At 67.1% G+C, this 41040-nt stretch carries 40 protein-coding genes; 5 read left to right on the top strand and 35 right to left on the bottom strand.

Going from position 1 to position 41040, the window contains the following annotated elements; translation table 11 throughout:
• Positions 1–492 precede the first annotated feature (492 nt).
• The 9 genes from HV701_RS23840 to HV701_RS23800 are packed head-to-tail and all read right to left on the bottom strand — an operon-like array spanning position 493 to position 8747.
• The gene (locus tag HV701_RS23840; protein WP_175135479.1) at positions 493–879 is read right to left on the bottom strand and encodes a RidA family protein; all 387 of its coding nucleotides are present in this window, start codon (positions 877–879) and stop codon (positions 493–495) included.
• Positions 876–2039: an NAD(P)/FAD-dependent oxidoreductase gene (locus HV701_RS23835; RefSeq protein ID WP_175135478.1), complete on the bottom strand. Its 1164-nt coding sequence runs from the start codon at positions 2037–2039 to the stop codon at positions 876–878. The genes HV701_RS23840 and HV701_RS23835 overlap by 4 nt, the downstream gene beginning before the upstream one ends.
• A 9-nt stretch (positions 2040–2048) precedes the next feature.
• The gene (locus HV701_RS23830) at positions 2049–3494 is read right to left on the bottom strand and encodes an FAD/NAD(P)-dependent oxidoreductase (protein ID WP_175135477.1); all 1446 of its coding nucleotides are present in this window, start codon (positions 3492–3494) and stop codon (positions 2049–2051) included.
• Positions 3491–3799: a (2Fe-2S)-binding protein gene (locus tag HV701_RS23825; RefSeq protein ID WP_175135476.1), complete on the bottom strand. Its 309-nt coding sequence runs from the start codon at positions 3797–3799 to the stop codon at positions 3491–3493. The genes HV701_RS23830 and HV701_RS23825 overlap by 4 nt, the downstream gene beginning before the upstream one ends.
• Entirely contained in the window at positions 3783–4940 is a 1158-nt protein-coding gene (locus HV701_RS23820) for an NAD(P)/FAD-dependent oxidoreductase (protein WP_175135475.1), read from the bottom strand. Before HV701_RS23820 ends, HV701_RS23825 begins: the two co-directional genes overlap by 17 nt.
• The gene (locus HV701_RS23815) at positions 4940–5740 is read right to left on the bottom strand and encodes an ABC transporter permease (protein ID WP_175135474.1); all 801 of its coding nucleotides are present in this window, start codon (positions 5738–5740) and stop codon (positions 4940–4942) included. Before HV701_RS23815 ends, HV701_RS23820 begins: the two co-directional genes overlap by 1 nt.
• Position 5741: 1 nt before the next feature.
• The gene (locus tag HV701_RS23810; RefSeq protein WP_175135473.1) at positions 5742–6608 is read right to left on the bottom strand and encodes an ABC transporter permease; all 867 of its coding nucleotides are present in this window, start codon (positions 6606–6608) and stop codon (positions 5742–5744) included.
• Positions 6605–7660, bottom strand: coding sequence for an ABC transporter ATP-binding protein (locus HV701_RS23805; protein ID WP_175135472.1), 1056 nt, complete (start codon positions 7658–7660; stop codon positions 6605–6607). The genes HV701_RS23810 and HV701_RS23805 overlap by 4 nt, the downstream gene beginning before the upstream one ends.
• 55 nt (positions 7661–7715) lie before the next feature.
• The gene (locus HV701_RS23800; protein WP_175135471.1) at positions 7716–8747 is read right to left on the bottom strand and encodes an ABC transporter substrate-binding protein; all 1032 of its coding nucleotides are present in this window, start codon (positions 8745–8747) and stop codon (positions 7716–7718) included.
• 235 nt (positions 8748–8982) lie between these two features.
• Here HV701_RS23800 and HV701_RS23795 point away from each other — a divergent pair, with 235 nt between their 5' ends.
• Positions 8983–9780 (top strand): GntR family transcriptional regulator, encoded by a 798-nt coding sequence (locus tag HV701_RS23795; protein ID WP_175135470.1) that lies wholly within the window; start codon positions 8983–8985, stop codon positions 9778–9780.
• Between the two features lie 54 nt (positions 9781–9834).
• Here HV701_RS23795 and HV701_RS23790 read toward each other — a convergent pair whose 3' ends face one another.
• The 9 genes from HV701_RS23790 to HV701_RS23750 all read right to left on the bottom strand — a co-directional run bounded on the left by HV701_RS23790 (position 9835) and on the right by HV701_RS23750 (position 18676).
• Positions 9835–10668, bottom strand: coding sequence for an AraC family transcriptional regulator (locus HV701_RS23790; protein WP_175135469.1), 834 nt, complete (start codon positions 10666–10668; stop codon positions 9835–9837).
• A gap of 212 nt (positions 10669–10880) precedes the next feature.
• Complete coding sequence (locus HV701_RS23785; RefSeq protein WP_175135468.1) at positions 10881–11819, bottom strand: 2-hydroxyacid dehydrogenase; 939 nt, start codon at positions 11817–11819, stop codon at positions 10881–10883.
• Positions 11820–11912: 93 nt separating this feature from the next.
• Positions 11913–12980, bottom strand: coding sequence for an ABC transporter substrate-binding protein (locus HV701_RS23780; RefSeq protein WP_175135467.1), 1068 nt, complete (start codon positions 12978–12980; stop codon positions 11913–11915).
• Positions 12977–14149, bottom strand: a complete 1173-nt coding sequence (locus HV701_RS23775; protein WP_175135466.1) for an NAD(P)/FAD-dependent oxidoreductase — start codon at positions 14147–14149, stop codon at positions 12977–12979. Before HV701_RS23775 ends, HV701_RS23780 begins: the two co-directional genes overlap by 4 nt.
• Entirely contained in the window at positions 14146–15531 is a 1386-nt protein-coding gene (locus HV701_RS23770; RefSeq protein WP_175135465.1) for an FAD/NAD(P)-dependent oxidoreductase, read from the bottom strand. The genes HV701_RS23775 and HV701_RS23770 overlap by 4 nt, the downstream gene beginning before the upstream one ends.
• The gene (locus HV701_RS23765; protein WP_175135464.1) at positions 15528–15866 is read right to left on the bottom strand and encodes a (2Fe-2S)-binding protein; all 339 of its coding nucleotides are present in this window, start codon (positions 15864–15866) and stop codon (positions 15528–15530) included. Before HV701_RS23765 ends, HV701_RS23770 begins: the two co-directional genes overlap by 4 nt.
• A 37-nt stretch (positions 15867–15903) precedes the next feature.
• The gene (locus HV701_RS23760) at positions 15904–16698 is read right to left on the bottom strand and encodes an ABC transporter permease (RefSeq protein ID WP_175135463.1); all 795 of its coding nucleotides are present in this window, start codon (positions 16696–16698) and stop codon (positions 15904–15906) included.
• A 15-nt stretch (positions 16699–16713) separates the two neighbouring features.
• Positions 16714–17601 carry an ABC transporter permease gene (locus HV701_RS23755; RefSeq protein ID WP_175135462.1) on the bottom strand — a complete coding sequence of 296 codons (888 nt, stop codon included), beginning with the start codon at positions 17599–17601 and terminating at the stop codon, positions 16714–16716.
• Between the two features lies 1 nt (position 17602).
• On the bottom strand, positions 17603–18676 hold the full coding sequence (locus tag HV701_RS23750; protein ID WP_175135461.1) for an ABC transporter ATP-binding protein: 1074 nt from the start codon (positions 18674–18676) through the stop codon (positions 17603–17605).
• 199 nt (positions 18677–18875) lie between these two features.
• On the opposite strand from HV701_RS23750, the gene HV701_RS23745 reads away from it, so the two are divergent.
• The gene (locus tag HV701_RS23745) at positions 18876–19718 is read left to right on the top strand and encodes an IclR family transcriptional regulator (RefSeq protein WP_175135460.1); all 843 of its coding nucleotides are present in this window, start codon (positions 18876–18878) and stop codon (positions 19716–19718) included.
• A gap of 91 nt (positions 19719–19809) precedes the next feature.
• On the opposite strand, the gene HV701_RS23740 is transcribed toward HV701_RS23745, so the two are convergent.
• Both HV701_RS23740 and HV701_RS23735 read right to left on the bottom strand, forming a co-directional pair.
• Positions 19810–20973, bottom strand: a complete 1164-nt coding sequence (locus HV701_RS23740; protein WP_175135459.1) for an alpha-hydroxy acid oxidase — start codon at positions 20971–20973, stop codon at positions 19810–19812.
• 218 nt (positions 20974–21191) lie between these two features.
• A complete protein-coding gene (locus tag HV701_RS23735) occupies positions 21192–22088 on the bottom strand; it encodes a phytanoyl-CoA dioxygenase family protein (RefSeq protein WP_175135458.1) in 897 nt (298 codons plus the stop codon).
• Positions 22089–22248: 160 nt separating this feature from the next.
• Here HV701_RS23735 and HV701_RS23730 point away from each other — a divergent pair, with 160 nt between their 5' ends.
• Positions 22249–22533, top strand: coding sequence for an acylphosphatase (locus HV701_RS23730; protein WP_175135457.1), 285 nt, complete (start codon positions 22249–22251; stop codon positions 22531–22533).
• Between the two features lie 119 nt (positions 22534–22652).
• Here the strand turns inward: HV701_RS23730 and HV701_RS23725 are convergent, their stop codons facing one another.
• The 6 genes from HV701_RS23725 to HV701_RS23700 all read right to left on the bottom strand — a co-directional run bounded on the left by HV701_RS23725 (position 22653) and on the right by HV701_RS23700 (position 27910).
• The gene (locus tag HV701_RS23725; RefSeq protein WP_175135456.1) at positions 22653–23558 is read right to left on the bottom strand and encodes an EamA family transporter; all 906 of its coding nucleotides are present in this window, start codon (positions 23556–23558) and stop codon (positions 22653–22655) included.
• 40 nt (positions 23559–23598) lie between these two features.
• Positions 23599–24657: a threonine aldolase family protein gene (locus HV701_RS23720; protein ID WP_175135455.1), complete on the bottom strand. Its 1059-nt coding sequence runs from the start codon at positions 24655–24657 to the stop codon at positions 23599–23601.
• Between the two features lie 5 nt (positions 24658–24662).
• Complete coding sequence (locus HV701_RS23715) at positions 24663–25397, bottom strand: amino acid ABC transporter ATP-binding protein (RefSeq protein ID WP_175135454.1); 735 nt, start codon at positions 25395–25397, stop codon at positions 24663–24665.
• A gap of 51 nt (positions 25398–25448) precedes the next feature.
• On the bottom strand, positions 25449–26138 hold the full coding sequence (locus HV701_RS23710; RefSeq protein WP_175135453.1) for an amino acid ABC transporter permease: 690 nt from the start codon (positions 26136–26138) through the stop codon (positions 25449–25451).
• A gap of 8 nt (positions 26139–26146) precedes the next feature.
• A complete protein-coding gene (locus HV701_RS23705; RefSeq protein WP_175135452.1) occupies positions 26147–26899 on the bottom strand; it encodes an amino acid ABC transporter permease in 753 nt (250 codons plus the stop codon).
• 102 nt (positions 26900–27001) lie between these two features.
• Positions 27002–27910 carry an amino acid ABC transporter substrate-binding protein gene (locus HV701_RS23700; protein ID WP_175135451.1) on the bottom strand — a complete coding sequence of 303 codons (909 nt, stop codon included), beginning with the start codon at positions 27908–27910 and terminating at the stop codon, positions 27002–27004.
• A gap of 171 nt (positions 27911–28081) precedes the next feature.
• On the opposite strand from HV701_RS23700, the gene HV701_RS23695 reads away from it, so the two are divergent.
• Positions 28082–29014 carry a LysR substrate-binding domain-containing protein gene (locus tag HV701_RS23695; protein ID WP_025140419.1) on the top strand — a complete coding sequence of 311 codons (933 nt, stop codon included), beginning with the start codon at positions 28082–28084 and terminating at the stop codon, positions 29012–29014.
• A 75-nt stretch (positions 29015–29089) separates the two neighbouring features.
• Here HV701_RS23695 and HV701_RS23690 read toward each other — a convergent pair whose 3' ends face one another.
• The 6 genes from HV701_RS23690 to HV701_RS23665 all read right to left on the bottom strand — a co-directional run bounded on the left by HV701_RS23690 (position 29090) and on the right by HV701_RS23665 (position 34888).
• The gene (locus tag HV701_RS23690) at positions 29090–29548 is read right to left on the bottom strand and encodes a DoxX family protein (RefSeq protein WP_175135450.1); all 459 of its coding nucleotides are present in this window, start codon (positions 29546–29548) and stop codon (positions 29090–29092) included.
• 11 nt (positions 29549–29559) lie between these two features.
• The gene (locus tag HV701_RS23685; protein ID WP_175135449.1) at positions 29560–31455 is read right to left on the bottom strand and encodes an amidohydrolase; all 1896 of its coding nucleotides are present in this window, start codon (positions 31453–31455) and stop codon (positions 29560–29562) included.
• Between the two features lie 17 nt (positions 31456–31472).
• On the bottom strand, positions 31473–31733 hold the full coding sequence (locus HV701_RS23680) for a XapX domain-containing protein (protein ID WP_175135448.1): 261 nt from the start codon (positions 31731–31733) through the stop codon (positions 31473–31475).
• A 25-nt stretch (positions 31734–31758) separates the two neighbouring features.
• Positions 31759–32463, bottom strand: a complete 705-nt coding sequence (locus HV701_RS23675; RefSeq protein WP_175135447.1) for a pirin family protein — start codon at positions 32461–32463, stop codon at positions 31759–31761.
• A 43-nt stretch (positions 32464–32506) separates the two neighbouring features.
• Complete coding sequence (locus tag HV701_RS23670) at positions 32507–34096, bottom strand: MFS transporter (protein WP_175135446.1); 1590 nt, start codon at positions 34094–34096, stop codon at positions 32507–32509.
• A 105-nt stretch (positions 34097–34201) separates the two neighbouring features.
• Positions 34202–34888: a hydrolase gene (locus tag HV701_RS23665; RefSeq protein ID WP_175135445.1), complete on the bottom strand. Its 687-nt coding sequence runs from the start codon at positions 34886–34888 to the stop codon at positions 34202–34204.
• Positions 34889–35202: 314 nt separating this feature from the next.
• Here HV701_RS23665 and HV701_RS23660 point away from each other — a divergent pair, with 314 nt between their 5' ends.
• The gene (locus HV701_RS23660; protein WP_175135444.1) at positions 35203–36126 is read left to right on the top strand and encodes a LysR family transcriptional regulator; all 924 of its coding nucleotides are present in this window, start codon (positions 35203–35205) and stop codon (positions 36124–36126) included.
• 111 nt (positions 36127–36237) lie between these two features.
• Here HV701_RS23660 and gyrB read toward each other — a convergent pair whose 3' ends face one another.
• The 3 genes from gyrB to dnaA all read right to left on the bottom strand — a co-directional run.
• Entirely contained in the window at positions 36238–38685 is a 2448-nt protein-coding gene (gyrB, locus tag HV701_RS23655) for a DNA topoisomerase (ATP-hydrolyzing) subunit B (protein WP_175135443.1), read from the bottom strand.
• Positions 38686–38780: 95 nt separating this feature from the next.
• Positions 38781–39890, bottom strand: coding sequence for a DNA polymerase III subunit beta (gene dnaN / locus HV701_RS23650; RefSeq protein WP_175135442.1), 1110 nt, complete (start codon positions 39888–39890; stop codon positions 38781–38783).
• Positions 39891–39892: 2 nt separating this feature from the next.
• Positions 39893–41040: chromosomal replication initiator protein DnaA (dnaA, locus tag HV701_RS23645; protein WP_175135441.1), on the bottom strand; the 1148-nt coding region annotated here is incomplete at its 5' end.

Below are 41040 nucleotides of genomic sequence, written 5' to 3'. Positions count from 1 at the left end.
CCGTTCCGCGGCGCGGGCGCGCTGCGCGTCCAGGTCCTGTTCCTGGCGGCGCTGGATGTCGCCGGCACGCGCGGCCGCGTCGGCCGGCAGGGGTTGCGCGGCCAGGGGGGGGCGGGGAGATCAGTAAGGCGACGAACGAAACGCACAGCGCCAGGCAGACGCTATCGCGCAGGGCGGCCAGCGTGCGGCGCCAGCCGCCTTGCCGCAAGCCATGGCGTTCGCGGCAGGATGCCTCGATACTGCGGGTAAAGAACTGACCGGTAGGCACGATACGAATTCCCGGAGGCCGAGCTTGCCGGCCAATCCAAAACACTTCCTTTTCAACGCGCCGATTATCAACAGCGAGGAAGCGTAAAACCGGGAAAATGCATCACGGGATAACGAAATAAGGCGTGTCCGAGGCCAGACGCCGCCTTCACCCGCCGCTGCCGGGGCAGCGACGGCCTACCACTGACACGAGCCGGCGTCATGCTGCCGGCTCGTGCCGGCCGATCAGGCTTCCGACACCGGCCCGCCGACGTATCCCGGCCGCTTCGCGGCCGTGACGACGATCTCCACCAACAGTTCGGGCGAAGCCAGTTTGGCCTCGCAGGTGGCGCGGGTCGGCAGCGCATTGGCCGGGGCCCACTCGGCCCACACCGCGTTCATGCCGGCGAAATCACGCTCGATGTCCTTGAGCCAGATCTGCACCGACAGCAGGCGCGTCTTGTCGGTGTCGGCGCGCGTCAGGTAGCCGTCGATTTTGGCCAGCACGTCGCGCGTCTGCGCGGTGATGCCGCCTTCGGCCGACGAGGTCACGCCCGCCACGTACACGGTGTCGCCGTGCATCACGATGCGGCTCAGCCGCTCGTTGGAATCCTTGCGCACGATATCAGTCATGGGTGCTGCTCCTTGGAGGTGGATGCCGGCGCGTCCGTGGCGCCGGCGAAACGATCGATGGCGAACGGCGCGATCGGCAGGTCGGTGGCGCCAGTGGTGATCAGGTCGGCCATGATACGGCCGACGATCGGGCCCAGTTCGAAGCCGTGCGCCGAGAAGCCGAAAGCGTGAAAAGCGCTGTCATGGCGGCGGCTGCGGCCGATCACCGGGATCTCGTCGGGCATGGCGGCCTCGATGCCGGCCCAGCCCCGGTTCACGATGGCGTGCCGCATGTGCGGGAACAGGTCGCAGACGGTGCGCGCGCCCTCGGCCAGCGAGCGGAAATCCAGCTCGGTCCATTCGGCGTCGCGGTCGACCCAGGCGCGGCGCCCGCCGCCGATCAGCACGGTGCCATTGGCGCGCTGCTTGAACGACAGCGGCCGGCCGGTGCCCAGCACCACCGCGTCCAGGAAATGATCCATGCGCAGCGTCACCAGCATCATCGGGCTGATGGCGGTCAGCGGCACCGGCTCGCCCCATTCGGCGGCGATACGGTCGGCCCAGGCGCCGGCGCAGTTGAGCACCTGGGGCGCGGTGTAGACGCCGGCGTCGGTTTCGACCCGCCATTGTCCATGCTCATGCGACGTGCGCAGCACGCGCACGCCTTCCAGGAAACGCGCGCCCAGGCTGGCGGCCTTGCGGCGGAACGCCAGCGTGGTGCGGTAGGGGTCGGCGGCGGCGTCTTCGCGCGCGATCAGGCCGCCCTGCACGGTGGGCGTCAAGGCGGGAATCATCGCCAGCAGATCGTCGCGCTCGATCCATTGCTCATGCGTGTAGCCATGCTGCTGCATGATCGCGAGCCGTTCGCGCAGCGCCGCCGCGTCGGCCGCGTTCTCGGCCACGCGCACCTGCCCGTGCTGCTCAAAGCCGCAATCGTCGTCGACCAGATCACCAATGCGATACCACAGCGCGCGCGAGGCCAGCGCCAGCGGCACTTCGGCCAGGTGCCGCGACAGCGTGCGCACGCCGCCCGCATTCACCCCCGAGGCGTGGCGGCCAACGTAGTTCTTCTCGATCACCAGCGCCGGCACGCCGGCGCGCGCCAGGTGCAGCGCGGCCGAGCTGCCGTGCAGGCCGCCGCCGATGACGATGACGGCGGCCGAACGCGAAGCGTCCGTCATGGCGGGCTCCTATTTCTTCAGGCGCACCACCGCCTGACGGGATTCATCGGTCTGCGGCAGCGACGCCAGTTCGCCCAGCGTCAGCGGCTTGGTCGGGAAGCGCAGGCGGTAGTAGCCGACCTCGGGCACCGGCACGCCGCGTTCCTCGGCGATGAGTTCCGACACCGTCAGGCCACAGAAGCGGCCCTGGCACGGCCCCATGCCGCATCGCAGGAAGGCCTTCATCTGGTTCGGGCCGCTGCAACCGAGCTTGACGGTCTCGCGCACCTGGGCGGCGGTCACTTCCTCGCAGCGGCACACGATGGTGTCACCGGTGGGGCGGCGGAAGGTCTCCGGCGCCTTGTAGAGCGTGTCGAAAAATTCGCGTCCGCGTACCGCCCGCGCCAGCGCGGCGCGCGGCGCGGCGGCCTCGTGGTCGCGCCGCGCCGCGTCGATGCGGCCCAGCAGATGCGCGGCCTGCAACGCCGCCAACCGGCCGCGCTGTTCGGCCGCCAGCGCGCCGGCGATGCCGGCCCCGTCACCCGCCATGCCGACGCCGTCGACCGAGGTCAGGCCCCAGTCGTCGACCTCCGGCTCCCAGCAATCCAGCGCCGCGTTCCAGCGGTGCTCGGCGCCGATGGCGCGCGACAGGTTGACGTTGGGCACCACCCCCTGGTGCAGCATCAGTTGCTGCGCCGGCAAGGTCTTGGTTACCCCCGCCGCGGTGGTATAGCGCACGCTTTCCAGCGCGTCCTGGCCCAGCGCTTGCAGCGCCGTCACGCCCTTGACGATGGGCACCGCCGCCTTGACCGCGCGCAGCAGCGACAGCCCCTTGCCCAGATAGGGCGAGCGCAGGAAGTCCCACACCTTGGGCAATGCCTGGCGCAGGCGGCCGGGCGGCGTGGTTTCAAGCAGCGCGTCGACTTTCACGCCAGCGTTCAGGTACTGCCAGGCCACCAGATACAGCAGCGGCCCGCAGCCGGCCAGCACCGTGCGGTCGGCCGGCACCACGCCCGCCGACTTCAGCAGGATCTGCGCGGCGCCGGCGGTGATGACGCCGGGCAGGGTCCAGCCGGGAATCGGGAACGGCCGTTCCTGCGCGCCGGTGGCCAGCAGCAGGCGCCGCGCGTGCAGCACACGCGCCTGGCCCGCCACCGAGTAGGCCACCTCGAACCCGCGTTCCGGCTCGGGCGCGGTACGCTCGGCCACCGCCCACACGGTCGCGCCCGGCAAGTAGCGCGCGCCCGACTGGCGGAAGGGCTCGACCAGCGAGGCGCCGTGCCAATAGTCCGGCCCCAGCACCGTGCGGTCGGTCACCGGCGTGGTGGTGATGGCGCGGTAGATCTGGCCGCCCGGCGCGGGTTGTTCATCCAGCAGCACTGTGTCCACGCCCAGGCGCGCGGCCGTGGTGGCGGCGGCCAGTCCGGCGGGGCCCGCGCCCACTACCAGCAAATCGCATTGCGTCGTTTCGATCATGCCTGCACCTTGCGCGCGCCCAACTGGCGCTCGATCTTCATGCCGTCACGCACGGCCGTCATGCAGCCCTGCTGGTTGGCCTGGCCGTCGATCGTGACCAGGCAGTCGTAGCACACGCCCATCATGCAATAGGGCCCGCGCGGCACCTCGCCCACCGCGGTATCGCGACAGGCCTGCACGCCGCCGGCGAACAACGCCGCGGCCACGCTGTCGCCGGCGCGGCATTGCAGTTCGGCGCCGTTGACCGTCACGCGTACCGGCGCGCCCTGCGCCTGGCGCTGCGCCTCGTCAAGCCTCTTGAACATGGAACCTCCGGGTCGAGAAGGGCGCCATGTCGTCGGCCAATTGGCCGGCGGCGATCATGGGCGCCAGTTTGAACGCGTGCGCGGCGGCCAGGGTGACGCCGCTGTGACAGGTGGCGACGAAGGCGCCGGGGCACGTTTCGGATTGCTGGTAGATGGGAAAGCCGTCCTGCGACATCACGCGCAGCGCGGCCCAGCTGCGCACCACGCGCACCTCCCGCAGCGCCGGCAGCGTGCGCACGGCGCGATCGGCCAGCGTGCCAAGAATGGGCAGGCCCACATGGTTGTCCACATAACCGGCTTCTTCCTGTGAATCGCCGATCAGCCAGGTGCCTTCGTCGGTCTGGCGCAGCGTGGACAGCGGCGTTTCCAGCAGGCGACGGGTGCGCTCCAGCACCACGATCTGGCCGCGCTGCGGGCGCACCGGCACGGCCAGGCCAATCTGTTCGCCCAAGGCCTTGTTGGACAGGCCGCCGGCCAGCACCAGCTTGCGCGCGCGCACCGTGCCGGTGGGCGTGGTGATCTCGAACACGCCGTCGCGCTGCCGGATTTTTTGCGCCGGACAGCGCGGCAGGTAATCCACAGCCCGCTGTGCAAAACTCATGTGCAGCGCCCGCAGCAGCTTGAGCGGGTTGGCGATGCCGTCCACCGGTGTCCAGGTGGCGCCGCGTACCTCGGGGCCGATACCGGGCACCAGGTCCGCCACTTCATTGCGGTCGAGCAGTTTCCAGTCGTACTGCGCCATGCCGGGCTGCGCCAGCAGGGTGCGCATGAAGGTGGCCCGCGCCTGCATTTCCTCGTCGCTCAGCAACACGTGCAGGCCGCCGCGCTGCTCCAGGTGCACGTCCACGCCGGTCTGTTCCAACAGTTCGTCCGCCAGCTGCGGCCACGCGCCAGCCGAGGCCATGGTCCACACGCCATAGCGTGGCAGGCCCATGCCCTTGCTTTGCACCCACACCAACCCGAAATTGCCGCGCGAAGCGCGATAGGCCACGTCGCCCTCGTCCAGCACGGCAACGTGGTCGAGCGCGCGCCGCAGCCCGTAGGCCACGGCAGAGCCGACCAGGCCGCCACCGATCACCACGGCATCGTAGATGCCGCGATGCGCTGGCGCGCGCGGCGCCAGTTGTTTCTCGTCCGTCATTAGCGTCCCTTTCCGACAAACAGCTTTTCCAGGCCCACGAAGCGGTCCAGGATGAAGATGGCGATGATGGTCACGTAGATCAGCACGGCGGACACCGCCGTCACCAGCGGGTCGATGGTGTCCTCGATGTGCAGGAAGATGCGCACCGGCAGCGTGGTGGTCGACGGCGAGGCGATGAAGATCGACATGGTCAGCTCGTCGAAACTGGTGATGAAGGCAATCACCCAGCCACTGACCACGCCCGGCAGCAACAGCGGCAACACCACGCGCCGGAACGCGGTCCAGTTCGACGCGCCCAGCGATTGCGCGGCACGCTCCAGCGCCGGGTCGATGCCGGTGGCCGACGCCAGCACCAGGCGCAATGCGTACGGCATGATGAGGATGACGTGCGCCACCACCAACCCCACATAGGTGCCCGCCAGATCCACGGTGGTGAAGAACTTCAGGAAAGCCAGCCCCAACACGACGTGCGGAATCATCAGCGGCGACAGGAAAAAGGCCACCAGCGCCTCGCGGCCGCGAAAGCGGTTGCGGGCCAGCGCCAGCGCGCTCGGCACCGCCAGCCCGATCGCCAGGGTGGCCGACAATGCGCCCAACCCCAGGCTGAACCAGAACGCCTCGATGAAACGGGGGTTGTCGAGAATGGCGCGGAACCAACGCAGCGACAGGCCGCCGCTGGGCAGCGAGATGAAGCCTTCGGCGGTGAAGGCCACCGCGCACACCATGACGATGGGCGCCAGGATGAACAGGATGAAAACCGTATGGAACAGCAGGCCGATCGGGCCATTGCGGAAGTTCATGTCAGGCCCCCGACGGATTGAAGACCGCGCCATAGCGGCGCTCGATCAACCGGTTGGCCGACAGCAGCACCACCACGGTCGCCACCAGCAACACCACCGCCAGCGCCGCGCCCAGCGGCCAGTTGAGCGTGTTCAGGAACTCGTCGTAGGCGGCGGTCGCCACGTTCTTCAGGCGCCTTCCGCCGATAATCGCCGGCGTGGCGAAGGAGCTGGCCGCCATCGCGAACACCATGATCGAGCCGGACAGGATGCCGGGCATCACCTGCGGCACGATCACGCGCCGGATCACGGTGAACTGGCTGGCGCCCAGCGACAGCGCGGCGGCCTCGGTCGACGGATTGATCCGCTGCAGCGAGGCCCACACCGAGATCACCATGAACGGCACCAGCACGTGCGTCAGCGCAATGCCCACGCCCAGGTTGCTGTACATCAGGTCGATCGGCGTCGAGATCAGGCCAATGCCCATCAGCGCCTTGTTGATCAGGCCGGTGGAGCCGAACAGCAATGCCCAGCCCAGTGTGCGCACCACCACCGAAATCAGCAGCGGCCCCAGCACCACCATCAGGAACAGGCCCTTCCACGGATTGGCCATGCGCGACAGCACGTAGGCCTCGGCCGTGCCCAGAAGCAGGCAGGCCACCGTCACCAGCGCCGCGACGCCGAAGGTGCGGGCGTAGATCTCGTAGTAGTAGCCGTCGCTGAAGATCTCGATGTAGTTCTTCCAGGTGAAGGTGGCTTGCATGCCGCCATAGAACTGGAAGTCGAAGAAACTGATCAGCAACACCAGCGCCATCGGCACCACCAGGAAGGTGGCGTAGACGGCCAGCGCCGGCGCGCTCAACAGCCAGGGGTTGGCGCGCGCGCTCATTGCGGGGACTCCTGGCCGGCCACGGCGCACATGTCTTGCGCGCGCCAGCGCAGATGCACGGTTTCACCTTCGGCCGGCACCGGCACGCCGTCGTTCTGGCGGATCACCAGCACCTCGCCCACCGATGTATCGACCTGGCACAGCCAGTGGTTGCCCTGGAACACGCGCGTCTTCATGCGGCCGGGCAGGGCACAGGCGCCGGCCTCGGCGAACAGGATTTTCTCAGGCCGCACGATTACCGCACCCTGGGGCACCGGCTGGCCCTCCATGGGAATGTGGGCCTCGCCGATGCGCGCGCGCACCTCATCCGCATAAGTCTGCGGCGTCGGCGTGAAGATGTTGGCCTTGCCCAGGAATCCGCCGACAAAACGGCTGTTCGGCGCCTCGTAGGCGGCGAACGGCTCCGCCACTTGCTCGACCCGCCCCTGGTTCATCACCACCACCCGATCCGACAGGGCCAGCGCTTCGGACTGGTCGTGCGTCACCAGGATGGTGGTGGTGCCGACGGTACGCTGGATGCTGCGCAGCTCCAGCTGCATTTCCTCGCGCAGCTTGGCATCCAGATTCGACAGCGGCTCGTCCAGCAGCAACACGCTGGGCCGGATCACCAGCGCACGCGCCAACGCCACGCGCTGCTGCTGGCCGCCCGACATGCGCGCCGGATGGCGGTCGGCCAGGTGCGCCAGGCCCACCAGCTTGAGCGCCTCGGCCACGCGCGCCTGCCGTTCCTGCTTGCCGACGCGCTGCATCTCCAGGCCGAACGACACGTTCTCGGCCGCGGTCATGTGCGGAAACAGCGCATAGTTCTGGAACACCATGCCCAGCCCGCGTTTGTTGGCCGGTATGCGACTGACGTCCTTGCCGTCGAGCACGATGCTGCCGCCGCTGGGTTCGACGAACCCGGCGATCATCTGCAAGGTGGTGGTCTTGCCGCAACCGGACGGTCCCAGCAGCGAGATGAACTCGCCCCGCTCGACCGACAGGCTCAGGTCTTCCACCGCCGTCAGGTCGCCGTAGCGCTTGGACAGGCGGTTCAATACGAGATAGGTCATGGATGCTCCCGCTGGCGGCGCGCCCGCGCCGCCGTTGCGTGCTGGTGTACGAACTTCAACGCTCGATTTCGCGCGTCCAGCGCTTGTTCCAGTCTTCGCGGTTCTGGTTGACCGTGTCCCAGTCGATCACGATCAGGGCATCGGCGCGCTTGCCGATCGGTAGCGGCACGCGCGGATCGTCGGCCACCTTGGCCAGCTTGTTGACCGGACCGTAGCCATAGGCGCTGGCCAGCTTTTCCTGCACCGGCGGGCTGACCAGGTAGTTCACGAAAGCCTGCGCCAGCGGATTGGCATTGGCCTTGGCCACCGGACACACCGACGACAACAAGGCATAGGCGCCTTCGCGCGGATAGACGAAGCCCACCGGGAAGCCGGTGTCGGCGAATGCCTTGACGCGCCCGCTGCCCCATACGGCGATGGCGGCTTGCCCGCTGGAGAACAGTTCCGTCATCTTGCCGGGCGAGGGTTCGTAGACCAACACGTTGGGGCCGATCTCGTCCTTGAAGGTCTTGAAACCCGGATCGATGTTCTTTTCGCCGCCCCCGCCTTCGCGGGCGTATTCCACCAGCGCGTGCAGGCCATAGGTGTTGTTCAGCGGCGGCACCACCAGTTGCTTCTTGTACTTGGGATCCTTCAGGTCCTTCCAAGAGGTGGGCGGAGCCCACTTGCGTTCTTCGAAGACCTTCTTGTTGTACATGATGCCGGTGGCCACGATGCCGATGGCCACCGCCTTGTCGTCCTTGTAGCGGGCCGTGCCGTAGAGATCGTTGGCCGGCAGGCCCTGGATCGGCGCGCAGAAGCCGAGCGCGATGGCCTGGTACATCGGACCGTCGTCGATGATCGCCACGTCGATCTGCTGGTTGCTTTTCTGCGCCTGCAGGCGCGCCACCGTGTTGGTGGAGTTGCCGGCCACATAGTCCAGCTCTACGCCATGCTGCTTGGCGAAGGGCGGGAAGATGTCTTTGCGCATGATGTCTTCGAACGAACCGCCGTAGCCGGCGACCACCAGTTTCTGCTGCGCCTGCGCGTTGGCGCACACACCGGCGGCCACCGTGGCCGCCGTCAGGACTGCGAGTAACTTGCCCATGAAAACCCCCGTTTATTGGAAGAAAACTGCAAGAACTACCGATGCCGCCTGAATCCGGGGATGGACTCGCCACTGAAAAAAAAGCGGCCCCGCTTGCCCCGCGACCTCATGTCCGCCGTACAATTTGTCCGTACATGAATGTCCGGACAAATAATGGATCCGCAGAGACTGTCTTGTCAATCGGTTATTGTCCGGACAAACCCCGATAGAAATAGGACAAAAAAAGGAGCCACCCATGACCCGATCCTCCGACCGCGCGCCCGATCCGGCCGTCGCGCGCGAGGCCCGCGGCCAGGCCTCGGTGCCGGACGATGAGGCCGGCGGCCCGCGCTACAAGAGCATCTACCAGCAATTGGCGCGCGACATCGGCAGCGGCCGCTACCCGGTCATGACGCTGCTGCCGACCGAGCATGAGCTGTGCGACCAGTTCGGCGCCAGCCGCCACACCATCCGCGAGGCCATCCGCATGCTGACGGTGGCCGGCATGGTGTCGCGCCGCCCCGGCGTGGGCACGCGGGTCGAGACCGCCCATGCCAGCACGCGCTTCACGCAGCGCATTTCGCAGTTCCCGGACTTGCTGCAATACGCGCGCAACGCCGCGCTGCTGGTGCAGGAAGTGCGCACCGTCAAGCTGACCCGGCGCCTGGCCGAGACGCTCGGGACCGAGGCCGGCCGTTCATGGCTGCATATCAATTCCATCAAGACGCTGGGCGACCAGGACACGCCGGTGGCCTGCACGCTGATCTACGCCGACCCGGCGCACTCGGACCTGCGCGCCGACATCCAGCCGCGCATTTCGCTGCTGCGGTTGATCGAAGATCATTTCGGCAACCGCATCCACGAGGTCAACCAGGAATTCTCGGCCACGCCAATCGCCGCGGGCATCGCCCGACAGCTCCATGTGGAACCGCGGACGGCGGGCTTTGTGATCACGCGCCGCTACTACGGCGGCGGCGGGGTGCTGCTGCTGGCCACCATCACCACGTTCCCGCACGACAAGATGAAGTACTCGATGTCGCTCAACGTGGCCTGACAGACGCGCACGCCGGCGGCGGGTCCTGATGGACGCGGCCGCCGCCGCGGGCGCTTACTTCAGCGGCATGCAGATGCGCGTGCGCAATTGCGCGGGCGGCGTCGTGCGCGGGTCGTTCAGGTACTGCTCGAACATCGGAAAGTCGGCCGGCACGCTGCCGCTGCCCGGCAGCCATTCCGAGAACATCCAGTTATAGGCCTTGTCCATCTCGTTGTACGGACCGGTGTAGGTCAGCATGGCGCAGCGCAGGGCGGGAATCTCGAACCGCTCCAGTTCGTCGCCCAGATCGGCGTCGGGCGCGACCGGCATGCCGGCCATGGACCGCAGCCGGGCCGCGGGCACTTGCTCGGGATCGTCGAAATACACGCCAAAGCCAATGGCCTCGGGGCCGGCCAGGCCACGGCTGACGGCGAGCATGAAGGCGCGGGAGAAGACCGGGCCGATTTCCTGGTAGCTGCCCTGATGCGGCAAGGCGGCCAGCACGGCGCCGGGGAAGGTTTCGATGGTGATGGGGTACATGCCTAGCTCCTTGGGATTGAAGGGTCGGGAGCGGGTCGCGCGGTAGCGCCCCGGCGCAATGCCGAAGGTCGCGCCGAACGCGCGATTGAAGGCGGCGTCCGACTCGTAGCCGGCGCGCTGCGCAACGTCACGCAAGGAATCCCCGGTGCTGCCCAGCGAGACGGCCGCGCGGTGCATGCGGATGCGCTGCACGGTGGCGTTCACGGTTTCGCCCATCAGCGCGCGGTAGACGCGGTGGAAATGATAGGGCGACAGGCAAGCCAGGTCGGCCAACCGGTACAGGTCAGGGTCGGCGTCGGGGTGGCTGGCCAGCCAGCGCAGGACGGGGTCCATGCGCCGGGCGTAGGCGGTGCGGGTCTGGGGTTTCACTTGCGCGGCTCCTTGAGGAGCAATGTAGGCGGGGCGGGTTTGCAGATTTTGCGGTTTTTTGTGTGGGGGGGAGATCTTTTTGCGGGTGGCGGGCGGCGTTCTGTAGGCGCCAGGAGAGCCGAGCCGAGGGCGGCGCGGGGAAAACAAGTTTTCCACAGCCCATGGGGTTTTAGCGCAACGAGCCAGCTGTGGATAACTGCTTTGCCGGGTTTTCAGTAGCCGCGCGCGGGGTCGTAGATATTGGGCAGGGCCTCGCCGCGTTCGTTGGCGGCGATCAGCCAGGCGGTGTGGCGGGCGCGCTCGCGGCGGTCGGGGATGGCGGCGCAGTGGGGCGTGATGATGATGCCGGGGTGGGCCCAGAGCGCAGACTCGGGAGGCAGGGGTTCGGGGTCGAACACATCGAGCACGGCCTGGTGCAGGTGGCCGTCGTCGAGGGCATCGAGCAGATCCTGCGTGACCAGGTGGGCGCCGCGGCCGGCGTTGATGAGGCTGGCGCCGCGCGGCAGCTGGGCGAAGGTGTCGCGATTGAGAATACCGCGGGTGGCATCGGTGGCCGGCAGCAGGCAGACCAGCAGGTCGGCGCCTGCGAGGAACTCGCCGAATTGCGCCTGTCCGGCATAGGACGGCAAGCCATCGGGCAGGGCGCTGGCGCCGCGCGACCAGCCGCTGACCGGAAAGCCGACCCGCGACAGCAGGCGCGCGGCGGCGATGCCGAGATGGCCCAGGCCCATGATGCCGACGCGCACGTCGGCGGCCACGCGCAGCGAGTCGTAAAGTTCCCAGTGGCGGCGGGCCTGCTGGTCGATGGCGCGCTTGAGGTCGCGGGTCAGCATCAAGGCGCTGGTCAGCACGAATTCGGCCATCTCGGTCTCGGTGCGCGGCGTGACCATGCGGGCGACGGGCAGATGGCGCGGCCAGGCCGGGTCGGCGACGATGTGATCGACGCCGGCGCCCGCGCTGATGATGAGCTTGAGATTGGGGAAGGTGGCCAGGCGGCCGGGCTCGGGGGCCCACACCAGGGCGTAGTCGATGGAAGCGGGATCGACCTTATCGCGCCAGCCGACGATCTCCAGGTCGGGCGCGTATACGCGAAAATGCGCGCGCCATTCCTGCATGGCCGATTCGTCGCCGGACCTGATGATGAGCCGCATGCCTTGCCTACTCCGTTGCGGGCGCGCGCGCCCTGGGTGGGATCGACGCCGCGCTGCCCGCGAGCGCTCGCGGACGGCGCGGCGCGCCGGTCGTCAGCGTTCGACCGTGCGGTTCCAGCGCGCGTTGAAGGCCGGACGGGTGGCGTTGATCTGCTCCCAGTCCAGGATCTTGGCGTTGGCCATGTAGCCTTGGAAACGCTTGAGCGTCTCTTCGCTGCCGGCCGGCGGTTGAACCTTCGTATTGGACGGGAAATGGCCGCCCATTTCCAGTGCCTTGGCCTGCGCCTGCGGCGACAGCAGGTACAGCGCCAGCTTCTGCGCCAGTTCCGGTTCGCTGTTTTTGGCGATGACGCATTCGGCCACCATCAGGATCACCGAGCCTTCCTTGGGCTGGACGTATTCCACCGGGATGTCGCGCTTCTTCAGGCGCGCGATGGCGGTCGGGGTCAGCGGGAAGATGGCGGCCTCATTGGACTGGATCATCTCGGCCAGCTTGGCCGAATTGGGGATGTACTCCAGCACGTTGGGGCCGATGGTGGACCCCCACTTCTTGAAGCCGGGCTCGGTGTTCTGGTCGGTGCCGCCCTCGATGCGGTTGAACATCAGGAAGCCGTGCAGGCCGAAGGTGCTGCTGGATGCCGACTGGAACACCACCTTGCCCTTGAACTTGGGATCGGCCAGGTCCATCCACGAGGTCGGCGGCGCCCAGCCCTTTTCGCTGAACAGGCGGGTGTTGTAGCCCAGTCCGGTCATGCCGATATCGATGCCGGCAGCCATGCGGTCCTTCATGACGGCGGTGGGGTACAGATCCTTGAGCACCGGCGCGTCATCCAGCGGCGCACACAGGCCCATGGAAATGGCGCGCGACATGATGCCGTCATCCAGGAACATGACGTGCATCTGCGGCTTGTCCTTGAAAGCCTGGGCCTTGGCCAGCACATCCGTGGAGGTGCCCGGCACCACCACGATCTTGACGTTGTTGGCCTTCTCGAAATCCGGGAACACATACTGCGTGAAGGCGCGTTCCATGTCGCCGCCGTTCATGCCGACGTACAACGTCTTCTGCTGCGCCATGGCGCCCGCCGATAGCGCGGCCAGCGCCAGGCCCAGCAACCACTTCCCCTTGGACGGGCGGCGAACGCCCTGTTTCTTGTGCATCATGGTGACTCCAGCGTTTGCTCACGAACAGGACCCAACCGAGCCACGGCGCCGTGAGCGGCCCCCGTGTATCGTCCGATGCCGAAGGCGTCGATGGGAATGGAAGACCGGCCGCGCACGACCAGCTCGGAAAGCACTTCGCCCACGGCCGGGCCGATCTGGAAACCCGCGCCCGACAGGCCAAAGGCATGGAACAGGCCCGGCACGGTGGCGCTGGGACCCAGCACCGGGTTGTGGTCGGGCATGTTGCCCTCCACGCCGGTCCAGAAGCGGATGACCTGCGCGCCGCGCAAGGGCGGCAGCAGGCGCGCGGCGTTGGCCATCAGGGCGCCCAGCGCATCGCGGCCGGGGCGGGCGTAGTCGGGCCCGGACGACACGGCGCGGCCGCCGCCGATGACACAGTTGCCGCGGGCCACCTGGCGCGCGTAAATGCCACCACCCTGCATGCCCAGGCTGACGTCCATGAACGGCGGCAGCGGCTCGGTCACCATCATCAACGGATGGTTCGAGGTTTCGGGCACCGGCTCGCCAAAATCCTGCGCGAAACGGCCGGCCCAGGCGCCGGCGCAATTGAGCAGGACGCGCGAACGCACTTCGAGCGCGTCGCCCGCCCGCAGGATGAAGCGGTCGCCGTCATGGACCGCCGCAGTAACGGTGGTGGACTCGCGCACGTCGGCGCCCAGCGCGCGCGCGGCACGGCCGAAGGCAGGCGACACCAGGCGCGGGTTGGCGTGGCCGTCCTCGGGGCAGAACGAGCCGCCCACCACGTGCGCGCCGAGCCAGCCGAAGCGTTGCGCCAGCGCGGCGCGGTCCAGCATCTGCAGATGCATGCCGAATCCGCGCGTGTGCGCCCGATAGGCGTGCAGCGCCTGCATATCCTCGTCGGAACAGGCCAGCTTCAAATGTCCCGAGCGCACGTATTCGCCGTCGATGCCGATCAGTTGCGGCAGCTGGCCCCACAGTTCGTGGGCGCGCCGCGCCAGCGGCATCTGCTCCAGCCCGCGGCCCTGGCGGCGCACGCCGCCGTAGTTGACGCCGCTGGCGCGCGCGCCGCACAACGCGGCTTCCAGCAGCACCACCGGCACGCCCAGGCGGCGCAGGAACAGCGCGGCGCTACCGCCGACGATGCCGCCGCCCAGGATGGCGACTTCGGTGTCGATGCGCTCGGTCATGGCGCGGCCTTTGCCGGACGGTCCAGGCAGACGATATCCACGGGAATGGGCTTGACCGGGGGCTGGCCGCGCAGGCGGCCGACCGCGTCGGGCCCGGCGCCGCAGGCATGCGCCAGCACCTCGGCCGCGCCGGCGCCGCACATGCGGCCCTGGCAGCGGCCCATGCCGACGCGGGTCAGCGCCTTCAGGCGGTTCAATTCATGCGCGCCGGTGGTATGGACGGCAGCCCGCAACGTGCCCGCGGTGACTTCCTCGCAGCGGCACACCACGGTGTCGTCGGCGATATCGGCGGCCCAATCGGCGGGAAACGGGAAAGCGCGCTCCAGCGCATCGCGCACGCGGCCGTTGGCGGCCAGACGCGCCTCCAGTTCACGCGCCCGCGCCGACGACGCGGCATACCCGGCGTCTTGCAGCAAGGCCAGCGCGGCGCGCTCACCCGCCCATTCCGCCGCATCCGCGCCCCCAATGGCGGCGCCGTCGCCGGCCAGGTACACGCCGGCAACGCTGCTGCGTCCCGCCGCATCCAGGCGCGGCGTCCAGGCCCGGTCCCGCGCATTGAAGGCGAACTCGCATCCCACCAGGCTGGCCAGCTGGGTCTCGGAGCGCAGCGACAGGCCGTAACCCAGCGCATCGCAATCCACCCGCCGCTGGCGCGCCCCCTGGCGATACACCAGCCCGGTTACGCGCGCCTCGCCCTCGACCCGCACCGGCCGCACGCCGCTGGCCAGCGGCACGCCGTGGGCGCGCAGCCAGGCCATGTAGTACAGCCCCTTGGCCAGCAGGCCCGGCGCGCGCAGCAGGCCGGGCAATGCCGCGCAATGGTCGGCCAGGCGCGACGTGTCCAGCACCGCCGCCACCTGGGCGCCGGCCTTGGCGTACTGGTACGCAACCAGGTAGAGCAGGGGGCCCGTGCCCAGGAAGGCGACGCGCCCGCCGATGGCGCAGCCCTGGTGCTTCAACGCCACCTGCGACCCGCCCAGTGTGTAGACGCCCGGCTTCAGCCAGCCGGGGAAGGGCAGGACGCGGTCGGTGGCGCCGGTGGCCAGGATCAGGTGGGTATAGGGCACGGGCGCGCTGGCGCCGTTGCACAGCACATCCAACGTCTTGCCTTCGGCATTCCATACCAGGCTGCCGGGACGGTAATCCACCTGGGCCCGCAGCGCGTCCATCTGGCGATGCAGGGCGTCGGCCTTGCGGTGCTCGAAGCCATACAGGGCCGTCTTGGGCCGCGCGAATCCCGGCGGTGGCTGGCGGTAGATCTGGCCGCCGGCGCGCGGCGCTTCGTCCAGCAGCACCGGCCGCAGGCCCTGCGCCGCCAGCGCCTGCGCGGCACGGACGCCGGCCGGGCCGGCGCCCACGATCACGGGCAGGATCATGCTCATGGCGCCTGCTCTCCGGCCACGGCGGCCGCCAGCGTGCCCGCCACCTGGGCGGCGGGCGGCGGCAGGCTGCGCAGGCGCATGCCCGGTTCGATGTACGTGGAACACGCGCGCAGCCGGGAGCCGTCCTCGCGCTGCATCCAGCAGTCCTGGCAAGCGCCCATCATGCAGAAGCCGGCGCGCGGGCCGCCGCCAAACTCCGAGACGCGCAGCTGTTCGGCCTGCGTCAGCACCGCGGTCAGCACGGTATCGCCGGCCAGCGCGCTGCAGGCTTTGCCGTCCAGCGTGAAGGCGACAGGGGGCCGGGCCGTTTCGGCCAGGCGTTTCAGTATTGCCATGATTGCGGGATCTCCCGTTCTGCTTGCGGCACGGTCTTCATTTCTGTCCCACCAGCACGCGATCGAGCCCATAGACGCGATCCAGCAGCAGCATGGTGGCCGCGGTCAGGCCGATCACCAGCGCCGACACCGCCGCCATCATCGGATCGATCGACTCGGTCGCATACATGTACATGCGCACCGGCAGCGTGATGGTCGACGGCGAGGTGATGAACACCGACATGGTCAGTTCATCGAAGCTGTTGATGAAAGCCAGCAACCAGCCGCCCGACACGCCCGGGATGATGAGCGGCAGCGTCATCTGGAAGAACACCGTGGCGCGGCTCGCGCCCAGGGACAGCGCGGCGTGCTCGACCGAACGGTCGAAACCCACCAGCGCGCCGATCACCAGCCGCATCACATAAGGCGTGATCACCACCACGTGGCTGAACACCAGCCAGCCGAAGCTGCCGGTAGTGCCCATCAGCGCGAAAAAGCGCAGCAGCGCCACGCCCAGCACCAGGTGCGGAATCATCAGCGGCGACAGGAACAGGCCATTGAGCGCATTGCGCCCGGGAAAGCGGTAGCGCGTGATGGCGATGGCTGCCGGCACCGCCAGGCACACCGCGATGCTGGCCGATAGGAACGCCAGCCACAGGCTGTTCTGGAACGCCTGCATGAAGTTGGAATGCTCGAACACCGCGCGGAACCAGCGCAGCGAAAACACGGTGGTCGGCACCGTCAACGTTGACTCGGGCGTGAACGCCACCAGGCACACGATGACCAGGGGCGCCAGCACGAACAGCACCACCAGGGCGTTAAAGAGCAGGGCGAAGGGACCGTTTTTCTGCATGATCGTTGCCCTCGCTCAGCCCAGGCTGCGCCGGTAGGAGCGCTCCACCACGCGGTTGTACGCCATCATGATGACCACGTTTACCACCAGCAGCACGATGGCAATGGCCGCGCCCATCGGCCAGTTCAGTTCGGTCAGGAACTCATCGTAGACCACGGTGGCCACCATCTTCAGGCGCCGGCCGCCCAGCAGCGCCGGGATCGCGAACGAACTGGCCGACAGGCCAAACACGATCAGGCTGCCCGACAGGATGCCCGGCATGGCCTGCGGCAGCACGATGCGCAACAACGTCTGCAAGCGCGAGGCGTTGAGCGACAGCGCCGCGTGCTCGACGGTGGGGTCCAGCTTCTGCAGCGAGGTCCACACCGGAATCACCATGAACGGCAACATCACATGCACCAGGCCGATGATGACGGCGGTGGGCGTGTAGAGCAGCGGCCCCAGGCCCAGCGCCTCGGCGGCGCGGCCGATGGCGCCGCCCGGCCCCAGCAGCATGCTCCAGCCAAAGGCCCGCACCACCAGCGAAATCAGCAAGGGCGACAGCACCACCAGCAGGAAGATCGAACGCCACGGCTTGCCCATGCGCGACAGGATGTAGGCCTCGGGCGCGCCGATCAGCACGCAGATCAGCGTGGTCACGGCCGCGATCCAGAACGTGCGCCAGAAGATCTCCAGGAAATAGCTGTCGGTCACCACCGCCAGGTAATGCTCGAAGGTATGCCCCGGCAGGATGCCCGCGTTGTAGTCGAACGGACGGAACGACAGGACCAGCGTCAACGCCAGCGGCGTCAGCACCAGCGTCAGGAACACAAGGGCCAGCGGAATCGAACCGAGAATGGCCAGCAGGCCGTCGGTGCGCGGCTTGGGCGCGCTGGCGGCGCCCGGTCGGGTCAGGGTCGCCATGTCAGGCCTCGCTGGCGGCGGCGGTCGGCGCGCGCAGCACGCGCAGCACGCCCTCGGCCCAGTCCAGGCCGATGGCATCGCCATCCTCGTGCGGACGGCGGCCATCGTTGGGGGTCAGCACCGTCAAGGCCCCTAGCGGCGAATCCAGTCCGTACATCCACTGGCTGCCCAGGAAGTAGCGCGTGCTGACCACACAGGCCAGCTTGCCCTGGCCCGCGGGCACCGGCACCAGCTTTTCCGGGCGCAACGACAACTGCACGCTGTCGCCATGGCGCAGGCCCGCGCCATCGACCCGCACGCGCAGCGCGCCCGTTTCCACTTCCGCCTGCTCGCCGCAGCGGGTCACGCGGCCCGGCAGCAGATTGGTCTTGCCGACGAAACGCGAGATGAACTCGCTCTGCGGATGCTCGTACATCCGGTACGGCGCATCCACCTGCGTGGCGCGGCCATCCTGCATCACCACCACGCGATCGCTGATCGACAGCGCCTCGGCCTGGTCGTGCGTCACCATCACGGTGGTGGTGCCGATCTGCTTCTGGATGCTGCGCAACTCGAATTGCATGTCCTCGCGCAGCTTGGCGTCGAGGTTGGAGAGGGGCTCGTCCAGCAGCAGCACCGGCGGCCGGATCACCAGCGCCCGCGCCAGCGCCACCCGCTGGCGCTGCCCGCCCGACAGTTCACGCGGAAAGCGGTCGGCATGCTTGTCCAGCTTCACCAGCGCCAGCGCCTCGCGCACACGCGCCTGGCGTTCGGCGCGCTCGACCTTGCGCATCTTCAACCCGAACGCGACGTTGTCGGCAACCGTCAGGTGCGGAAACAGCGCGTAGCTCTGGAACACGATGCCCAGCCCGCGCGTGTTCGGTTTGGCATGGGTGATATCGCGGCCGTCGAGCGTGATACTGCCGTGCGTCACCTCGGCAAAGCCCGCGATCATCTGCAGCGTGGTGGTCTTGCCGCAGCCCGACGGCCCCAGCAAGGACACGAATTCCCCTTTCTCGACCGCCAGGCTCAGATCCGAGACGACGCGCAGGTCGCCGTAATTCTTGGAGACGTTGTCCAACCGCAGAAATGTCATTTTCCAAACCCCGTGCCCGGTGAGAAGCGGTACGCGAGGCGGGCCCCGCGTTGCAATCGATGCAGGGCAGTCTAGGAGTCGCCGAAAAGGCCGGTCAATTAGGGTTTTCCGAATAATCGAATTTTTATCTTGTTAATTCCGTATGACTGAATTTTCTGATAAAAATACGTCTGTATATTTTGATTATCGGAATTGAATAATGAAGAAATCAGAACTCAATGAAGACACCGGCGCCCAGGGCGTGCTGCAACGCGCCTTCGCCGTGCTGCGCGTCCTGTCCGACGCCAAGGGCGAAAAACTGCGCCTGACCGACATCGCCAGCCGCACCGGCCAGGCCCAGGCCACCGTCCACCGGGTGCTGCAAGGCCTGGTGCAGGAAGGCATGGTGGAGCAACCCGCGCAAAGCAAGGGCTACCAGCTCAGCGTCGCTTTCTTCTCGCTCGCGGCCAACGCCGGCAACCACCAATCGACCCTGCGCTCGATCTACCGCCCCGCCATGCTGCGCCTGAGCGGCATGCTCAACGACACCATCTTCCTGTTGGTGCGCAGCGGCTTCGACGCCGTCTGCCTGGACCGCATCGACGGCGCCTTCCCGGTTCGCTCGCACACTGGCGACATCGGCGGCCGCGTCCCGCTCGGCCTGGGCCAGGGCGGCCTGCTGTTGCTGGCCAACCTGCCCGACGCCGAACGCGAAGAAGTCCTGCGCTTCAACATCCCGCGCCTGCACCACCTGGGTTTTGTCGACGAAATCTCGATGCGCGCCGGCATCAAGGAATGCCAGGAACTCCAATACGCGCGCAGCAAGGGCCAGGGCATCTTCCCCAACATCGCCGGCCTTGCCGTGCCCGTCCACGACCCCAACGGCGTCACCGTCGCCGCCCTCAGCATCGCCGCCCCCGTCGAACGCATCAGCGACGACCGCCTGCCTTTGATCGTGGAAATCCTGCGCCGCGAAGCCGCCGGCATCAGCGCCCAGCTCAACCCGTTCGACCCGGCGCTAAGGCGCCCCAGCCAGTTCCTGGGCACCGGCAACCGGGAGTGAGGCAGCCGGCCAACCTACGAAGAACGCAAGACAGCAAAAAGCCGGCAAGCCGCACCCAGCGACCCACCGGCTCCAAGCCGATCAAGAAACCTCAGACGGGGTAAGTCCCCGGCAACAAGATACTCCGATCCCCAACCTCGATATTGCGCCGTCCGCAAAGCGCCATCGTCGTATCCATTTCCTTGTAAAGGATCTCCAACACGCGCGTCACCCCTGCCTGCCCGTAAGCACCCAACCCGTACAGGAAGGCCCGCCCGATCATCGCGCCCCGCGCGCCCAGCGCCACCGCCTTGAGGATGTCCTGCCCCGAGCGCACGCCGCCATCCATCCACACTTCGATCTTCGACCCCACCGCATCCGCAATCGAGGGCAGCGCCGCGATCGACGACATCGCCCCGTCCAGCTGGCGCCCGCCGTGGTTGCTGACGATCAGCGCATCGGCGCCGCTGTTGGCCGCCAGCTGCGCATCCTCGACATCCAGGATGCCCTTGATGATCAGCTTGCCGCCCCAACGCTGCTTGATCCATTCCACGTCGTCCCAGCTCAGCCTAGGATCGAACTGCTCGGCCGTCCACGCCGACAGCGACGACAGATCGCTCACGCCCTTCGCATGGCCGACGATGTTGCCGAAGGTGCGGCGCTTGGTCCCCAGCATGCCCATGCACCAGCGCGGCTTGGTCGCCAGGTTGATGAGGTTGCGCAGGGTCGGCTTGGGCGGCGTCGACAGCCCGTTCTTGATGTCCTTGTGGCGCTGGCCCAGGATCTGCAGGTCCAGCGTGAGCACCAGCGCCGAACAACCGGCCGCCTTGGCGCGGTCGATCAGATCGCCGACGAACTCGCGGTCGCGCATCACGTAGAGCTGGAACCAGAACGGCTTGCCGGTCGCCGCCGCCACGTCTTCCAGCGAGCAAATGCTCATGGTCGACAACGTGAACGGCACGCCGAAATCCGCCGCCGCCTTGGCCGCGAGGATCTCGCCGTCGGCGTGCTGCATGCCGGTCAGGCCCGTCGGCGAAATCGCCAGCGGCATCACCACATCGTGGCCCACCAGCGTCGTGCGCAGCGAACGGCCCTCCATGTTCACCGCCACCCGCTGGCGCAGCTTGATCTTCTGGAAATCGCTTTCGTTGGCGCGATAGGTGCCTTCGGTCCAGGCGCCCGAATCGGCGTAGTCGTAGAACATGCGCGGCACGCGCTTGCGCGCAATCGCGCGCAGATCTTCGATGCAGGTGATCGTGGAAAGGTCAGCGGTCATGGTTATTTTTCTGGGGAAAGTGGGACGCGATACCGCGGCGCCCGGTCCCGCGCGAACCTGCCGCGCCTTTTGGGGCACGCGCCGTCCACGCCGGGCGGCACGGCCCCGCGGCGCCGCCCAGTATACGCGCCGGGGCCGGCAAGCGCCCCCCTGCCGGCCCCGATTTCCCCAGTATGGCGACCGCGGCGCATGACTCGCGGACGGTCGCGCGCGCCCCGCTAGCGCGGCCAGACCTTGCTGACGGCGCGGATCGTGGCCCACGCCACCCAGCGCGGACTGGTCAACCGCGCCGCCGGCAGGCGCCGCATCACATCCACCGCCAGGCCACCGCGCCGGTGCCATTCCTTCTTGCGCGTCTGGCTATCGGTCCAGCGGCCTTCCAGCCACGGGAACTCGCGCCGCCCCGGCTTGTAGACCGGCGGCGTGTTGTAGATCAGGATGTACGCCAGCCGCGGCTGCGGCGAGGTGTTGGCCCCCGTGAAATGCAGGGTGCGCGCATCGTGCACGGTGCAGCCGCCCGGCTGCAGCGGTTCGGCCACCGCCAGATGGCGCGGGAAATCGGCGCAGCATTCGAGCGGATGCAGCGCCTTGTCGCCACCCGGCGAACGATGCTCCAGCACCTCGCTCTTGTTCGAGCCCGGAATGAACTGCATGCAGCCGTTCTCCAGCGTGGCCGGCTGCAGCGCCAGCCAGATGCTCAACTCGTTGTAGACGAAGTCCGGCGAGCGGAACGCCTCGTCCTGGTGCCATGGCGTCTCCGGCCCGACCAGCGCCGGCTTGAGCAGCGCGTGCTCGCCATACAGCGCGGCATCCTCGCCCAGCAGCTGGCGCGCCAGCTCCAGGGTGCGCTCGTGATAGGTCGTTTTCAGCAGGCCCGGGGCATAATGGCGCGGATCATGCAGACTGGGAAACTTGGCCGGCTTGGAAGGATCGTCGCGGCTGATGAAGTCGTATTGCGCTCCCTCGTTGTAGCCGGTCTTGTTCGCGAACAATTCCAGCAGCGTGCGGCGGATGTAACCCACCTCATCGGCCGGGCACATGTCCTGCAGGGCCAGGTATCCCTGATCCCTGTAGCGCGCTGTTTCTGCTTCCGACAACAGACTGGTCTCTTCCATAATGGCTTCTCCAAGCTTTGCTTGCGGGGATCCCGTTGGCACGTTTTGACATGAGCTCTAACGTATCGCTTCGATGCCCGGGGGGCCTATCGACCATCCGCTGTAGCCGGAACCGCCTAGATAATTGGCGCGCTGCGGCGCATCACCCGAAGGAAATCCAATGCAAGACACCGCCATAGAAACCGTCCACGTCACCGTCAGCGGCACCGTGCAGGGCGTGGGCTATCGGCATGCCACGGTGCGCCGCGCGCACCTGCTGGGCGCCCGCGGCTGGGTGCAGAACATGCTGGACGGCACGGTCGAAGCCCTGGTGCAGGGCACGCCCGACCAGGTCGATCACATGCTGGAATGGCTGCGGCGCGGCCCGCCCGGAGCCAGCGTCACCGAGATGGTCACGCGTCGGGAGTACACCGACAAGCGCTACGCGCACTTCGAACAGCTGTAGGGCGCCGGGCCACTCATCCCAAAGGAGGGAGGAGACACGGCCGGTAAAGGATGACCTGTTCCGGATGAGGCCCCGGGGCCAGGACCGCACCGCGGCATCCTGACAGCGGCCGGAACGCTTCAGCGGTGGCGCAGCCAGCGCCCGCCCACCTGGTTGATCACCAGCCCCGCCAGCACGCCGCCCGCGCCCACCCACTGCAATGGCAGCAGGCGCTCGCCAAAGGCCGCGGACGCCGCCCACAGCCCCACCACCGGCACCAGCAGCGAGAACGGGGCGATCTTCGCGGCCGGGTGGCGTGTCAACAGCCGGGTCCACAAGGTATAGGCCAGCAGCGTGGCCAGCACCGCCAGATACAGCACCGACAGCGCCTCGCCCCAGCCGATGCCCAGGATCATGCCCGCCACCGCGTCCCAGCCATCGGCCCACGCCGCCAGCGCCAGGAACGGCAGCACCGGGGCGGCACTGCTCCACGCGATGAAAGCGAAAGGGTCGTAGCCGGGCGCCTTGCGGCTGGCCAGCCGCACGATGATGTTGGACACGGCCCACATGGCAGCGGCGCCCAGCGTCAGCACGAAGCCCACCATGGTCATCTGCCCCGGCCCTTCGCCACGGCCGCCGGCAATCACCGCCAGCCCCAGCGCCGCCACGCCCAGTCCGACCCAATGATGCGGCCGGGCCCGCTCGCGCAGCGCCGGCGCGGCCAGCAGCAAGGTGAAGAACGCCTGGGTCTGGATCACCAGCGAGGCCATGCCCGCCGGCATGCCGAACTTGAGCGCCGTGAACAGCAGGCCGAACTGGCCCAGGCCCTGCACCAGTCCGTAGGCCGCGATCCATTGCCACGGCAGGCGCGGCGGCCGCACGAACAACACCAGGGGAAACGCCGCCAGGGCGAATCGCAGGGCCCCAAGCATCATGGGCGAGAGACCCTTGAGGCCGATCTTCATGACGACGAAGTTCAGGCCCCAGATCACCACTACCGTCAGTGCGCAGAGATAATCTTTCTTGGAGAGGTGGGTGGCGGACATGCGCGTATTATCGCATCGCCCGCCCTCGAAAAACGCCGACTCAGCGGCTCGCCAACACCTTTTTGAAGGCCTCGATGGCGCGGTCGATGGCCGCGTCGTCGATATGGCGATGGGTCACGCAACGCAAGCGCGTGCGGCCCCACGGACGGGTCAGCAGGCCCGCGTCTTCCAGCGCCGTGACCCATTGCACATTGGTCATGCCGGTATCGGCGGTTTCGACCTGCACGATGTTGGTCTGCGGCACCGTGGCCGACAGCGCCGGGGCCAGCCGGTTCAGGCCGTCGCTCAGGCGGCGGGCGCGGGCGTGGTCCTCGATCAGCCGATCGCCCATGGCCTGCACGCCTTCCAACCCGGCCGCGGCCATGATGCCGGCCTGGCGCTGGGTGCCGCCCAGCATGCGACGCAGCACGCGGGCCCGCGCCAGCACCGGCCGCGCGCCGGTCAGCACCGCGCCCACCGGCGCGCTCAGGCCCTTGGACAGGCACAGCGAGACCGTATCCGCATGGCGCGTGATCTCGGCCGGCACCACGCCCAGCGCCACGGCGGCGTTGAACAGGCGCGCGCCATCCAGGTGCACCGGCACCCCGGCGGCCTGCGCCATGCCATACACCGCCTGCATGTGCTCCAGCGGCAGCACCGCGCCCCCGGCGTTGTTGTGCGACGTCTCCATCGCCACCAGCGCCGTCTTGAGCCTGTGGCCGCCCGACAGCATGGCGTCTTCCAGACGGTTCAGGTCCATGGCGCCATTGGCGCCGGTCACGCCCTGGTAGAACAGGCCGGTAAACGTGGCCGCGCCACGCTCGGACGTATACATGTGCGCGGTGGACTCCAGCACCACCTGCTCATTGCGCTGCGACTGCGCCAGCACGGCCAGCAGATTGGCCATGGTGCAGCTGGGCACGAACAGCCCGGCCTCCTTGCCCAGCCGCGTGGCCACATACGCTTCCAGCTCGCGCACGCTGGGGTCGCCGTCCAGCCCATCATCGCCGATCGGCGCCGCGCGCATGCGCTCGTACATGGCGGCGGTGGGGTGGGTCACCGTATCGCTGCGCAGGTCGATGCGTGCGCGGGAGGGGTCGACGGGAGTCCGTTCAGTCATGACTATCAGTGCTGCAGAATTTTGGAAAGAAACTGGCGCGTGCGAGGCGCGCGCGCCTGGACATCATCGAAAAAGGCCGCCTTCGGGCAATCCTCGACGATCTTGCCGCCGTCCATGAAGATGACGCGGTCGGCGACGCGGCGGGCGAAGCCCATTTCATGGGTCACCACCATCATCGTCATGCCCTCGCCGGCCAGGTCGGTCATCACGTCCAGCACCTCGTTGACCATCTCCGGGTCCAGCGCCGAGGTCGGCTCGTCGAACAGCATCACCACCGGATCCATCGACAGGGCGCGGGCGATGGCCACGCGCTGCTGCTGGCCGCCGGACAACTCGCCGGGGTGCTTGTCCTTGTGCGCCGACAGGCCAACCCGCTCCAGCAGCGTCAGGGCACGGGCGCGGGCCTCGTCCTTGCCGCGCTTGAGTACCTTGACCTGGCCCAGGCACAGGTTCTCGGTCACCGACAGATGCGGGAACAGCTCGAAGTGCTGGAACACCATGCCGGCCACCGAACGCAGCTTGGGCAGGTCGGTGCGCGGATCGCCGACGTGGATGCCGTTGACCATGATGTCGCCTTTCTGGAAGGGTTCGAGCGCGTTGACGGTCTTGATCAGGGTCGACTTGCCCGACCCGGACGGGCCGCACACCACCACCACTTCGCCGCGGCCAACCGTGGTGGAGCAGTCATCCAGCACCTGGAAATCGCCATACCATTTGCTGACCTGCTTGATCTCGATCATCGGGGGTTTCGAAGAGATTTGCATCGTTGGACCTGTGGATAACCTGGGCGCCTAGCGCAGCACCCGCACGCGCTTTTCCAGCCGTTTGACCAGACGGGATGCCGTGAAGCAGATCACGAAATACACCACCGCCACGAAGAGATAGAGTTCCACCAGCCGGCCGTCGCGCTGGCCGATCTTGGACGCGGCGCCCAGGAAATCGGTCAGCGACAGTACGTACACCAGCGAGGTGTCCTGGAACAGGATGATGACCCGCGTCAGCAGCGCCGGCACCATGTTGCGGATCGCCTGCGGCAGGATCACGTAGCGCATGCCCTGCCAATGGTTCAGCCCCAGCGCCATGCTGGCCGACACCTGGCCGCGCGAAATCGACTGAATGCCGGCGCGCATGATTTCGCAGAAGTAGGCCGCCTCGAACAGCGTGAACGTGACCACCGCCGAGTTGAATGCGCCCACCCGCAGCGGCGTGGACGAGCCCACGATCCACGCCGCGATATACGGCACCAGGAAATAGAACCAGAAGATCACCAGCAGCAGCGGCACCGAACGCATCACGTTCACATAGATGCCGGCCGGCACCGACAGGATCCTGAAGCGCGACAGCCGCATCATGGCCAGCAGCGTGCCCAGCGCCAGCCCCATCACCGCCGCCAGCAGCGTCAGGGTCAGCGTGAACGTCATGCCGGTCTTGAACAGGTACGGCAGCGCGCTGCCGATCACGTCGAAATCGAATTTGCCCATGTCGATGCCTAGCGTCCGTTCTTCGCCGCCGCGCCGATCAGGCCGGGGACCGCCACACGGCGTTCAAGCAGGCGCATGCCCAGGACCACGATGCCGTTCAGGATCAGGTAGATCACGGTCGCGGCCGTGAAGGCCTCGAAGATATGGAAGCTGAACTCTGCCATCGAGCGGGTCTGGCCGGTCAGCTCCAAAAGCCCGATGGTCAATGCCACCGAGGAATACTTGATGGTGCCCATGAATTCCGAAGTCAGCGGCGGCAAGACAATGCGATAGGCCTCGGGCAGGATGATGTAGCGGTACACCTGCGTCTCGGTCAGGCCAAGCGCAGTGCCCGCCTGGAACTGGCCGCGCGGCAGCGACTGGATGCCGGCGCGCAGTTGCTCTGACACGCGCGCCGAACCATAGAAGCCCAGGCACAGCACGGCGGGCACGAATTGCCCCCAGGGTTGCGGCATCTGCTTCATGGCCAGGCCCCAGGCATGCGGCAACAGTTCCGGCAGCACGAAGTACCACAGGAACATCTGCACCAGCAGCGGCACGTTGCGGAAAATCTCGACGTAGGTCGCGCCGACAGCATTGGCCAGGCGCGACGAGGCGGTGCGCATCACGCCCAGGCACGATCCCAACAACAGCGAAAACACCCACGCCGTCAGGGCCAGCGCCAGGGTCCAGCCCACACCGATCAGGATGGTCTCCAGGAACGTGTGCACGCCATCGGGCGACATGTCCAGGAAGACACTCCAGCTCCAGTTGTAATTCATGCTTCAGGACCTGTGGACAACGAAAGAAAAAGGCGCCGGCGGGCGGCGCCCCGGGTCGCACGGCGCCGCGGCGCCCATGGCGGGCCGCCGCGGCGTGCCGGCTTACTCGTAGGCCTTGGGGTCGCCAGAGTCGGTGGGATGCGCCAGCGCGCGCTTGAGCGCGTCGCTCATCGGGTACTTCAGGTTGATCTGCTTGGGCGGGATCGGCGAATTGAAGTACTTGTCGTAGATCGCCGCGACGCGGCCGGTCTTGATCATGTCCAGCACCGCATCGTCGACGGCCTTCTTGAAGGCCGGGTCGTCCTTGGGTTCCATGATGCCGTACGGGGCGATCTCCAGGCCCTTGGTGCCGATCACGAACACATCCGGGTTCTTCGACGACGCCACCACGCCATAGGCGATGCCATCATCATTGGCCGAACCGGCGGCGCGGCCCGATTCCACCATCAGCAGCGTTTCCGCCGTATCCTTGGTGGGCGCCATGGTGATGCCCAGGTTGCCCTCGGCGTTCAAGCGCGAAATCAGCTTGAAGGTCTGGCCGCCGGCCTGCGCGGCGATGGTCTTGCCGCGGAACGAAGCCAGGTTGTTGGGGTCGACGCCACCGTCCTTGCGCGCCACCAGCACCACTTGCGCCACGAAGGTCGTGGGCGCGAACGACACCAGCTTGTGGCGTTCCAGGTTGTTGGTGGTGTTGCCGCACTCCAGATCGATGGTACCGTTGGCAAGCAACGGAATGCGGGTGGCCGACGTGGTCGGGTTGTAGCGCACTTCCAGCTTGGGCAGCTTGAGGGCGGTCTTGATGTGCTGGGCGATTTCCTGGCAGATCTCGACGGTGTAGCCGATCGGCTTCTGGTTGCCGTCCAGGTAGGCGAACGGCACCGAGGTCTCGGGGTGGCCGATGGTAATCACGCCGCTTTCGCGGATCTTGTCCAGGCGGCTGGCGCCTTCGGCGTGGGCGGCGGCGCCGCCGAGCAGGGCGGCGGCGACAGAAATCGCGGCAAATGCTTTCATCGTATTCCCTTGGCGCCGGTCGAGCGGCGCGTGTTTATGTTCACGAACAGCGGTGCCGGATTGCATAGGTACCGCCGCGTCCCGCGATGAGCCCCGCGGCTGGCAAAAAGTATCAACTAGCGTTATGGTTTTATCCAGTTCCAATCGGGTATTCCTCTATACGGATTTGATATGGCCATTACACGAATGGGCTTGCGACACATCGAGGCTTTCCGGGCCGTCATGATGACCGGATCCATGACCGCCGCGGCACGCAGAGTGCATACCTCGCAGCCGCACGTTAGCCGCTTAATTGCGCAATTGGAAGCCATTACCCAGTTTCCCCTGTTCGATCGCAACGGCAGCCGCCTGACCCCGACCCAGGATGGTTCCCGCTTCTTCCAGGAGGTGGAAAAGACCTTCATCGGCCTGGCCGGACTGGAGTCCGCGGCCGCCAGCATCCGCTCGTTCAGCGCCAGCCGCTTGAGCGTGGCGGCCATGCCGCGCCTGGCCGGCGGCCTGCTGGCGCGCATCGTGGCCGCCTTCAAGACCGAATACCCCGACGTCATGGTCTCGATCCATTCCGGCAACGCCAGCGCCGTGCACAACTGGATCAGCTCGGGCTTCTGCGACACCGGCCTGGCCATGCTGTCGGGCGACAGCCCGGGTATCCAGGTAGAACCGGTACTGACCATGAACTGCGTGGCGGTGCTGCCCAAGGGGCACCGGCTGACCAAGCTGAAAAAACTCAAGCCGGCCGACTTCGCCGGCGAACCCTTCATTGCCTTCCCCAGCGCCACCCCGCTGCGGGAAAAGATCGACGCCGTCTTCAAGGCCGCCAAGGTCGAACGCCAGACCGTGGCCGAGGCCGGGCTGGGCTCGTCGGTCTGTGCGCTGGTCGGCGCCGGCCTGGGCGTGGCGCTGATCAACCCGCTGGCCGCGCGCGAGGAATACGAGGCCAACGGCGTCGAAGTGCGGCCCTTCAGTCCGGCGGTGCCGGTCACGGTGGCGCTGCTGTACCCGCCGTACCATACCCGCACCCGGCTGGTGAGCGTGTTCTCGCGCTATGCGCACCAGCTGATGCAGGAGGAAATGGCGGACCTGAAGGCGCGGCCGGCGCGGTAGGCGCAACGACCGCCCGCCAGCGAACACAACAGGGCCCCGTCAGCGGGGCCTTGTTGTGTTCGGGACGCGGCCATCTCAGGCCGTGGCTGCCGCCCCGGGACGGGGTGCGCGCAGGTCCAGCCACGCCACCAGCAGCAATCCTCCCGCCAGCCCCAGGTGCTCATAGAATGCATTGGCGGCCATGAAGCGTTCCTGGCCCGCCGGCATCTCCCAGTAGCGCAGCGCGATCGCCGTCGCCACCAGCGTGAAGCCCGCCAGCGCCAGCGCCCCCAGCCAGCGCAGCCGGCCGCTCAGGATCATGGCCGAGGCCAACAGCTCCAGCGCAATCACCAGCGCCGCGAACAGCGGCGCGGGCGCCAGCCCGAAATGCGCCATCTCGGCCAGCGCGCCGGGAAAATCGGTCAGCTTGACCAGGCCGCCTTGCAGATACGCGGCGCACAGGCCCAGATAGGCCAGGAACCGCACGGCGGCGGAACCGAACAACGGCCGGGCCAGGCCGGCCAGCCGCCGCTCCCATTGAAAGGTCGCGTTCATGGCCGGCCTCCTCAAACCGCCCAGCAGGAACAACCCAGGGCGCCGAAAAAGCCCTGCAAGTCTGAGCTGGGCGCGTTCGAGGTCCAGGCCTTGGCATGATCGTGGCCATGCAATCCGCAGCTGCTGGCGCAGCCGCAGGCCGCCATGTTGCGGTAGCCCAGCGAATTGCGGCCGGCGCCGTCGGGGTCGCCCCAGGCGGCATAGCCGCCGAACAGGCGCGTGGGCGACCAGTCCGGCATGGCGGGCGGCAGCGCGTTGTCGTCCAGCGGGCCGAATTCGCCCGCGCCATAGACCACGCGGCCGCCGACCACCGTCAGCTCGGACGTCAGAAACGAGATCTCGTCCTCGGCGCAGCGGAAGTAGTCCTTGCTCGGCACGATGAAGTCGGCCAGTTGGCCCGGTTGGATGCGGCCGCGCTTGCCTTCCTCGTTGGCGAACCAGGCCACGTTCTCGGTCCACATGCGCAGCGCGGTCTCGCGGTCCAGGCAGTTGCGCGCCGGATAGAGGCGGGTGCCGCCCACCGTCTTGCCCGTCACCATCCACGACAGCGACACCCACGGGTTGTAGGACGCGACCCGGGTGGCGTCGGTGCCGGCCGAAACCTTCACGCCGCGGTCCAGCATCTTGGCGATCGGCGGCGTGGCCTCGGCCGCGGCCGCGCCGTAGCGCTCGATAAAGTACTCGCCCTGGTAAGCCATGCGGTGCTGCACGGCGATGCCGCCGCCCAGCGCGGCGATGCGGTCGATCGACTTGTCCGAGATCGTCTCGGCATGGTCGAAGAACCAGTTCAGGCCGGCCAGCGGCGTGTCCTGGTTGACCTTCTCGAACACATCCAGCGCGCGTGAGATGGTCTCGTCATAGGTGGCATGCAGGCGCCACGGCCACTGGTTCTGCGCCAGCACGCGCACCACTTCCTCCAGCTCGCCTTCCATCTCCGGCGGCATATCCGGGCGTTCGACGCGGAAATCCTCGAAGTCGGCGGCCGAGAACACCAGCATCTCGCCGGCGCCGTTGTGGCGGAAGTAGTCGGTGCCCTGCTTGTACTTCACGCTCGACGTCCACTTCAGGAAGTCTTCCTTTTCCTGCTTGGGCTTCTGCGTGAACAGGTTGTAGGCCAGCCGCACCGTCATCTGGCCTTCGTCGGCCAGCTTCTGGATCACGGCGTAGTCATCGGGATAGTTCTGGAAACCGCCGCCCGCGTCGATCACGCCGGTCACGCCCAGGCGGTTCAGCTCGCGCATGAAGTGGCGCGTGGAATTGACCTGGTAGTCGAACGGCAGCTTGGGGCCCTTGGCCAAGGTCGCATACAGGATGGTCGCGTTCGGCTTGGCCAGCAGCAGGCCGGTGGGGTTGCCCTGCGCATCGCGGATGATTTCGCCGCCCGGCGGGTTGGGCGTGGTCTTGGTGTAGCCCACCGCGCGCAGCGCGGCGCCGTTGAGCAGGGCACGGTCGTACAGGTGCAACAGGAACACCGGCGTGTCGGGCGCGATGGCGTTGATCTCGTCGATGGTGGGCAGGCGCTTCTCGGCGAACTGGTGCTCGGTGAAGCCGCCCACCACGCGCACCCACTGCGGCGCGGGCGTGATGGCCACCTGGCGTTTGAGCATGGCCATGGCGTCGGCCAGCGAGCGCACGCCGTCCCAGCGCAGCTCCATGTTGTAGTTCAGGCCGCCGCGCACCACGTGGGTGTGGTTGTCGAACAGGCCGGGCAGGGCGCCGCGTTGTTTCAGGTCGACGCGCCGCGTGGCCGGGCCGGCCAGCGCCATGACTTCGGCATCGGTGCCGACGGCGACGAAGCGGCCGTCCTTGATCGCCACGGCGCTGGCCTGCGGCTTGGCGCGGTCCAGGGTGGTGATGCGGCCGTTGTGGAAAATGATGTCGGGGGTGGGGGTTGAAGCATTTGGCATGGGGATTCTCCTTTGGATCAGCTTTGATCTTTGTCCTGCGCCTGGCGGCCGGGCAATTGCCCGAACACGTGGCTCACCGCCCGCTCCTTGTCGCAGGCGGCGACGAAGGCGGTGCCGTTGAGCAGCTGCTTGCCCACCGGCACGATCTGCTCGCCGACCAGGATGCCGAGCAGGCCAATCAGCGCCACCAGCGGCGGCGCGGGCGAGCGCACCTGCAGCAGGCTGTACACCACGCCGACCAGCAGGCCGGCGCCAAGGGAAAGTAGATAGATCTTCATAGGCATTCTCTCTGGGATGATGGGGTCAAGCGTGGATATCGGCCAACAGCAGCTCGGCGTCGTCCAGCGCGGTGATGCGCACGTCGGTCTCGTCCAGGATCGCGGCGCCGTCGCCGCTGCCGATCTCCACGTCGTTGACGGTCAGCCGGCCTTTGGAAGAAACCAGGTAGCCTCGGCGGCGGCCGCGCGCGAATTGATAGGTGGCGGCTTCGCCCGCCTTGAGCGCCACGGTCAGCAGCCGCGCATCGCAGCGGATCGGCAAGGCATCGTCATCGCCTTCGATGCCGCTGGCGAGCGTGACGAAGCGGCCATTGCAGGCTTCCCGCGCAAACGATTTGCGGCCCCAGCTGGGCGGGATACCGCGGCGGTCCGGCTCGAACCAGATCTGGAACACGCGCGCCGGCCCGCCCTCCATGTTGAATTCGGCATGCGTCACGCCGCTGCCCGCACTCATGACCTGCACGTCGCCGGCGCGCGTGCGGCCGCGGTTGCCCAGGTCATCCTCATGCGTAAGGGCGCCTTCGCGCACGCAGGTGATGATCTCCATATCCATGTGCAGCAGCGGCGGGAAGCCCGCGCCCGGCGCGATGGTCTCGTCGTTCCAGGCCCGCAGCGCGCCCCAGCGCATGCGCCGGGGATCCTGGTAATGGGCGAACGAGAAATGATGCTTCACATCGAGCCAGCCGCGGCGGGCGTGGCCCAGGGTGGTGAGGGGACGGCGCTCGATCATGATGCGGCTCCAGGACGGGGACTCGAATGCGATGGCGATGCCATCAAGGCTTCAATGCCAGGAAGTGATGCACTTCGGGTTTGTCCGCGCCGGTATGGAAACGCAGCGCCTCGGCCTGCAGATCCGCGTCGGCATGCGAGACGCGGTGATGCTGGCGCAGGTGTTCGGCCCACGACTCCACGAAGAACCACTCCACCACGCGCTCCGGATCGCCGGTGTGCTCGACCACGCCCCAGGCATAGGCGCCGTCACGCAGACGCTCCTGCGACAGGCGCCGCATCGCGTCCAGGAACGCGGGACGGTCTTCCTGGCGAATGCGGTACTCGACCTGGATCAGCACCGGCCCGCGATCGTTCGCCACCGGTGCGGACACCAGCGGCTCCGGCCAGTGGTTCGACGCCTGCAGGTCGGCCTCGCCCACCGGCAGCCGCGCCCGGTGAAACAGCAACGCCACGATCACCAGGCCGGTGGCGCTGGCCACCAGCGCATACGGCACGCCGATTTCTCGCGCCACCAGGCCCCAGCCCAGGCTGCCGGCCGCCATCGCGCCGTTGAACACCATCAGGTACACCGCCAGGCCGCGGCCGCGCACCCAGTTCGGCAGGATCGCCTGGGCCACGCCGTTGAACGTCGTCAGCGCGGTGATCCAGCCCATGCCCAGCAGCACCAGCATCAGTACCGCCAGCCACTGGGGCGGCGCGAACACCAGCACGCCCATCACCCCCGCGCTGACCACCGAGGCCAGCAGCACCAGGCCATCGGCATCGAGCTTGGCGCCCAGCTTCGGCATGACCAGGGCGCCGATGATGGCCCCCGCCCCCACGGCGCCGAGCAGCACGCCGTAGAAGCCCGAAGACCCTCCCAGCATCTGCCGCGCCACCAGCGGCAGCAAAGCCCAGAGCGCGCTGGCGAACAGGAAGAACACGGCGGCGCGCAACAGCACGCGATGCAGCTCCTTGCTGGCCCGGGTATAGCGCAGGCCGGCCCGGAACGCGCCGAAGAAGTTCTCGGACAGGGCGCTGTCGGTCTTGGCCGGGCGCTTCCACCACAGCAGCGCTCCAATCACGAACACATAGCTCAATACGTCCATGCCGTAGGTCACCGCCGCGCCGAAGCTGGCCAGGATCAGGCCGCCGGCCGCCGGGCCGATGGCGCGCGCGATATTGATGCCCAGGGAATTGAGCGCGACCGCGCCCTTGAGGTCCTCTCGCGGCACCAGCTCCGGCACGATCGACTGCCAGGTCGGCCCCATCAGCGCCGCGCCAATGCCGCCGACAAAGGTCAGCGCGATCAGGTAATCGACCGTCAGCGCGCCGAAATGCGATAGCAGCAACAGCGTGCCGCTGACCGAGGCCAGCAACACCTGCACGAAGATCAGGAAGCGCCGGCGGTCGAGAATGTCCGACAGCACGCCGGCGGGAATCGCCAGCAGGAAGACGGGCAGCGTGGCCGCCGTCTGGATCAACGCCACCGCCGCCGGACTGGCCGACAGGTCGGTCACCAACCAGGAACTGGCGACGTCGCGCATGAAGCTGCCGACGTTGCCCAGCACCGCGGCCGCCCACAGCACGGCAAAGACGGATTGGCGCAGGGGGGCGAAACCGCCCCGCGAGGGCGTGGAATTGACTGGCATGGAAGCGCTCCGGGATCGCCAGGGCGGCTCGTCGCGCGCCCCCGCCGTGGATAACGAGGAGAATCGCCGCGGGCGCCGGATCGCCGGTCACCCGCGGCTTGCGGCTTACTTGGCCGGATTGGGGCCGATGCGTTCGCCATGCTGCACGCGCTCGGCCAGTTTGTGGACGTGGGTCACGGCGTAATCGATACCCATGCCATAGGCGCCCGAGTGTTCCTTGGCGATGCCGGTCACGGCATCATAGGTTTCCTTGCGGGCCCAGTCGCGCTGCCATTCCAGCATGACTTGCTGCCAGGTCACCGGCACCACGCCGGCCTGCACCATGCGGTCCATGGCGTACTTGTGCGCGTCGGCCGTCGTGCCACCCGAGGCGTCGGCCACCATGTAGATTTCGTAGTCGCCTTCCAGCATGGCGCACAGCGCGAACGTGGTGTTGCACACTTCGGTCCACAGGCCCGCCACCACGATCTTCTTGCGGCCGTTGGCGGCCAGCGCATCGCGCACATTCTGGTCGTCCCACGAGTTCATCGAGGTGCGTTCCAGGATCTTGTTCTCGGGGAACACGGCCAGCAACTCGGGAAAGGTGTTGCCTGAAAACCCATCGGTTTCCACGGTGGTGATGGTGGTCGGGATGTTGAAGGCGCGCGCGGCCTTGGCCAGGCCCACCACATTGTTCTTGAGCGTCTGGCGGTCGATCGACTGCACGCCGAACGCCATCTGCGGCTGCTGGTCGATGAAGATGATCTGGCTGTTTTGCGGGGTCAGGACTTCGAGGTATTTGTTGGCGGACATGATGGCTCTCTCTCAAGGAATCGGTCAGGAAAATGCGGCAAAGTGAATTCGGGGTCCTGCGCAAGCCGCTGCGGCCTGCTCCGTTGCCGTCGTGTCCGAACTGCCGCTTGCAGGGTTTCGTTCACGTCGTGTGTCGGTAGGGGCATATTAGGGAAGCACCCGCCGCCTGAGAATCCGCAACCGGGAATTCCATCCTTTCCATTTTTTGCATGATCCCCGTGACATGGCCGTTACCGGCCCACGCCGTCGGGGCATTCTTGTTCGCCACATAGTCAGCCGCTATCATCGACGCGACTTTCTTCGCGAGAACCACCATGAACAAACTGCCGGATCTGGAGGGCTGGGCGATCTTCGCCAAGGTCGCCGACACGGGCTCCTTCGCCAAGGCGGCGGCCGAACTGTCCCTGTCCCAGGCCACGGTCTCCAAGACCATCACGCGGCTGGAAACCAAGATGAAGACCATGCTGTTCCACCGCACCTCGCGCAGCATGTCCTTGACCGAATCCGGCTACGCGGCGCTGGAACGCGCCGCCCGCATCCTCGAAGAAGGCGAGGCGGTCGAGGCCGAGGTCACGGAAAAATCCACCAGCCTGCGCGGCAAGATCCGCCTGGCCGCGCCCATGTCGTTCGGCGTCACCCACCTGGCGCCGATGCTGCCGCCCTTCATGCAGGCCCATCCCGAGGTCGACCTGGAAGTCGAGTTCAACGACAAGCAATCCGACCTGGTGTCCGAACGCTTCGACCTGGCCCTGCGCATCTCCAACCTGGTGGACTCGACCCTGTTGGCGCGGCGCCTGTGCTCGGTGCGCATCCTGCTGGTGGGCGCGCCCAGCTACTTCAAGCGCGCCGGCCGGCCCAGGCACCCGCGCGACCTGGCGCAGCACACCGCGCTGCAATACATGTATGCGCGCAACGGGTCGAGCTGGCGCTTTCGCCACGACAAGCACGGCGAGTTCTCGCAATCGCTGCCGGTGCAGTTGAACGTCAACAATGCCGAGGCCTTGTCACCGGCGTTGCAAGCCGGCCTGGGCCTGGCGCTGCAGCCGGAGTTCCTGGCCTGGGAAGACCTGCAATCGGGCGCGCTGGAAACCGCGATGGACGACTGGCAGGTCGACCCGATCGCGCTGCACATCGTCACGCCGCCGGGACGCCGGCGGCCAGCGCGGGTGCAGGCGCTGATCGAATATCTGGCACAACGGTTGACGGCGGAGCCGTGGGCCAGCGACGTGCAGGGGTAGGCCACGCGCGGCGGCTCACGGGCCGATCGCACAGGAAATTAAAAAGGGGCTGCGCACAGGCAGCCCCTTTTTCATGTATTCCGGATCGCGCAGGACGCGCCGGCGATACGATCAGACGTCGATGTTCCCCGCCGACAGCGCATGCGTCTCGATGAAGTTGCGGCGCGGTTCGACATCGTCGCCCATCAGCGTGGTGAAGACCTCGTCGGCCGCGATGGCGTCCTCGATCTGCACGCGCAGCAGGCGGCGCACCTTCGGGTCCATGGTGGTTTCCCACAGCTGGTCCGGGTTCATTTCGCCCAGGCCCTTGTAGCGCTGCTTGGAGATGCCGCGCTCGGCTTCGCTGCGCAGCCACTGCATGGCTTCGCGGAAGTCGGACACGGGCTGTTCCTTGCGCTTGTCGCCTTCGCCGCGGGCCACCAGCGACTGCGGGCCGACCTTGCCGGAGAAGCTCTTGGCCGCCTTGGACAGGATGGCGTAGTCCGAACCACCGACGAAATCGGCGTCGATGATGCTGACGCGCACATTGCCATGGTGCATGCGTTGGATCGACAGGCGGTGGCGCTCGGTGGCGGCGTCGAACTCGGGTACGACCTCCACGCCATTGCCACTGACCGGGTCGCGCATGGCGTCGGCCAGGCGCTTGGCCGAATCGGCGGCGGCCTCGGCCGTCTCCAGGTTGATCTCCACGCCCTCGGCCATGGCCGACAGCGCGGCCACGTCGAACACGCGCGACAGGCGCGCAATGACGCCGTCGGCAGCCACGTATTGGTGCGCCAGCTCGCCCAGCTCATCACCGCGGATGATCTTGCCGCCGGCAATGATCTCGGCGTCTTTCAGGGCCTGCTGCAGCATGAACTGCGCTTCTTCCTGGTCATCCTTCAGGTAGCGCTCTTCGCGGCCGACCTTGACCTTGTACAGCGGCGGCTGCGCGATGTAGACATAGCCGCGCTGCACCAGTTCGGGCATCTGGCGGTACAGCAGCGTCAGCAGCAGCGTGCGGATGTGCGCGCCGTCCACGTCCGCGTCGGTCATGATGATCAGGCGGTGGTAGCGCAGCTTGTCGACGTTGAAGTCGGGGCCGATGCTGGTGCCCAGCGCGGTGATCAGCGTGGCGATCTGTTCGCTGGCGATCAGGCGGTCAAAGCGTGCCTTCTCGACGTTCAGCACCTTGCCGCGCAGCGGCAGGATGGCCTGGAACTTGCGGTCGCGGCCTTGCTTGGCCGAGCCGCCCGCGGAGTCACCCTCGACGATGTACAGCTCGCACAGCGCCGGGTCTTTTTCCTGGCAGTCGGCCAGCTTGCCGGGCAGGCCGGCGCCTTCCAGCACGCTCTTGCGGCGCGTCATTTCGCGCGCCTTGCGAGCGGCTTCGCGCGCGCGGGCGGCCTCGACGATCTTGTTGCACAAGGCCTTGGCGTCGTTCGGGTGCTCCAGCAGCCAGGTCTCCAGCGTACGGGCCACCGCTTCCTCGACCGCCGGACGCACTTCGCTGGACACCAGCTTGTCCTTGGTCTGGCTGCTGAACTTGGGCTCGGGCACCTTCACGGACAACACGCAGGCCAGGCCTTCGCGCATGTCGTCGCCCGAGGTCTCGACCTTGGCCTTCTTGGCCAGTTCATTGTCAGTGATGTATTTGTTGATGATGCGGGTCATCGCCGCGCGCAGGCCGGTCAGGTGCGAGCCGCCGTCGCGCTGCGGGATGTTGTTGGTGAAGCACAGCACGCTTTCGCTGTAGCTGTCGTTCCACTGCATCGCCACTTCCACGCCCACCGGCACGCCGCCCGCCGACGATTCGGTGCTGACCGAGAACACGTTCGGATGCAGCACCGTCTTGGCGCGATTGATGTATTCGACGAACCCCTTCACGCCGCCGGAGAAGGCGAAGTTCTCTTCCTTGCCCTGGCGCTGGTCGATCAGACGGATCTTGACGCCGTTGTTCAGGAACGAGAGCTCGCGCAGGCGCTTGGAGAGGATCTCGTAGTGGTACTCGATGTTGTTGAAGATGATCGGGTCGGCCAGGAAGCGCACTTCGGTGCCGCGCTTGTCGGTCGTGCCGGTCACGGCCAGGGGCGCGACGCGCTCGCCCTGGCGGAATTCCATCTGGTGCACTTCGCCGTTGCGGCGGATGGTCAGACGCAGCCACTCGGACAGCGCGTTCACGCACGACACGCCCACGCCGTGCAGGCCACCGGACACCTTGTACGAGTTCTGGTCGAACTTGCCGCCGGCGTGCAGTTCGGTCATGACGATTTCCGCCGCGCTGCGGTGGAATTCATCGTCCTTGTGGATATCCGTGGGAATGCCGCGGCCGTTGTCGGTCACCGAGATCGAGTTGTCGGTGTGGATCGTGACGACGATGTCGTCGCAATAACCTGCCAGCGCTTCGTCAATGGCGTTGTCGACGACTTCGAACACCATGTGGTGCAAGCCGGTACCGTCGGACGTGTCGCCGATGTACATGCCGGGGCGCTTGCGCACGGCCTCCAGCCCCTTGAGCATCTTGATCGAGTCCGCGCCGTAGCCGCTGTTCTCGGGAGTGGTGTTCTGCTGATCTGACATGTCTGTATCGATAACGCTTTAAAGAACGGCCTGGCGGCCGGACCGCCGGCGGGCCATCGGGCCCGCGGGCGGCACAAACCCACATTGACGCGGACTCAGATCCGCATGGGCATGACGACGTACTTGAACTGGTCGTCTTCGGGCAGGGTGATGAGCGCCGACGCATTGGCATCGGGCATGACCGACCACTGGATGTTGTCCACCTTGACGTTGGCCAGCACGTCGAGCAGGTAGCCGACGTTGAAGCCCACGTCCAGCGGTTCGTGGCCGTAATCGATGTCGATTTCTTCCTGCGCCTCTTCCTGCTCGGCGTTGGAGGACGAGATCTTCATCTGGTTCTGCGCCAGTTGCAGGCGCACGCCCTTGAACTTGTCGGTGGTCAGGATGGCGGCGCGCTGCAGGCTGCCCTGCAGGGCCTCGCGGCCCACCAGGAAGTGGCGCGTGTAGTTGGTCGGGATGACGCGGGTGAAGTCGGGGAACTTGCCTTCGACCAGCTTGGACACCAGCTCGACATCGCCGAAGCGGAAACGGATCTGGCCCGGCGCCACGTCGATCGAGACGGGCTCATCGGAGTCTTCCAGCAGGCGCTGCATTTCCAGCACGGTCTTGCGCGGCACGATGACTTCGTGGCGTTCGCTGATGCCGTCGGCTTCGGTGGAGCAATGCGCCAGGCGGTGGCCGTCGGTGGCGACCGCGCGCACGCGGCCCGGTTCGAACACCAGCAGCATGCCGTTCAGGTAGTAGCGGATGTCCTGCTGCGCCATGGCGAAGTGCACCATGTTGAACAGGTGGCGCAGCGTGCGTTGCGGCATGGTCAGCGACACATCCCACTGCTCGGGCTGGGCCACGGTGGGGAATTCGCTGGCGGCCAGCGTCTGCAACGCGAAGCGGCTCTTGGCCGACTGCACCGACAGCTTGTTGCTGGCCAGCGCCAGGCGCACGTCGCCGGTGTCCGGCAGGGCCTTCAGGATGTCCAGCAACTTGCGCGCCGCGACCGTGGTGGACTCGTTGTCGTGACCCACGCCAAAGTCGGCATGCGTGGTGATCTGCACTTCCAGGTCGGTCGCAATGAAGGCAACCTTGTTGCCTTCCTTGCGCATCAGGATGTTCGCCAGGATGGGCAGGGTATGGCGTCTTTCGACGATGCCCGCCACGGTCGACAGCGGTTTCAGCAATGCATCGCGTGTGGTTTGTACGAGTTGCATGGTCATCCTTTTAGAGTTTGTTCCAACACGTGCAGGGTATGGTTGAGCTCCGCTTGCTTGGCGCGGGCGTCGGAAATCTTGCGTACGGCATGCAATACGGTGGTGTGGTCACGGCCACCGAACAGATCGCCGATTTCCGGCAGGCTTTTCTGGGTCAGCTCCTTGGCCAGGTACATGGCGACCTGGCGCGGCAAGGCGATATTGGCCGGCCGGCGTTTCGAATACATGTCGGCGACCTTGATCTTGTAGAAATCCGCCACCGTCTTCTGGATGTTCTCGACGGTGATCTGGCCGTTGGACACGGACAGCAGATCCTTCAGGGCTTCCTTGCAGACGTCCACGGTCAGCACGTCGCGGCCGTGGAAACGGGCATACGCCAGCACCTTGCGCAACGCGCCTTCGAGTTCACGCACGTTGCTGCGCAGGTGCTTGGCGATGAAGAACGCCACTTCCTCGGGCATCGGCACGCCCTCGGACTCGGCCTTGCGCAGCAGGATCGCCACGCGCATCTCGAGTTCGGGCGGCTCGATCGCGACCGTCAGGCCGGAATCGAAGCGCGAGATCAGGCGGCTGTCGATGCCCGACAGTTCCTTCGGATAGGTGTCGCTGGTGATGATGATCTGCTTGCGCTGCGCCACCATCGCTTCGAACGCATAGAAGAATTCTTCCTGCGTGCGGTTCTTGCCGGAGAAGAACTGGATATCGTCGATCAGCAGCAGGTCGAGCGAATGGTAGTAGCGCTTGAAGTCATCGAACGCCTTGCGCTGGTAGGCCTTGACCACGTCGGACACGTATTGGTCGGCGTGCACGTAGCGCACGCGCACCCCGGTGCCCGCGGCCACCATGGCGTTGCCGATGGCGTGGATCAGGTGGGTCTTGCCCAGACCCACGCCACCGTACAGGAACAGCGGGTTGTACGAGGTGCCCGGGTTCTCGGCCACCTGCAGCGCGGCGGCGCGCGCCAGCTGGTTGGCCTTGCCCGTCACGAAGTTCTCGAACGTCAGGTCGGTGTTCAGGCGCGAGCGCTCGTACACGATGTTGGCGGCGTCCGCGTTCACGGCCGCGGCCGCCGCGGTGGTCGCGACGGGAGCGGGCGCGGCGGGCTGCGCCGGCATGCCTGGCGGTGGCGCGCCGCCCATGGGCGCGGCGG

The organism is Achromobacter pulmonis (genome assembly GCF_902859765.1).
Classification (GTDB): domain Bacteria; phylum Pseudomonadota; class Gammaproteobacteria; order Burkholderiales; family Burkholderiaceae_B; genus Achromobacter; species Achromobacter pulmonis.
The sequence above is the reverse complement of the archived record's forward strand: the minus strand, read 5'-3'. Positions and strand labels throughout refer to the sequence as shown.

What these genes read in the sequence shown, in the direction of transcription:
- HV701_RS23840 (WP_175135479.1), bottom strand. Translation starts at nt 879, where the DNA reads ATGACTGATATCGTGCGCAAGGATTCCAACGAGCGGCTGAGCCGCATC.
- HV701_RS23835 (WP_175135478.1), bottom strand. Translation starts at nt 2,039, where the DNA reads ATGACGGACGCTTCGCGTTCGGCCGCCGTCATCGTCATCGGCGGCGGC.
- HV701_RS23830 (WP_175135477.1), bottom strand. Translation starts at nt 3,494, where the DNA reads ATGATCGAAACGACGCAATGCGATTTGCTGGTAGTGGGCGCGGGCCCC.
- HV701_RS23825 (WP_175135476.1), bottom strand. Translation starts at nt 3,799, where the DNA reads ATGTTCAAGAGGCTTGACGAGGCGCAGCGCCAGGCGCAGGGCGCGCCG.
- HV701_RS23820 (WP_175135475.1), bottom strand. Translation starts at nt 4,940, where the DNA reads ATGACGGACGAGAAACAACTGGCGCCGCGCGCGCCAGCGCATCGCGGC.
- HV701_RS23815 (WP_175135474.1), bottom strand. Translation starts at nt 5,740, where the DNA reads ATGAACTTCCGCAATGGCCCGATCGGCCTGCTGTTCCATACGGTTTTC.
- HV701_RS23810 (WP_175135473.1), bottom strand. Translation starts at nt 6,608, where the DNA reads ATGAGCGCGCGCGCCAACCCCTGGCTGTTGAGCGCGCCGGCGCTGGCC.
- HV701_RS23805 (WP_175135472.1), bottom strand. Translation starts at nt 7,660, where the DNA reads ATGACCTATCTCGTATTGAACCGCCTGTCCAAGCGCTACGGCGACCTG.
- HV701_RS23800 (WP_175135471.1), bottom strand. Translation starts at nt 8,747, where the DNA reads ATGGGCAAGTTACTCGCAGTCCTGACGGCGGCCACGGTGGCCGCCGGT.
- HV701_RS23795 (WP_175135470.1), top strand. Translation starts at nt 8,983, where the DNA reads ATGACCCGATCCTCCGACCGCGCGCCCGATCCGGCCGTCGCGCGCGAG.
- HV701_RS23785 (WP_175135468.1), bottom strand. Translation starts at nt 11,819, where the DNA reads ATGCGGCTCATCATCAGGTCCGGCGACGAATCGGCCATGCAGGAATGG.
- HV701_RS23780 (WP_175135467.1), bottom strand. Translation starts at nt 12,980, where the DNA reads ATGATGCACAAGAAACAGGGCGTTCGCCGCCCGTCCAAGGGGAAGTGG.
- HV701_RS23775 (WP_175135466.1), bottom strand. Translation starts at nt 14,149, where the DNA reads ATGACCGAGCGCATCGACACCGAAGTCGCCATCCTGGGCGGCGGCATC.
- HV701_RS23770 (WP_175135465.1), bottom strand. Translation starts at nt 15,531, where the DNA reads ATGAGCATGATCCTGCCCGTGATCGTGGGCGCCGGCCCGGCCGGCGTC.
- HV701_RS23765 (WP_175135464.1), bottom strand. Translation starts at nt 15,866, where the DNA reads ATGGCAATACTGAAACGCCTGGCCGAAACGGCCCGGCCCCCTGTCGCC.
- HV701_RS23760 (WP_175135463.1), bottom strand. Translation starts at nt 16,698, where the DNA reads ATGCAGAAAAACGGTCCCTTCGCCCTGCTCTTTAACGCCCTGGTGGTG.
- HV701_RS23755 (WP_175135462.1), bottom strand. Translation starts at nt 17,601, where the DNA reads ATGGCGACCCTGACCCGACCGGGCGCCGCCAGCGCGCCCAAGCCGCGC.
- HV701_RS23750 (WP_175135461.1), bottom strand. Translation starts at nt 18,676, where the DNA reads ATGACATTTCTGCGGTTGGACAACGTCTCCAAGAATTACGGCGACCTG.
- HV701_RS23745 (WP_175135460.1), top strand. Translation starts at nt 18,876, where the DNA reads ATGAAGAAATCAGAACTCAATGAAGACACCGGCGCCCAGGGCGTGCTG.
- HV701_RS23740 (WP_175135459.1), bottom strand. Translation starts at nt 20,973, where the DNA reads ATGACCGCTGACCTTTCCACGATCACCTGCATCGAAGATCTGCGCGCG.
- HV701_RS23735 (WP_175135458.1), bottom strand. Translation starts at nt 22,088, where the DNA reads ATGGAAGAGACCAGTCTGTTGTCGGAAGCAGAAACAGCGCGCTACAGG.
- HV701_RS23730 (WP_175135457.1), top strand. Translation starts at nt 22,249, where the DNA reads ATGCAAGACACCGCCATAGAAACCGTCCACGTCACCGTCAGCGGCACC.
- HV701_RS23725 (WP_175135456.1), bottom strand. Translation starts at nt 23,558, where the DNA reads ATGTCCGCCACCCACCTCTCCAAGAAAGATTATCTCTGCGCACTGACG.
- HV701_RS23720 (WP_175135455.1), bottom strand. Translation starts at nt 24,657, where the DNA reads ATGACTGAACGGACTCCCGTCGACCCCTCCCGCGCACGCATCGACCTG.
- HV701_RS23715 (WP_175135454.1), bottom strand. Translation starts at nt 25,397, where the DNA reads ATGATCGAGATCAAGCAGGTCAGCAAATGGTATGGCGATTTCCAGGTG.
- HV701_RS23710 (WP_175135453.1), bottom strand. Translation starts at nt 26,138, where the DNA reads ATGGGCAAATTCGATTTCGACGTGATCGGCAGCGCGCTGCCGTACCTG.
- HV701_RS23705 (WP_175135452.1), bottom strand. Translation starts at nt 26,899, where the DNA reads ATGAATTACAACTGGAGCTGGAGTGTCTTCCTGGACATGTCGCCCGAT.
- HV701_RS23700 (WP_175135451.1), bottom strand. Translation starts at nt 27,910, where the DNA reads ATGAAAGCATTTGCCGCGATTTCTGTCGCCGCCGCCCTGCTCGGCGGC.
- HV701_RS23695 (WP_025140419.1), top strand. Translation starts at nt 28,082, where the DNA reads ATGGCCATTACACGAATGGGCTTGCGACACATCGAGGCTTTCCGGGCC.
- HV701_RS23690 (WP_175135450.1), bottom strand. Translation starts at nt 29,548, where the DNA reads ATGAACGCGACCTTTCAATGGGAGCGGCGGCTGGCCGGCCTGGCCCGG.
- HV701_RS23685 (WP_175135449.1), bottom strand. Translation starts at nt 31,455, where the DNA reads ATGCCAAATGCTTCAACCCCCACCCCCGACATCATTTTCCACAACGGC.
- HV701_RS23680 (WP_175135448.1), bottom strand. Translation starts at nt 31,733, where the DNA reads ATGAAGATCTATCTACTTTCCCTTGGCGCCGGCCTGCTGGTCGGCGTG.
- HV701_RS23675 (WP_175135447.1), bottom strand. Translation starts at nt 32,463, where the DNA reads ATGATCGAGCGCCGTCCCCTCACCACCCTGGGCCACGCCCGCCGCGGC.
- HV701_RS23670 (WP_175135446.1), bottom strand. Translation starts at nt 34,096, where the DNA reads ATGCCAGTCAATTCCACGCCCTCGCGGGGCGGTTTCGCCCCCCTGCGC.
- HV701_RS23665 (WP_175135445.1), bottom strand. Translation starts at nt 34,888, where the DNA reads ATGTCCGCCAACAAATACCTCGAAGTCCTGACCCCGCAAAACAGCCAG.
- HV701_RS23660 (WP_175135444.1), top strand. Translation starts at nt 35,203, where the DNA reads ATGAACAAACTGCCGGATCTGGAGGGCTGGGCGATCTTCGCCAAGGTC.
- gyrB (WP_175135443.1), bottom strand. Translation starts at nt 38,685, where the DNA reads ATGTCAGATCAGCAGAACACCACTCCCGAGAACAGCGGCTACGGCGCG.
- dnaN (WP_175135442.1), bottom strand. Translation starts at nt 39,890, where the DNA reads ATGCAACTCGTACAAACCACACGCGATGCATTGCTGAAACCGCTGTCG.